This is a genomic window from Algoriphagus sp. (assembly GCF_013373065.1).
Lineage (GTDB): Bacteria > Bacteroidota > Bacteroidia > Cytophagales > Cyclobacteriaceae > Algoriphagus.
The window spans coordinates 57,672-115,342 of the sequence record NZ_JABXIN010000011.1; the positions used below are offsets into that span (position 1 = coordinate 57,672).

General features: G+C 39.4%; 50 protein-coding genes (2 of these 50 cut by a window edge). 34 read left to right on the forward strand and 16 right to left on the reverse strand.

The window, feature by feature from the left end:
* Positions 1 to 237: the end of an NAD(P)/FAD-dependent oxidoreductase gene (locus HWE15_RS07105; protein ID WP_290506821.1), read on the forward strand. The gene continues 1,011 nt to the left of window position 1, outside the view; only the last 237 of its 1,248 coding nucleotides appear in the window; its start codon lies beyond the left edge, outside the window; the stop codon is at positions 235 to 237.
* On the opposite strand, the gene HWE15_RS07110 is transcribed toward HWE15_RS07105, so the two are convergent.
* Entirely contained in the window at positions 231 to 1,184 is a 954-nt protein-coding gene (locus HWE15_RS07110) for a ThuA domain-containing protein (protein WP_290506822.1), read from the reverse strand. The two genes, HWE15_RS07105 and HWE15_RS07110, sit on opposite strands and share 7 nt — an antisense overlap.
* A 53-nt stretch (positions 1,185 to 1,237) precedes the next feature.
* On the opposite strand from HWE15_RS07110, the gene HWE15_RS07115 reads away from it, so the two are divergent.
* Entirely contained in the window at positions 1,238 to 2,218 is a 981-nt protein-coding gene (locus tag HWE15_RS07115) for a PmoA family protein (protein WP_290506823.1), read from the forward strand.
* 100 nt (positions 2,219 to 2,318) lie between these two features.
* The gene (locus tag HWE15_RS07120; RefSeq protein WP_290506824.1) at positions 2,319 to 3,266 is read left to right on the forward strand and encodes an aldo/keto reductase; all 948 of its coding nucleotides are present in this window, start codon (positions 2,319 to 2,321) and stop codon (positions 3,264 to 3,266) included.
* 18 nt (positions 3,267 to 3,284) lie between these two features.
* Here HWE15_RS07120 and HWE15_RS07125 read toward each other — a convergent pair whose 3' ends face one another.
* Positions 3,285 to 3,905, reverse strand: coding sequence for a phosphoribosylanthranilate isomerase (locus HWE15_RS07125; protein ID WP_290506825.1), 621 nt, complete (start codon positions 3,903 to 3,905; stop codon positions 3,285 to 3,287).
* 120 nt (positions 3,906 to 4,025) lie between these two features.
* On the opposite strand from HWE15_RS07125, the gene HWE15_RS07130 reads away from it, so the two are divergent.
* The 10 genes from HWE15_RS07130 (at position 4,026) to HWE15_RS07175 (ending at position 18,278) form a co-directional block, all read left to right on the forward strand.
* Entirely contained in the window at positions 4,026 to 4,700 is a 675-nt protein-coding gene (locus tag HWE15_RS07130) for a hypothetical protein (RefSeq protein WP_290506826.1), read from the forward strand.
* Positions 4,693 to 6,354: a S8 family serine peptidase gene (locus tag HWE15_RS07135; RefSeq protein WP_290506827.1), complete on the forward strand. Its 1,662-nt coding sequence runs from the start codon at positions 4,693 to 4,695 to the stop codon at positions 6,352 to 6,354. Before HWE15_RS07130 ends, HWE15_RS07135 begins: the two co-directional genes overlap by 8 nt.
* Before the next feature lie 41 nt (positions 6,355 to 6,395).
* A complete protein-coding gene (rpe, locus tag HWE15_RS07140; RefSeq protein ID WP_290506828.1) occupies positions 6,396 to 7,046 on the forward strand; it encodes a ribulose-phosphate 3-epimerase in 651 nt (216 codons plus the stop codon).
* A gap of 112 nt (positions 7,047 to 7,158) precedes the next feature.
* A complete protein-coding gene (locus HWE15_RS07145; RefSeq protein WP_290506829.1) occupies positions 7,159 to 7,677 on the forward strand; it encodes a hypothetical protein in 519 nt (172 codons plus the stop codon).
* An 87-nt stretch (positions 7,678 to 7,764) separates the two neighbouring features.
* Positions 7,765 to 8,781 (forward strand): hypothetical protein, encoded by a 1,017-nt coding sequence (locus tag HWE15_RS07150; RefSeq protein ID WP_290506830.1) that lies wholly within the window; start codon positions 7,765 to 7,767, stop codon positions 8,779 to 8,781.
* Positions 8,782 to 8,876: 95 nt separating this feature from the next.
* Positions 8,877 to 11,408, forward strand: a complete 2,532-nt coding sequence (gyrA, locus tag HWE15_RS07155; protein WP_290506831.1) for a DNA gyrase subunit A — start codon at positions 8,877 to 8,879, stop codon at positions 11,406 to 11,408.
* A gap of 27 nt (positions 11,409 to 11,435) precedes the next feature.
* Complete coding sequence (locus HWE15_RS07160; RefSeq protein WP_290506832.1) at positions 11,436 to 12,644, forward strand: tetratricopeptide repeat protein; 1,209 nt, start codon at positions 11,436 to 11,438, stop codon at positions 12,642 to 12,644.
* A 148-nt stretch (positions 12,645 to 12,792) separates the two neighbouring features.
* Positions 12,793 to 13,905: an acyloxyacyl hydrolase gene (locus HWE15_RS07165; RefSeq protein WP_290506833.1), complete on the forward strand. Its 1,113-nt coding sequence runs from the start codon at positions 12,793 to 12,795 to the stop codon at positions 13,903 to 13,905.
* Positions 13,906 to 14,002: 97 nt separating this feature from the next.
* Positions 14,003 to 16,462 carry a PIG-L family deacetylase gene (locus tag HWE15_RS07170; RefSeq protein ID WP_290506834.1) on the forward strand — a complete coding sequence of 820 codons (2,460 nt, stop codon included), beginning with the start codon at positions 14,003 to 14,005 and terminating at the stop codon, positions 16,460 to 16,462.
* 109 nt (positions 16,463 to 16,571) lie between these two features.
* Positions 16,572 to 18,278, forward strand: coding sequence for a sodium:solute symporter (locus HWE15_RS07175; RefSeq protein ID WP_290506835.1), 1,707 nt, complete (start codon positions 16,572 to 16,574; stop codon positions 18,276 to 18,278).
* A gap of 136 nt (positions 18,279 to 18,414) precedes the next feature.
* Here the strand turns inward: HWE15_RS07175 and HWE15_RS07180 are convergent, their stop codons facing one another.
* Complete coding sequence (locus tag HWE15_RS07180; protein ID WP_290506836.1) at positions 18,415 to 19,263, reverse strand: DUF2911 domain-containing protein; 849 nt, start codon at positions 19,261 to 19,263, stop codon at positions 18,415 to 18,417.
* 129 nt (positions 19,264 to 19,392) lie between these two features.
* On the opposite strand from HWE15_RS07180, the gene HWE15_RS07185 reads away from it, so the two are divergent.
* Positions 19,393 to 20,313, forward strand: coding sequence for a glyoxylate/hydroxypyruvate reductase A (locus HWE15_RS07185; RefSeq protein WP_290506837.1), 921 nt, complete (start codon positions 19,393 to 19,395; stop codon positions 20,311 to 20,313).
* 3 nt (positions 20,314 to 20,316) lie between these two features.
* Entirely contained in the window at positions 20,317 to 21,159 is an 843-nt protein-coding gene (locus HWE15_RS07190) for a universal stress protein (protein WP_290506838.1), read from the forward strand.
* Here HWE15_RS07190 and HWE15_RS07195 read toward each other — a convergent pair.
* Positions 21,146 to 21,847, reverse strand: a complete 702-nt coding sequence (locus tag HWE15_RS07195; RefSeq protein ID WP_290506839.1) for a tetratricopeptide repeat protein — start codon at positions 21,845 to 21,847, stop codon at positions 21,146 to 21,148. The two genes, HWE15_RS07190 and HWE15_RS07195, sit on opposite strands and share 14 nt — an antisense overlap.
* 115 nt (positions 21,848 to 21,962) lie before the next feature.
* On the opposite strand from HWE15_RS07195, the gene holA reads away from it, so the two are divergent.
* The 9 genes from holA to trmB all read left to right on the forward strand — a co-directional run bounded on the left by holA (position 21,963) and on the right by trmB (position 32,617).
* Positions 21,963 to 22,985, forward strand: coding sequence for a DNA polymerase III subunit delta (gene holA / locus HWE15_RS07200; RefSeq protein ID WP_290506840.1), 1,023 nt, complete (start codon positions 21,963 to 21,965; stop codon positions 22,983 to 22,985).
* A gap of 16 nt (positions 22,986 to 23,001) precedes the next feature.
* Entirely contained in the window at positions 23,002 to 25,989 is a 2,988-nt protein-coding gene (locus HWE15_RS07205; protein WP_290506841.1) for a tetratricopeptide repeat protein, read from the forward strand.
* Between the two features lie 3 nt (positions 25,990 to 25,992).
* Positions 25,993 to 27,672, forward strand: coding sequence for a TonB-dependent receptor (locus HWE15_RS07210; protein ID WP_290506842.1), 1,680 nt, complete (start codon positions 25,993 to 25,995; stop codon positions 27,670 to 27,672).
* 62 nt (positions 27,673 to 27,734) lie between these two features.
* Complete coding sequence (locus HWE15_RS07215; RefSeq protein ID WP_290506843.1) at positions 27,735 to 28,619, forward strand: SPOR domain-containing protein; 885 nt, start codon at positions 27,735 to 27,737, stop codon at positions 28,617 to 28,619.
* 1 nt (position 28,620) lies between these two features.
* Positions 28,621 to 29,310: a MotA/TolQ/ExbB proton channel family protein gene (locus HWE15_RS07220; RefSeq protein ID WP_290506844.1), complete on the forward strand. Its 690-nt coding sequence runs from the start codon at positions 28,621 to 28,623 to the stop codon at positions 29,308 to 29,310.
* Positions 29,311 to 29,312: 2 nt separating this feature from the next.
* Entirely contained in the window at positions 29,313 to 29,702 is a 390-nt protein-coding gene (locus tag HWE15_RS07225) for a biopolymer transporter ExbD (RefSeq protein WP_290506845.1), read from the forward strand.
* Between the two features lies 1 nt (position 29,703).
* Positions 29,704 to 30,660, forward strand: a complete 957-nt coding sequence (locus HWE15_RS07230) for an energy transducer TonB (RefSeq protein WP_290506846.1) — start codon at positions 29,704 to 29,706, stop codon at positions 30,658 to 30,660.
* 1 nt (position 30,661) lies between these two features.
* Entirely contained in the window at positions 30,662 to 31,957 is a 1,296-nt protein-coding gene (locus HWE15_RS07235; RefSeq protein WP_290506847.1) for a folylpolyglutamate synthase/dihydrofolate synthase family protein, read from the forward strand.
* Positions 31,958 to 32,617 carry a tRNA (guanosine(46)-N7)-methyltransferase TrmB gene (gene trmB / locus HWE15_RS07240; RefSeq protein ID WP_290506848.1) on the forward strand — a complete coding sequence of 220 codons (660 nt, stop codon included), beginning with the start codon at positions 31,958 to 31,960 and terminating at the stop codon, positions 32,615 to 32,617.
* Here the strand turns inward: trmB and HWE15_RS07245 are convergent.
* From HWE15_RS07245 to HWE15_RS07260, 4 genes are read right to left on the reverse strand one after another with little or no spacing between them, the layout of a single operon-like run.
* Positions 32,610 to 33,485, reverse strand: a complete 876-nt coding sequence (locus tag HWE15_RS07245; RefSeq protein ID WP_290506849.1) for a 3-hydroxyacyl-CoA dehydrogenase — start codon at positions 33,483 to 33,485, stop codon at positions 32,610 to 32,612. The genes trmB and HWE15_RS07245 overlap by 8 nt on opposite strands.
* Positions 33,486 to 33,487: 2 nt before the next feature.
* On the reverse strand, positions 33,488 to 34,516 hold the full coding sequence (locus HWE15_RS07250) for a phosphotransferase family protein (protein WP_290506850.1): 1,029 nt from the start codon (positions 34,514 to 34,516) through the stop codon (positions 33,488 to 33,490).
* Positions 34,513 to 35,721 (reverse strand): acyl-CoA dehydrogenase family protein, encoded by a 1,209-nt coding sequence (locus tag HWE15_RS07255; protein ID WP_290506851.1) that lies wholly within the window; start codon positions 35,719 to 35,721, stop codon positions 34,513 to 34,515. Before HWE15_RS07255 ends, HWE15_RS07250 begins: the two co-directional genes overlap by 4 nt.
* 5 nt (positions 35,722 to 35,726) lie before the next feature.
* Positions 35,727 to 36,494 carry an SDR family NAD(P)-dependent oxidoreductase gene (locus HWE15_RS07260; RefSeq protein ID WP_290506852.1) on the reverse strand — a complete coding sequence of 256 codons (768 nt, stop codon included), beginning with the start codon at positions 36,492 to 36,494 and terminating at the stop codon, positions 35,727 to 35,729.
* Positions 36,495 to 36,603: 109 nt separating this feature from the next.
* Between HWE15_RS07260 and HWE15_RS07265 the strand changes: the two genes are divergently transcribed.
* On the forward strand, positions 36,604 to 37,572 hold the full coding sequence (locus HWE15_RS07265) for a zinc-dependent alcohol dehydrogenase family protein (RefSeq protein WP_290506853.1): 969 nt from the start codon (positions 36,604 to 36,606) through the stop codon (positions 37,570 to 37,572).
* 84 nt (positions 37,573 to 37,656) lie between these two features.
* Entirely contained in the window at positions 37,657 to 38,079 is a 423-nt protein-coding gene (locus HWE15_RS07270) for a hypothetical protein (protein ID WP_290506854.1), read from the forward strand.
* A 46-nt stretch (positions 38,080 to 38,125) separates the two neighbouring features.
* On the opposite strand, the gene HWE15_RS07275 is transcribed toward HWE15_RS07270, so the two are convergent.
* Positions 38,126 to 39,292 carry an alpha/beta hydrolase-fold protein gene (locus HWE15_RS07275; protein ID WP_290506855.1) on the reverse strand — a complete coding sequence of 389 codons (1,167 nt, stop codon included), beginning with the start codon at positions 39,290 to 39,292 and terminating at the stop codon, positions 38,126 to 38,128.
* Between the two features lie 145 nt (positions 39,293 to 39,437).
* On the reverse strand, positions 39,438 to 40,412 hold the full coding sequence (gene trpS / locus HWE15_RS07280; protein WP_290506856.1) for a tryptophan--tRNA ligase: 975 nt from the start codon (positions 40,410 to 40,412) through the stop codon (positions 39,438 to 39,440).
* 70 nt (positions 40,413 to 40,482) lie between these two features.
* Between trpS and HWE15_RS07285 the strand changes: the two genes are divergently transcribed.
* A complete protein-coding gene (locus HWE15_RS07285) occupies positions 40,483 to 41,574 on the forward strand; it encodes a DUF1573 domain-containing protein (protein WP_290506857.1) in 1,092 nt (363 codons plus the stop codon).
* 54 nt (positions 41,575 to 41,628) lie between these two features.
* A complete protein-coding gene (locus HWE15_RS07290; protein ID WP_290506858.1) occupies positions 41,629 to 45,363 on the forward strand; it encodes a T9SS type A sorting domain-containing protein in 3,735 nt (1,244 codons plus the stop codon).
* 80 nt (positions 45,364 to 45,443) lie between these two features.
* On the opposite strand, the gene HWE15_RS07295 is transcribed toward HWE15_RS07290, so the two are convergent.
* Positions 45,444 to 46,649, reverse strand: coding sequence for an acyl-CoA dehydrogenase family protein (locus tag HWE15_RS07295; protein WP_290506859.1), 1,206 nt, complete (start codon positions 46,647 to 46,649; stop codon positions 45,444 to 45,446).
* A 116-nt stretch (positions 46,650 to 46,765) separates the two neighbouring features.
* Here HWE15_RS07295 and HWE15_RS07300 point away from each other — a divergent pair, with 116 nt between their 5' ends.
* Entirely contained in the window at positions 46,766 to 47,725 is a 960-nt protein-coding gene (locus tag HWE15_RS07300) for a tryptophan 2,3-dioxygenase family protein (RefSeq protein WP_290506860.1), read from the forward strand.
* A gap of 18 nt (positions 47,726 to 47,743) precedes the next feature.
* Here HWE15_RS07300 and HWE15_RS07305 read toward each other — a convergent pair whose 3' ends face one another.
* The 5 genes from HWE15_RS07305 to HWE15_RS07325 all read right to left on the reverse strand — a co-directional run bounded on the left by HWE15_RS07305 (position 47,744) and on the right by HWE15_RS07325 (position 55,052).
* Positions 47,744 to 49,351 carry a hypothetical protein gene (locus tag HWE15_RS07305; protein WP_290506861.1) on the reverse strand — a complete coding sequence of 536 codons (1,608 nt, stop codon included), beginning with the start codon at positions 49,349 to 49,351 and terminating at the stop codon, positions 47,744 to 47,746.
* Between the two features lie 2 nt (positions 49,352 to 49,353).
* On the reverse strand, positions 49,354 to 50,424 hold the full coding sequence (locus HWE15_RS07310) for an alpha/beta hydrolase (protein ID WP_290506862.1): 1,071 nt from the start codon (positions 50,422 to 50,424) through the stop codon (positions 49,354 to 49,356).
* A gap of 194 nt (positions 50,425 to 50,618) precedes the next feature.
* Entirely contained in the window at positions 50,619 to 52,331 is a 1,713-nt protein-coding gene (gene ggt / locus HWE15_RS07315; RefSeq protein WP_290506863.1) for a gamma-glutamyltransferase, read from the reverse strand.
* A complete protein-coding gene (locus tag HWE15_RS07320) occupies positions 52,324 to 54,702 on the reverse strand; it encodes a prolyl oligopeptidase family serine peptidase (protein ID WP_290506864.1) in 2,379 nt (792 codons plus the stop codon). Before HWE15_RS07320 ends, ggt begins: the two co-directional genes overlap by 8 nt.
* A gap of 11 nt (positions 54,703 to 54,713) precedes the next feature.
* Positions 54,714 to 55,052 (reverse strand): Hpt domain-containing protein, encoded by a 339-nt coding sequence (locus tag HWE15_RS07325; RefSeq protein WP_290506865.1) that lies wholly within the window; start codon positions 55,050 to 55,052, stop codon positions 54,714 to 54,716.
* Between the two features lie 168 nt (positions 55,053 to 55,220).
* Between HWE15_RS07325 and HWE15_RS07330 the strand changes: the two genes are divergently transcribed.
* From HWE15_RS07330 to HWE15_RS07350, 5 genes are all read left to right on the forward strand, one after another.
* Positions 55,221 to 55,367: a hypothetical protein gene (locus HWE15_RS07330; RefSeq protein ID WP_290506866.1), complete on the forward strand. Its 147-nt coding sequence runs from the start codon at positions 55,221 to 55,223 to the stop codon at positions 55,365 to 55,367.
* Between the two features lies 1 nt (position 55,368).
* On the forward strand, positions 55,369 to 55,827 hold the full coding sequence (locus HWE15_RS07335; protein WP_290506867.1) for a DUF2452 domain-containing protein: 459 nt from the start codon (positions 55,369 to 55,371) through the stop codon (positions 55,825 to 55,827).
* A 3-nt stretch (positions 55,828 to 55,830) separates the two neighbouring features.
* Positions 55,831 to 56,475: a hypothetical protein gene (locus HWE15_RS07340; RefSeq protein WP_290506868.1), complete on the forward strand. Its 645-nt coding sequence runs from the start codon at positions 55,831 to 55,833 to the stop codon at positions 56,473 to 56,475.
* Positions 56,472 to 57,227, forward strand: a complete 756-nt coding sequence (locus HWE15_RS07345) for a LytTR family DNA-binding domain-containing protein (protein WP_290506869.1) — start codon at positions 56,472 to 56,474, stop codon at positions 57,225 to 57,227. The genes HWE15_RS07340 and HWE15_RS07345 overlap by 4 nt, the downstream gene beginning before the upstream one ends.
* A gap of 108 nt (positions 57,228 to 57,335) precedes the next feature.
* A protein-coding gene (locus HWE15_RS07350; RefSeq protein ID WP_290506870.1) for a serine hydrolase crosses the window boundary here: on the forward strand, positions 57,336 to 57,671 show its beginning. Its footprint extends 807 nt past the window's final position; only the first 336 of its 1,143 coding nucleotides appear in the window; the start codon lies at positions 57,336 to 57,338; the stop codon falls past the right edge of the window.

Genomic DNA, 57,671 nt, shown 5'->3' on the forward strand with positions numbered 1-57,671 from the left:
AGTGAATTGTCTGGGATCAAACCGGATTACTTTAAATTCATTAAAAGTTATCCGATTCAGTATGCCTTACCTTATGTCGATGATTTGAAATATTCAATTCCAGCTACCGAATGCAAGGTTTCTGACCATGTCTTTCTTGCAGGAGATTATTTGTTAAACGGCTCAATCAATGCAGCAATGACATCAGGTAGACTCGCTGCAGAAGCTGTAAATCTCTCTTTCATGCCCACTCATTGATTTCCTAAAGGAGAATCATCGCAGGATACATCACCTATGACGTATTGTATTGCATCCAGAAAAAATTGAAGCAAGGCCGGATTTTCAAAACTTTGGGAATTGTGCGAAGGCGAGGCATAAAACACTTTTCCCTTTCCCTCTGATCTGATCCAAGCTGCATAGGTTTTGGGATGTATTCCAGTTCCTTTTCTTTTGCCTTGGATTTCCTCATTCTTGAAATACAATAAGGGCCTGAAGTTCAGTTTTTCATAGGCATTCATGTAAAAGTAAGGTTCATCAATATGCCGGAAACCTTCAGAAGGGAATGCTTTTGTAAGCGGGTGGTTCGGGTCTTCAACCCAAACCGTGAATTCTTGCTGCGGGGGATGGTAATCAAAACTTCCACCAACCAATTCGCTGAACGCATTGGATTTGTTTTGAGTAGTAATTCCTCCATGCAAGACCATCAATCCTCCTCCTGATTTTACATATTGAATAAGATTTTTTTCCAAAGACAAAGCTTTATTCATTAGCTCAACCGAGTCGGCTGATGAGGTAAGGCTCAATTGATCCCAAAATAGATTTCGGTGCTCTGGTTTTGAACAGGTATTATTGAGTACCACCGCATCAAACTTTTGGAGGTTTTCAAGTTCGAAATTTTGGATATCCTTGCTTCCCATAACTTCAAAGACCCCTGATTTTTCTCCTAAAATTCGGATCATTTCTTCAGTATGAGGGATCACCCAATGCTCAAAACCAGTATGGAGGGAAAAAACCAAAACCTTTTTCTTTTTAGAAAACGGGAATCTTGATTTCTCAGGAGCTAATTGTTGGATTTTTTCCAGCCAAGCTTGATCCAAGGTGATCTCAGGTAAGTCTTGTGAATAGGAGTTCTGAGTACTAACTAGAAGTGCTATCCCTAAAAAGCAGGGCCAAGCTGTTTTCTTTATAGTTCTGATTATTTTCAAAGTTTAATAGCTTAAGTTTCAGAGAATCTTTTTTACAATTTCTACAAAAACCCATGCGATTCAAAAAAATTAAAATCTTGATTCTTTTCAATTTGCTTCCATTCCTGGTAAAGGCTCAATCGGTTCGGTTAATTGAATTAGATTCTGCCGTTAATTTTTTTATCAATGAGCAACTGGTCTTGACTTATCAAAAAAGTAAAATGGCTGTTCCGGCAGGAGTTCCAGCTTCTTTCTCAAAATCAGGCTTTATTCATCCTTTAAAGACCATAAGCGGGGAGGTTTTGACTCGGGTTCAGCCTTCAGACCATTACCATCATTACGGAATTTGGGGACCTTGGACGAAGGTTAAGATTCAGGATAGAGAAGTTGATTTTTGGAATTTGGGTGATCAAAAAGGAAGAGTGGAGTTTGCTGAGGTATTGGGACAAAAAGCGGATGCTTCAGGTGCTGAATTTAGTGTGAGGCAACATCATTTTGATTTAACTGGATCTTTTCCCAAGCAACCTAGTTTAGTTGAGGATTTAAAGATTCGGGTAGAGCCAATATCAAAAAAGAGGTATTTAGTGGATTATCATTCAACTTTTACCAATCAATTAGAACATTTCATTCTTTTCGAGGCCTATCGCTATGGAGGAGGGATTGCATTTCGTGCTCGTCAAAATTGGAATCCAACGAATAGTGTGATTTTGTCTTCAGAAGGAAAAACGTGGGATGAAGTTGATGGGACAAGTGCCCGATGGATCATGGTTTCTGGATCTACAAATAGCCCCGAGGAAAAATCTGGAATATTGATTCTAAGTTATCCTGGAAACTTTTCGCATCCAGAGCCACTTCGGGTTTGGCCTTCAGATTCGAATGATGGTAGAGAAAACGTGTTTATAAATTTTACTCCAACCCGAAACCAATCTTGGCGAATTGAGTCTGGAAAAACCTATACTCTTTACTATCGACTCATTGTATTTGATGGAGAAATTAGTCTTGAAGAAGCAGAAGACTATTGGTCTACTTTTTCTTCAATTTCTATCCAGAAATAAACCTTTTGTATCGATTTTCATTAGTATTAAGAGGGCTATTGATTGACCTTTTGCGTTTGAATTGTTTATTTGAAGTAGTAAACCCCATAGTAATTATTATATGAAAAATGTAGTGTTTAGAAATGGTGATAAAATGCCAATTGTTGGCCTTGGTACTTGGAAAAGTAAACCCGGCGAGGTAAAACAAGCTGTTTACTGGGCCTTGGAAGCAGGCTACCGTCACATTGATTGTGCAGCAATTTATGGGAATGAAAAAGAAGTGGGGCAGGGATTGGCTGAAGCTATTGCAGGCGGAATCGTAAAGCGATCCGATGTTTTTTTGACTTCAAAACTTTGGAATGATTCACATAGGATGGAAGATGTGGGACCTGCTTTGGATAAATCATTGGAGGATTTGGGATTAGATTATTTGGATTTGTATCTCATCCATTGGCCTATTTCATTTAAGCATGGAGTTAGTTTTGCATCTCATCGAGAGGAGTTTTACACCTATGAAGATGTGCCTCTAACCCAAACTTGGTCTGCTATGCAGGAGCAAAAAGCCAATAAAAAAACCAAGCATATCGGGGTTTCCAATTTTAACAGCACCAAACTGATGGAGCTAATAAAAATGAAGGAAGAGGTTCCGGAAATGAATCAAATCGAAATGCATCCTTTTCTTCCCCAAGAGAAGTTGGTGGAGTTTTGTAGACATCATCAAATCCTGCTTACAGCCTACAGTCCTTTAGGTTCTCCAGATTCTCGCTCTGAAAAACATAGCCAGGATCCAAAACTTTTGACAAATCCTGTGGTATTGGAAATTGCCAAAAAACATGGTGTATCAGCAGGTCAGGTTTTGATTGCGTGGTCTGTTGCTCGGGAAGTTGTTGTAATTCCAAAATCAGTCAACCAAAGTCGAATACTTGATAATCTTAAGGCTGCTGATTTAGAATTAGATGCGCATGACCTGATGGAATTGCGGGACATTGGGATTAATCACCGATTTGTAGATGGTACTTTTTTCACACAAGGACATAGCCCATATGAATTAGGTGATCTTTGGGAGTAGAGCTTTGTTTACGTGGTCTTATTCATCTACCTCGAGCTCTTCCAGTATTTCGGCAAGTTCATCGTAGTCTTTAAGTCCAGGCTTGATTTCCTCGCCACCCTCTAAAGCAATTCCAAATAATTTCAAATCACTTAGTAAGCTTTTGACGTTAAATGGTGTAATTCCGCCGGCTAGGATGACTTTAGCTTTTTTGGCAAGTAGTGCTAAGGATTTCATCTGATCTCCATCGAGGGTTGAAGAATCTGTTGTAATTAGAAGATGGATATGATTCTCCTGAATTTTTTCTGCAACAGCTTCTTCGATGTGTTTGACTTCTTTTAAAGGAGCTTCGAATACAAGTTGATACCCTTTACCTGCAAAGTCTAAAAGCGTGTTCAAGTGGTTGTGCTGAATCCAGGTTACTGTAGGGTACTTTTCTAGTTTTTGAGAAACAATAGAAGTAGGATCATCTTTAAACTCAGCACAAAATTCGCAACCTGAAACCCATCCAGTGATTTCTAGGAACAAATTGGGAGATACAAACTTATCTGAATTTTCATCCAGATTGAATCCGATTACATCTACATACATACCGGAACTATAGCGTGCATCACTGAGATTGGTTACTCCACTTATTTTTACGAAAGTACTTAAAGCCATGTCAAGGAATTTTAAGCGAAGTTACTCATTCATTATTTTATAACCAGTGCTTTTAGGCTATCCATTTTTGGTAACTGTCTTTTTTTGTAGAAAAAGCGTAATTTTAAGCGTTTAGTATATATGAAGCGATTTCTAGCAGTTTTATTTTTCCTTTCGCCTATATTCTTTTCCTGTGACAGGGAAATAGAAGTTCCTAACTCTAATTCCGGATTTAGTTTTTTTCCTTTTTTGATAGGGAATTATTGGATCTATGAAGTTGATGAGCGGATTTATTTTGGAGAAAATGACTTTGAGGATCGTAGTTTCTATTACCGGGATTTGATTCGAACTGTCTATGTGGATGATGCTGGAGAGCAGGTGTTTATTGTGCAGCGAGATTGGTCTTCTGATCAGGAATCCTGGACTTTTGAAACAGAATATACCTTAGTTGTTCGGGGTCAAAATCTTATTATGAATCTAAATAATTCCCCGATCGTGGTTTTAGCTTTTCCTATTCAAGACGGACTTATGTGGGATGGAAACCGTTTTCGCGATGCTGTTCGGGATGATTTTCAGATCGAGCTAGAAACCCCAATTTCTTCAGAAAATGTAAGGCTGAAAGTGATTCAAGAAGAAGCTGATGATCTAATCACCTTCCGTGACAAGCGGTATGATGTATTTGAAGAAAATGTGGGTTTGATTGAACGTTATTACGAAGTATTAACCTATTGTTCAAGAAATGATTGTTTGGGAGATCAATTGATAGATTCCGGGAAATTTGTACATATGAGATTAATACGATCGGGAAATGAATAAATTCTACCTTACTTTTTTATTGTTTTTTTTATTTTGCAGCCATCTGGTGTTGGCTCAGGACCGATATGCGGTTTTTTATAAAAATAAAGCAGGAACAGAATTTAGCTTAGATAAGCCGGAGGATTTTTTAACTCAAAAAGCACTTCAACGCCGAATCAGGGAAGGTATATCTATAGACAGTACCGATTTGCCAGTTTCTCCAAAATATATTCAGGAAGTTGAAAAGCATACAGACTACCTATTGTATCATTCCAAATGGATGAATGCCTCTTTGATTGTTGCCGATTTGGAGACGATTTCCATTCTTGAGCAATTGCCATTTGTAGATCATATAGAAAAAGTAGCAAAGGGATTTATTCCTAGACCCAATGATCGGATGCAATCTCAGGGTTATGAAACCAAGATTCGAAAATTTTTACCCCTCGATAATGCACCTGCTCGAACCTTGGCTAATGAAGAGTTGCCCACGGACTTTCAGAATTCACTACTCGGAATTGACAAAATGCATGAAGAAGGTTTCAAAGGAGAGGGAATAATTATTGCGGTGTTTGATGTGGGATTTCCTGGAGTCAACACGATTAATGCTTTTTCACATTTGATAAGAAATGGTCAAATTATCGATCAGAAGGATTTTGTGAGACCATGGAGTTCCAATGTTTTTACTGATCATCCTCATGGAACCAATGTATTGTCTCTTATTGGCGCTTATGAGGAAGGAACCTTTGTTTCCGGCGCACCGAATGCCGAGTATTTTTTGGCGATCACAGAAGAATTAGCTACTGAATACCAAATTGAAGAATACAACTGGCTCCGGGCAGCCGAATATGCTGATTCTATAGGCGTGGATATCATCAATAGTTCCGTGGGATATTTTGATTTTGATGATCCTTCTATGAATTATTCATTTGGGGAATTGGACGGACAAACAACCATCATTACCCAAGCGGCAAATCTTGCATCAGCCAAAGGGATATTGGTTATAAGTAGCGTGGGAAATTATGGGCCAAATGAGCCAAGCTTAACAGCTCCTTCTGACTCTCCTGATGTTTTGGCCATTGGTTCGGTGAACCAAGATTTAACAGTTGTAAATTCAAGTTCCCGTGGCCCAACGGGAGATGGAAGATTAAAACCTGATCTGGTTGCATTTGGGAATGGACTCCCCATAATCCGAATTAATGGTAATGTTGGACTAGGATATGGAACATCCTTTACAGCTCCGCAAGTTGCAGCCTTGGCTGCTGGTCTTTGGCAAGCAAAACCCGAGTGGACTCGAGAAGAATTAATCGATGAATTGCTAAGAAGTGCTACGCAATTTGATAACCCTGATAACACCTTTGGGTACGGGATTCCCGATTTCTACAAAGCTTATTTTGGAGAAATCTTGAGTGTGGAGGAAAAAACAGAAGAACAACCATGGAATGTTTACCCTAATCCGCTTATTGGAAATGAATTAAAAATAAATTTTGGATCGGGATTAAAGTCTAATTTTACATTGATTGATCTAAGCGGAAGAGTTATTCGAACGAAAGAATTGGAACGATTTAACAATAAAAACCCCTTTGAAATTTCTTTGGAAGGGATTCCTTCAGGCTTATATTTGATTCAGCTTCAGGATCAAGTTGAATTAAAGTATCGCAAACTAATTCGCCATTAACTTATCAGAATTTTCATCCAATATTTTTGAATTTAAAAAACATGTCCATCCAAGTAGCTCCTTCTATTCTTGCCGCAGATTTTGCAAACCTTCAATCTGAAGTTGAAATGCTGAATCGTTCAGAGGCTGATTACATTCATGTGGACATTATGGATGGAGTATTCGTTCCCAATATTTCATTTGGTATTCCAGTTACCGAAGCTATTTACAGACATTCCAAAAAGCCTTTGGATGTTCATTTGATGGTGGTAAACCCTGACCTGTATTTGGAGGCTTTTCGAAATGCAGGTGCTTCTGTCATTTCAGTTCATTTGGAAGCTTGTTCTCATTTGCATCGTAGCCTGCAAACAATCAGATCTCTAGGTGCAAAAACGGGAGTGACCTTGAATCCACATACGCCTGTTTCAGGATTAGGAGATATTATTCAGGATATAGATATTGTTTGCCTCATGTCTGTTAATCCTGGATTTGGTGGTCAGAAATTCATTGAAAATACCTACCATAAGATTGCCAGGTTAAAAGACCTTATTTTGTCAAAAGGGTCAAAAACTCTAATCGAAGTAGATGGAGGGGTAAACCTTGAAAATGCGCCTCGATTAAAGGAAATGGGGGCTGATATTTTGGTGGCGGGAAGTTTTGTTTTTAATTCTATGGATCCGGTTAAAACCATCGCTGATTTAAAAGCCATCTGAATTTCAACCTTCTACCGCTTGTCATAAAATTTCCAAAATAAGCCTGAAATTCTTGATTTTTTAGCGTGGGTTCTATTTTTTGCAATCTTGTAAGGAACCAAACAAACTAATCATGATGAAAAAACTATTGCTCTCCGCCTTCTTTTTATCCTTTTTTGGGATGATTTCTTATGCTCAAGAAGCTACAGAAGGACCAGTTACCGATGAAGAATTGACTCAATATGCTACTGTAGAAGTAATGACTTCTCAGTATGTAGAACAAAAAACAGAGGAACTTCGAAATATGATTCTTAATAACGAGGTAATTGACGGAGGTGCTAGATATAATGAAATCAAAGCGGCTTGGGGAGATGATGCAAAAATGACAGAAGCAAATGTTACTGAAGAGGAAAAAACGGCTTACCAGGCTATTTTGGACTTTCAAGGAGGTCTTCAGCAAAGTGTTGTTGATTATAAAACTGGCTTGATTACAGATAGCGATGTGATTTCTGTTTCTGTTTATAACAAAGTGTTAGGCGCTTTGAAGGAAGATCCTTCTATGAAAGAGAAGCTTGATAATCTAATTGCAGAATTGAAAGAGAATGCCCAAGAAGACGGAGAGTCTGAAACTATTTCTGAAGACGGAAAATAAGCTGACGAAATTTTAGATTATAAAGCCTCCAATCGGAGGCTTTTTTTATATTTCCACACTAATTAAACTTCAATTCCGTTTTAAGAAATGATGATTTTCAAGAGACTTTTCCTTCTAACCTTTTCCTTTTGTATAGTTTCAACGTCTTTTTCACAAGAGGAAGATATTTTTGGGATTACCCGAAAGGCAAAGAATCCAAAAAGTGAATCTTCTATCGGAAATGCATATCGGAATATTTTGGAGCAGTTTTCTTTAGAAGTTTCTACAGGAGCTGGATATCAGGAATTCCGAACCAACTTTTTCTCACCCAATCCTGATTTATACCCTTTGTTTCAATATCAAAATTTTGACGAACCATTAGATATTTCTGAAGAGAATCCATTGACCATGAAAGGAGGGGACTGGGTTTTCCCTTTGTTTAATGCAGGTGTACGGATCAATTTATTTAATATTCTAACCATTGGAGGTGGGTATGGAATTGAATCCGGAAACATAAGCCCGATGCGTGGAGGAAACTTTGAGTTTCCTTTCGAAGGAGCTTCTTATCAAGCGAGTAAATTTTACGGGACTTTGGGCTTGATTCTTTGGGATTCTAGTAAACGTGCTAAATACTTGCAATGGAGATATAGGCGCTATGCTTCTGCAAACTTGTATATGCAGTCTGAACTCCGGCAGCGTGTCCGGCAAATTTATCCTTGGAGGGTAATTTTGGAAGCCGAATATGGAAATTTGACGCTTAAAAAATTTGTTGATCCGGCTTTAACTCAAAACGGTTCCTATACCCCTAGACTGGCTGTTGCGGATCCTTATTTGGGTTTTGGATTACGGCTTGAGCGAGATTTTTCTGAGTACACCAAGTTGTTTTTAAAAGGAAATGTGGATTTACGTTCCTTTACCTATTCTGCATCGGACTTTTCTGAATTTCAGGAGCTTGACCAACGCTTGTATTCAATGCAATTGGGACTTGCTATTCGAATTCCAGGAACAAAGCGCTGTAAAATCCAAGGATGCGGGGTTGTCATGAAGCACATGCACAATGGAATCGAATATCGAGGCAGTTCGATTTTCAAGCTTCAGGACCGAAAGATTGGACAGTGGTATTGATTCAGATTTAGTGCCGAGACTTTACATTTCTCTTTTCAAAAGCAGGGCCTTTTTACTATCTTGCGACCTTAAACTACCCTGTGAAATAGCTTTATATGGCCCAAGGAGAAAACGAGAATATTATTCCTATTAACATTGAGGAGGAAATGCGTGGAGCCTACATCGATTATTCGATGTCGGTTATTGTTTCAAGAGCACTTCCGGATGTCCGAGATGGACTAAAGCCCGTACACCGAAGAATCCTTTATGGAATGCAGGAGTTGGGTGTTTTGCATAATAAACCTTATAAAAAATCAGCCAGAATTGTCGGTGAAGTATTGGGTAAATATCACCCACATGGTGACTCCGCTGTTTACGACACCATGGTTAGAATGGCCCAGCCTTGGTCTCTTCGCTATCAGTTAGTTGACGGACAGGGTAACTTTGGATCCATTGATGGTGACAATCCGGCTGCCATGCGTTATACAGAAGCTAGGCTGAAGCGGATTGCGGAGGAGTTATTGGTAGACATCAATAAAGATACGGTTGATTTTCAATTTAACTTTGATGACTCCTTAAAGGAACCCGTTGTTTTACCGGCTAAAGTTCCGGCTTTATTGCTAAATGGTGCCTCAGGCATTGCAGTGGGTATGGCCACAAATATGGCACCTCACAATATAACTGAAGTCATCAATGGTATTGTTGCATACATTGACAACAGGGATATCACAATTCCTGAGTTGATGGAGCACATAACAGCTCCGGATTTTCCTACTGGTGGTATTATTTATGGTTACAACGGAGTCAAAGCAGCCTTTGAAACAGGACGAGGTCGAATCGTAGTAAGAGGGAAAGCCCATATAGAAACTAAGGATAATGGGAATAAGGAGATGATCGTTATCACCGAAATCCCATACATGGTCAATAAGGCAAGCATGGTCGAAAAGACTGCTTCCCTGATCAATGAGAAGAAAATTGATGGGATTGCAGCCATTCGAGATGAATCTGACCGTTCGGGAATGCGGATTGTTTATGAGCTGAAGCGAGATGCGATATCTAATGTAGTCCTTAATAACCTTTATAAGCATACTCAGCTACAGACCTCATTCTCAGTAAATAACGTAGCGCTTGTTAAAGGAAGACCTCAAACATTAAATTTAAAGGATCTTATTCTGCATTATGTCAATCATCGGCATGAAGTAGTTGTTCGCAGAACTCAATATGAATTAAAAGAAGCTGAAAAGCGTGCACACATCCTTCAAGGTTATTTGATTGCATTGGATAATCTTGATGAAGTTATTGAGTTGATAAGAAATTCTGCTGATCCTGAAACTGCAAGAAACGGTTTGATCGAGCGATTTGAGTTATCCGAAATTCAGGCACGAGCTATTTTGGATATGCGATTGCAGCGATTGACCGGAATGGAGCGGGAGAAAATCGTGCAGGAATACAAGGAGATTATGGCTTTGATTGAAGAGCTGAAGGAAATCCTTGCCAATGAAGACAAGCGGATGGATATCATCAAAACCGAGCTTTTGGAAATGAAGGAACGGTATGGGGATGATCGCCGCACAGAAATCGAGCATAACGCGGAGGACTTCAGCTATGAGGATATGATTCCGAACGAGGAAGTCATTATCACTGTTTCCCATCAAGGTTATGTAAAGCGAACTGCTTTAACAGAATATAGAACACAGGGCCGTGGAGGAGTAGGCTCGAGAGGAGTAAGCACCAAAGAGGATGATTTTACCGAATATTTATTCACTGCCTCTACTCATAATTACCTGTTGATTTTTACTGATCAAGGTAAATTATTCTGGTTGAAGACTTATGCCATTCCAGAAGGTAGTAAGACTTCCAAGGGAAGACCTATCCAAAACCTCATCAATATTGCATCTGATGATAAAATCAGAGCAATTATCCAGGTGAATGATTTGAATGATGAAGATTACATCAATAATCATTTCCTGGTAATGGTTACTAAGAATGGAATTATCAAAAAGACCACTCTAGAACAGTATAGTAGACCTCGATCCAACGGGATTATTGCTTTGAATATTCGGGAGGATGATCAGTTGGTAAATGTTGATATGACCAATGGTGACCAGCACATTGTAATTGCTGCTAAATCAGGTCGTGCGATTCATTTTCATGAGTCTGCTGTTCGTCCAATGGGTCGTACAGCAACAGGTGTTAAGGCCATAACCTTAAATAATGTGAATGACTATGTCGTTGGCATGGTATGTGCCTCTGAAGAAAATGCAACCTTGTTGGTGGTGTCTGAAAAAGGGTATGGAAAACGTTCCTACTTGGAAGAGTATCGAATTACTAATCGGGGTGGAAAAGGAGTAAAAGCCATGAACACTACGGATAAAACAGGTTCTTTGGTAGCGATCAAAGAAGTCGTCGATTCAGATGACTTGATGATTATAAATAAGTCAGGCATTACGATTCGGATTTCTGTTTCCGACCTGAGAATTATGGGAAGAGCAACTCAAGGAGTTAGACTGATCAAAATCTCAGAAGGAGATGAAATTTCTTCAGTAGAAAAAATCTCCGTTGAAGAGGAAGAAGAAAATCCAGAATCTTCACAAATTGCGGAAAATAATGCGGAGGGGGATGAAAACGCCTCTGATAATCAAGAATAATCAACCTTAATAAGATAAACGCTAATAATGAAAAAGCTAATTCTATCAATGGTCTTGGTTGGTGCGACAACCTTAGCCTTTGGACAAAAAAAAGTAGTTAGATCTGCTGAGAAAAACCTCAAAAGTGGAGATTATGCTACTGCCCTTAGTGAAATCGAAGCTGCATTGCAAGATCCAGAGACTGGGTCTGATCCTGAAACCACACTATTGAAGGCTCAGATTTATTTGGGAATGTTTTCTTCAGATTCTTCCAATACCATGGAGACCCTAGAAAAAGGAAATTCTTCATTCGACACCTTCATGGAAGCTTTCAAAATGGGTGGAGAAGATAAAGAAAATGGCGTTGGAAAGGATATCTGGGAGGAAGATATCCCAGGTGCTCCTGATAACTTGAGACCTAACTCTATTAACAAATTGAAAAATGTGTCTTTTGACAAAGCCATTGCTCAGTATAATGTAGACGATTTTGAAATGGCATATGAGTTTTTCAACTTGGCCGGAATGGTAGACCCAAAGGATACAACTATCCATTACAACGCTGGTTTCTTGGCTAATGATCTGGGAAGATTTGAAGATGCTAAGAAACATTTCATGACTTTGTTGGATGTTCCTGGATATAATAAGTTGAATGCTTATTACTTCCTAGTGCAGATTCTTTCTACGGAGCAAAAGAACCCAGAAGGTGCTTATGATATCGTAATGAGAGCTAAAGAAGAATATCCTTCTGATAAAGTATTGGCAGAGTATGAAATTCAATTGTTACTTCAGTTGAATAAGATGGATGAAGCAATGGCCCAAATTAAAGAGGCTTTGGCAAATGATCCTGAAAACACTTCCTTGCTATTGAGATCAGGTTATTTGAAAGAGCAATCTGGTGATATAGACGGTGCTTTGGCGGACTACAAAAAATCTGTCGAAATCGATCCGAATTTCTATGAAGGAAACTATTATACTGCCGCGCTTTTGATTGAAAGAGCTCGTGAGGTTTTGAGTGAGTTGAACAGTCTTTCTGATGAAGAGTGGGAGAAAAGATCTCAGTCCATGGGTGAAGAGGCAAATGGATACTATGCAGATGCTGTAAAGTATTTTGAAAAAGCTCTTGAAATTCGCCCTGACGATACAGGAATCATGGAGATTCTTTATCAGATTCACACCCGTTTGAAAAATGATGCAGAAGCTGAGAAATACAATAAAAAACTAATTGAACTTCTTGGTCCAAATTGGATGGATCGTTAAGATCATATTTGAAGATATAAAAGCTGCCGAAAGGCAGCTTTTTTTATTTAAGGAATTAATTTTTCATTTAGGTAAGCAGAATAATTGCCTAAATACCAGAAAATGAATTCCTTTACTTTGTTATTTCCAAGCGTGATTGTTTAAAATCATGAAGAAAGCAAGCCATATTTTTACTTTCTGCCTTATTCTTTTTTTGTCCTTTGGTCAAGCTTTTTGCCAAAAGGAATACAGGAAGGTTGTGGAGTTTTCTTTAGAATCGGGGCCCTTAATTAGCAATGGTCAACCTTGGGCTGATCAAATCAAAAACCTTGTTTCCTATCATGCGGTAGACCTGCGCTTTGGTTGGCGAATGAATCCAAATTCTTTCTATAGTCAGCTTTACCGATATCCGGTTTTTGGAGTAGGTATCTCCACCACTCTTCCTTATCAATCAGAAATAGGAAGGCCTCAAGGGGTATATTGGTTTTTTGATATTCCTTTCAAAGTTTTTGAGGAGGATAAAAAGTTGAATTTTTCGTATTTCGGACACCTTGGTCTAGGGTTTAATCTCAACCCCTATGATTCCATTGAGAATCCTTTGAATAGATATATAGGATCAGAATTAAATAGTTACATCCATTTTGGTTTGAAAGCAAACTATTCCCTTTCCAAGCAAATGAAGATTTTTTCAATGATTGGATTAAAACATTTTTCAAATGGATCTACCAAGAAACCTAATGCAGGAATCAACCTTTTACCGGTGTCTGTTGGGTTGAGATATAATTTTGATAAAGGAGACACCAAAACAATTCAAATTACTGAAAATCCAAAAGCTTGGGAAACGGGATATTGGAATACTGCTCTTTATTTGGGTAAAAAGAATTATGAGGTAGGGGGAGCTTCTTATTTCAGAGGAGGGGCAGGAATAAGTTACTTATGGGATAAATCCTATAAATATCGTTATGGAGTTGGAATGGATGTGTTTTTTGCTCCGGGACTTACTGATCGTTCGGATATATCTCAGGCAACCCTTTGGGACCAATTAAGTATAGCCGCAGTTGGAGCTTGGGAATGGAAGCTTACCGAACGGTTATTTGTACCAATAGGGTTGGGCTTTTACTTGCACCGGAATCCTGAGAATCAGGAATTCACGTGGTTTTATGAACGAGTTGGTCTCCGATATCATTTGACACAACAATTTTATAGTGGTATTCAAATCAAAGCTCATAAACTTAAGGCTGATTTTTTTGAATTTACAGTTGGGTATTCTTTCAGAAAGTAATGGTGGAGTTCAGGATAGAATGATTCCACTGATCAAAAATTATTTTTTATTGCCAGGGCCTCATGTTAGTTTGCTTCTTGGTTGAAAAGCCTACTTTATGAATAAAAGCCAACTATTCTTTCCAATGATTTTAACCCTATGCTTGGGGTTTTATTCGTCGATCTTTGCACAATCGCTTCCGTCTTCTTCTTTATTTCATGAACTTCTGAAGTTGCGGGAGACGAATCGCGTCTTGTATGTAGCAGCTCATCCTGATGATGAAAATACGCGATTGATAGCCTATCTAGCTAATGAAACGAAGGCTCAAGTGGCCTATTTGAGCTTAACTCGTGGAGATGGGGGACAGAATCTAATCGGGCCAGAATTGGGCATTGGACTTGGTCAAATTCGAACCCAAGAACTTTTAAAAGCAAGAGAGACTGATGGCGGTAGACAGTTCTTTACTCGAGCAAAAGATTTTGGGTACAGTAAAAATCCGAGCGAAACCCTTCAGAATTGGGACAAAGAGACGATTCTTTCAGATGTGGTATGGGTGGTACGGAACTTCCGTCCCGACATTATAATAACTCGATTTAATACCATTCCAGGAGTTACACATGGACATCATACAACGTCAGCCATTTTAGCAGAGGAGGCCTTTTCTTTAGCCGGAGACCCCAACGCTTTTCCTGAACAATTAGCTTTTGTAGACCCTTGGAGTCCAAAGCGGATTTTTTGGAATGCCTATAATTTCCGTGGAGAGTTTGAACCTGAAGAAGACCAAATCTATTTTGAATTTCCTTCAGGAGATTTCAATCCTATATTAGGTGAATCTTATAGTCAGATCGCTGCGGATAGTAGAACTATGCATAAGTCGCAAGGTTTTGGGTCGACAGCAGGAATCGGAAATGCATCGGATCATATTCAGTTCATAAAAGGAGAGATGTTTGATCAGTCTCCTTTTGATGGGGTGCCGAGTCGTTGGGAGATTTCAGACTCTGGTGAAAAAGCCAAAGCACTTATCGATGCCTTGATAGATGAGTTCGATTTTAAAGATCCTGCGGCCAATCTTTCCTCCTTATTGGATATTAAGAATAGCATTGATCAGCTTCCCAATGAATTGGTGTGGGTCCAAGAGAAAAAGGCCCATGTCAATAAGTTGATTTTGGATGTCATGGGAGTTGAGATTGAGTTTAATACCGGTCAGGAAACTGTTTTTCCAGGAGCAACCTTACAAGGAGAGTTAGTTGTAAATAATCCTTCCATCGCTCCTTTAACCATTGAAAAAGTTGAAGCTTTTGATATTGAACATTTGGAAGCTCCCGCATCCTGTTTAGATAATGATCCGTTCCGAAAATCAATTTCTATTTCACTTCCAGAGGAGTTTCCATATTCACAGCCTTATTGGTTGTTAGGGGATGTGGAAAGCCCTATGTATTCAATTTCAGATCAGGAGTTAATTGGCAAGCCATTTAATGACCCAAGTCTATTCCTGGACTTATCGTTGGATGTAAACGGTGCCAAAATTGATTTTCAAGTTCCCCTTTATCACAAATTCAATGACCCTGTAGATGGTGAAGTTAAGCAACCTGTAGCAGTGGTTCCTTCTGTGGATCTTGAGCTTTCAAAACAAGTTGTTTTTGGAGTTGGAGAAAAAAGACCTCAACTCACGGTTTGGGTCAATTTCCGAGATAGAATTGAAGATGGAGTTTTGTATTTCGATGGATTGGATATCGATGAATTCAGGATTTTAGAATCTGAAGATTTGCCGGGACAAAAACGGAGGCGTTACAAGGTTGAGTTTTTTTCGGATGAAATAGGCAAACGCAAAACAAAAGCCATTTATAAGACCAACTCTGGCATCTTTGATTTAATTACTAATCGTATTAGTTATAAACACATCCCGCATCTTACCTACTTTACATCCGCCACAATTGACTGGATACAGGAAGATTGGAAGGTTTCTAGAAAACCAATCGGATACATTCCAGGTGCTGGAGATGAAATTCCTGAAGTATTAGAATCTCTAGGGTATCCTGTTACAGTAATTGGAGACGGTGATTATGATTTAACTTATTTGTCTCAATTTCAGGCTATTATTGTTGGAATACGAGCATACAATACTCAAGAAGAATTGGCATCGAACCAGCAAGCTTTAATGGGCTATGTCAGAGCAGGTGGGAATTTGATTGTCCAGTACAATACAACTGCAAGATTATTGACCAACCAATTAGGACCTTATCCATTTTCAATTACCCGAAATCGGGTCTCTGTGGAGAATGCGCCTGTTACGGCTGATTTCAAGCGTCCACTACTTTCTTCTCCAAATCAAATGAATGCTCAGGATTTTGATGGGTGGGTTCAGGAAAGAGGACTCTATTTTGCGGGAGATTTGGACCCTGCTTATATGACCCCTTTGGTTATGAATGATCCCGGTGAAGATCCTACCAACGGCTCTTTGATTCATGCTCGTTATGGAGAAGGGAATTTTATTTATACGGGTCTTTCATTCTTTAGACAATTGCCGGCAGGAGTTCCAGGAGCAGTGAAATTATTTATTAACCTAATCGAACAATAGGCAACAAGATGGAAGAAAAACCCTTGAAGTGGAACCGTCTTTATTGGGCTTTGATGATAAGTCTGATTGTATTGATTGGCTTATTTTACCTCTTGATGACTAGTTATTCATGAGCATACTGGATTGGATCGTTTTGTTTGGGACTTTAGGTGCAATCGCTGCCTATGGTATGTATCAAACCCGGGGACAAAAAAATCTTGACTCCTATTTGCGGGGAAGAAATTCTATGAATTGGTGGACCATAGGACTTTCCATCATGGCTACACAGGCTTCCGCCATTACTTTTTTGAGTACACCCGGTCAGGCATATGAAAGTGGAATGGGATTTATTCAATTCTATTTTGGCTTACCCTTAGCGATGATCATTATCTCCGTAGCCTTTATACCCATATATTATCGATTAAAGGTATACACTGCGTATGAATATTTGGAAAGCCGATTTGATTTAAAGACCAGAACCTTAGCGGCTTTATTGTTTATTATTCAACGTGGGCTTGCAGCTGGTATTACTATTTATGCTCCTGCCATTATTCTTTCGACACTCTTGGGATGGAATTTGACTTGGACGGTTGTTTTCATTGGAGCCGTCGTGATTCTATACACTGTTTCAGGAGGTACTGCTGCAGTATCCATTACCCAAAAACAGCAAATGGCTGTCATGATGGGAGGGATGATATTAGCAGGAATCATCGTAGTTCAATTGCTGCCGGTTTCCTTTGGAGATGCTCTGCATATTGCAGGGAAGATGGAGAAATTAAATTTGGTTGATTTTGAATTTGACCCTTCAGATCGTTACAATGTCTGGTCAGGGATGACAGCAGCAGTATTTCTGTTTTTATCCTATTTTGGAACAGATCAAAGTCAAGTACAGCGTTACCTTTCCGGCCAGACATTAAGTCAGAGTAGGATGGGTTTGATTATGAATGGCTTTTTAAAAGTCCCTATGCAGTTTATAATTCTGTTCATTGGGGTGATGGTTTTTGTTTTTTACCAATTTTATCAACCACCTGTAGTATTCAACACTGTTCAAATAGAGAAACTTCAACAAAGTAATCTCGCTTCAGAATTTGAGGAACTACAATCTAATTTTGGTGAGAACTTTGAAAAAAGTAAGCAAGCCTATCAGGACTTGATTGTGGCAATTGATGCCGAAGATTCCGAAAAAGAATCCCAGATTAAGGCTGGAATCTTCCAATTAAAGGCGGAACAGGAAAAAATTCGGGAAGAGGTGAAAGAACTTATTGTCCGAAATGATCCAGTGGCTGAAACGAGGGATACGGATTATGTTTTCATGCGTTTTGTAATGGATCATTTGCCGACAGGGATTGTGGGGCTGTTGTTTGCGGTAATCTTCTCCGCTGCGATGTCTTCCAGTGCTTCTGAGCTTAATTCTTTGGGATCCACAACCACTATTGATTTGTATAAACGATCCATAAGACCGCAGGAAAAGGACCATCATTATGTGTTGTCTTCAAAATTGTTTACAGCATTTTGGGGTGGTTCGGCGATAATATTCGCGCTCTACGCATCCTTATTCGAAAACCTGATCCAAGCGGTAAACCTTTTGGGATCTCTTTTTTATGGGACAATCCTAGGAATTTTCTTGGTGGGTTTCTTTATGAAATGGATCAAAGGATCGGCTGTTTTTCTCGGTGCTTTACTTTCCCAGTTATTGATTTTGCTAGTTCACTTTAAAAATGGAGAGGGCGTTGGTGGATTTTCCTGGGACATTGGTTTCCTTTGGTATAATGCGATTGGCTGCCTCTCAGTGATGCTTTTTGCAGCAATTATTCAACTTTTCAAAAAGAGCTCTTAAATAAAAATAAGGCTATCTCATAATATCATCTAGTTCTTCAGAACTGGCTTAGTCTTGATTTTATGAAAACTTGCTACCAGAATTTTAGATGGTAGTTTGTTTCATCGACCGATTATGAGATAGCCTTTTGGGAAAATTATTTGAGGGATTTGATCAATCGCTCATTTAATCCTACGTAATCAGGGTTTTTTGCTTCTTCAGCCATTTTCATGGATTGCTGAGCAGATTCGATTGCTTCTGCATTTTTGCCCAAGGCAGCTTCAATTTTTGCCCGAAGGTGCATGGTCCAGTATTTTGGATCAGAATCAGTAGACGTTTTGATCCATTCATAAGCTTGATTCAGGTCCTTTTGCGAAGTGAAATAATAGTTAGCCGCAGCATAGAGCAAACTTGGGTCTTTGGTGTTGGTATCAATTACCATCTCTTTGATTTGGGACATTACGACAGGATCTACCTCGGTAGATATTCTGACATCTACCCTTGTGTTTTCCCATTTCAAAGAAAGGTCGGCTCCATTATCAGTCATGTTATTAAAGCTGATCTCAAAAGTTTCGTATTTGCGACTTAACTTTTTGGGCTCAACCTGAAATCTCAGCAAATCGTCATCAGCACTATAGCCAATAGATCCCCAAAGTTGGGTGTTTTTTGAAAGGACGATTGTCCAAGTAGTTTTGCCTGGGATGGAATAAAGCGCATACTTTCCGGCAGGTACTTTGTTGCCTTCCAGCATGACTTCTGTTGAAAATTCCAAGGTTGTGGCTGCATTTGCGCCGGTTCTCCAAACTTGACCATATGGAACCAACTCCCCGAAAATCTTTCTGCCTCTCGTGCTTGGACGAGAATAGTCAACGGTTACATCGGTTAAGCCGATCTTTTGGGAAATTTTGGCGGAAGGAGATGCTTGTGGCATTTGAAGCTGCTGGCTGAATGAAAATCCAGCCCAGCTCATGAATGCAATCAAAAGGATAAATTTTAGCTTATTCATGTAAATTGGATGTTTAATGACTTTGAATTTGTACCAAATTTAAGAGGTAATTGTTTCTTTTTTTGATTAATGGATATATCCTTTTTTCCATAGGCCTATTCTTGATGATGCTTTTCTGAAATTTGTAATATGAGTTTGGTTATTATAAGCCCTGGGAGAAATCCAGAACCTTGGATTAATGCTTTAAAAAAGTCAGATCCCAATTTGGAAATAGAAGTTTTTCCGGATGTGAAAAACCCTGAAAAGATAGAGTTTGCTTTGCTTTGGCAGCACCCCGAGGGAGTTCTATCTGAATATCCCAATTTGAAACTGGCAAGTTCCATGGGTGCTGGAGTGGATCATATCTTGAGTGATTCCACTATTGCTGAAAATTTACCCATTGTTCGAATTGTAGACGATCGTCTCACTTGGTCTATGACCAATTATGTGGTGATGGGAGTTTTGAATTTCCACAGACAAATCCAGCGCTACCAAGCGGATAAAAAGCGGAAAGTATGGGATATGTCCAATCCAGAGATTCCAGTTAGTATTGGTGTGATGGGGACAGGAGCTTTGGGGTTTGATGTTTTGGAAAAATTGAATTTTATGGGATTTCCAGTTTTCGGCTTAGGCTTTTCTGAAAAGTCAGATTTTCCTTTTCCTTATTTTTCAAAAGAACACATGGAAGAATTCCTTCAAAAGGTTAATGTAATTGTGTGTCTTTTGCCATTGACCCCAGATACTGAAAACATTCTCAATCTGGAGTTATTCGAAAAATGTAATCCTGGAACCTATTTGATTAATGTGGCACGAGGTAGACATCTAGTTGAAGAAGATTTGCCAGTGGCTATTGAAAAAGCCTATCTTTCAGGTGCTTTTTTAGATGTGTATCGGGAAGAACCCTTACCGGGGAATCATCCGTTTTGGGAAAATGAAGCGATTACTATGACTCCACATATTGCGAGTGTAACCAATCCGGATGCTGCTGCGCCTCAGGTCATTGAAAATATTCGTAGAATTCAATGTAACGAACCTTTGCTTAATCCCGTCAATCGTAAAAGAGGTTACTAATTCATGAACTTACCTAATATCATTCTTTGCCCAACTGATTTTTCCGAATGTTCACTCAATGCGATTGAATATGCTTCCCGAATTGGAGAGCGTTATGGATCAACCCTGATTTTAATTCATGTGGCTAATCGGGATGATTATTTTAAGTTGAATCCTTTGAGTACGGAAACTGATTATCAACTTTCATTTCTAAAAGAAAAGTTGAGAAATCTTCAGGAAACCGTTCAGAATGAATCTGTTCCAAAGGGATTGAAAGGGTGCCAAGTGATGATCTGTGAAGGGGATATTGTGAAAGAACTTTTAAAAGCTTGTGAGGAAACCAAAGCCCAGCTTCTGGTGATGGGAACCGAAGGGATGAATGAATTACGAAAGAATATCATTGGGAGTAGGACGAGCCAAATTGTGGACAAATCCAAGGTGGATGTATTGGTTGTTCCGCGGAAGGTTTTCTACAAAAAGCCTAGAAAGTTGGTTTTTGGAACGGATTACAGGGAGGAGGATAAGTTAGCGATTCAAAAAATCGTCGAATTTGCAAAGTTTTTTGATGCAGAAATTGACATTGTTCATGCTTCAGAGGGGAAAAATAAACTAGAAAAAGCCCTTCATCAGCTCTTGATTCAGGAATTGGAACCTTTTGTGAAATATGAACGGATCAACTTTGTGCTGAAAACTTTCAGGGATGATTTAGCCCTGGGCTTGGAAAATTATTTACAATCAGCTAAAGGCGATATGCTTATTACACTTAGTAAGCAACGGGACTTTTTTCACAAAATTTTCACCAAAAGCGTTTCCAAAAAGATGTCCTATTTCATTACTAAACCGCTTTGGGTAATTAAGAATTTTTAGGCCCTCCAAATGGTTTTTTAAGAAATTGAATAAATTCCTTTCGAGTAGTAGCATCCTTGAAAACCCCCTTTAGTGTTCTGAAAAAGAATTCAAAGGAAAGAGAGTTTGGCTGTTTATTTTCAATCTTAGGAAGGGGAGTGGGGGCTTCCGTTTGGGGAGCTTTTGTTTCTTTTGTTTCGGGTGCATTGTAGCCAACCAATTCATCTGCTTTCTCAAAGCTCTTTTTTGACTTTTGTTTGTACCCTAATTTTTCCTCAACCAGCCCTTTGTTATTGTAGGCGACAGCATCTTCGGGGTCGAGTTCGATCGCTTTTTCATAATCCTCAATGGCTCCCTGAAGGTCTCCGATGCGATCTTTGAAAAAAGCTCTACTGCTGTATCGATAGGGGTTGTTTGGGTCTAAATTTGCGGCACGGTCAAATTCAGCCAATGCTTCCTCATTCCGATTTAAAAGATGTAAAACCACAGCTCTGTCAGCTATGAAGTCTGTATTGTAAGGTTCAAGGGCGATGATTTGATCAAAATCTTCTAAGGCATTCTCGGTTTTTCCCATTCGAGAAAGAATACGGCCCCGATAGAGGAAGTAACTACTTTGGCTTTGGTCGTTTTTTATCAATTGGTTGAAAATGACTAGTGCATCCTCAAATTTTCCTGATTTATAATATTCAATACCTAGTTGAAAGCTCATGACATGATTTTAGAATAAATACAAAGTTAAGGCATGAATAGTTTTTCAAATAATCAAATTGCTTTTGGAGGCTTTTCAAGTGTCCTGTTATCTTTAAGCTTCAAACCGCTGATTTATGCCGAAGAATCCCAATGATGTCATCAAAGATTTGAAAGCCGGGAAATTTTCCCCAGTGTATTTTTTAGAAGGAGAGGAGCCTTATTACATCGATTTGATTACAAAAATCATTGAAGAAACGGCTATCCCTGAGCATGAGCGAAGCTTTAATCAATTGGCAATTTATGGAAAGGATGCCAACATGGGGATTGTTCTCAATAATGCCCGAAAGTTTCCTATGATGGCTGAGCGGCAATTGGTAGTAATCAAAGAGGCCCAAAGTCTTCCTGATTGGGGGAATGATGGAGTGTCTGAATTATTGGTTAAGTATCTTGAGAGCCCGCTTCCAAGTACCATTTTGGTTTTTGCTTACAAATACAAAAAGATTGATGGCAAAACACTTTTGGGGAAAGCGCTAAATAAACATGCGGTTTATGTCCGTTCTGAAAAAGTTGCGGATTACAAAATGAGGGAGTGGGTAGAAGCCTACATCAAGGAGACAGGCCATCAGATTGATGCCAAAGCAGCTACCTTATTGGCTGATTCCATTGGGAATAATTTGGAGGTGATGACGAATGAGATCAGTAAAATGCTGATCAATTTTAAAGAACCTACTCAGATTACAACGGATCATATTTCAAAGTATGTTGGTATCAATAAAGATTACAACAACTTTGAGTTATTAAAGGCGATTGGATATCGGAATGCATACAAGGCAAATCAAATCATCCAGTATTTTTCTCAAAACCCAAAAAATCATCCGATTATTCCGCTTTTCTCGCTGATCTATTTTTATTTCAGACAGTTAATTTTGATTCATGAGCATAAAGCTCAAACCGCTGACCAAGTGGCCAGCGTTTTAAAAATGAACCCTTTCATAGCCAGAGAATATTTGGCTGTATCCAGAAATTATAATTTGGGCAAGATAATTGAGGTGTTTAAACACATTCGGGAGGCAGATCTTCGTTACAAAGGAGTAGGATCCGGAAGTATGACAGATGCTGAAATCCTCCGGGATCTTGTGTATAAGATTTTACACTGAACCTCAATTACCAACTATGCGATACTACCTAGTGCTAGTGGCTAGTCTGGGTTTGACTTGGCAAGCTGCTGCTCAGTCTTCACTCTATCAGACCAGTTCACAGCGTTTGTTGGATGATCAGGCATCCTTTTTTCAAAAACAGCTTTTTTCTGCCTCCCTTTTGGAATCTCAAAAGGTAGATGCGGAAGGATTTTCTTCCGATCAGCTTCGATTTGGGAAGTTAAAAGCCGCTCAATCTGCCCTAGAACTAGAAAGTCCTGATGGGGTAGGGCTAATGAAATCCTACATTTTGGAAAACAGAGACCACCCTTCGGTAAACGATGCTGGACTTTATTTAGGAGATCACTTTTTCTACAAGCGTAATTATAAGGAAGCAGCGGATGGATATAGCTTGGTGAATGCTGACAATCTATCTCCGGAAAGCCAGGCTGACGTTCTTTTCAAGCAAGGCTATTCTTATTTCAAACTGGATCAATATGATTCCGCAGCCATTTATTTTGATCAGGCAAAGATTTTAGGACAGGCTGTAAGTTATGATGCCTATTATTACAGTGGATATATTGCCATGGAGTCCGGGAATTCATCTAAGGCTATTAATGATTTAGAAAAAGCTTCCCATTCCGCTTTCTATGCACTCAAAGTGCCTTATTTATTAGCGTCGCTTTATTATCAGGAAGGACGATATTCGGATCTGATTTCCTATGGTGAGAGCCAACTTGCCTCTGCTGGGAATTTGGAGCGAAAAGAAATGATTCATCTCTACTTGGCAGAGGCTTACTATGTGGAAAAAGATTTTGCCAAGGCTGCAGAAAATTATGATGCTTTCATTAATTCCAGAAAAGGTGAGCTTAGTCCAGAACAGGTTTTTAAAGGAGGGGTTGCTCAATTTGAGATTGAAAATTACCAGCGAGCAACAGATTATTTAAAAGTATCAGCTTCCGCTTCCAGTGAGATGGGACAGGCTTCATCGTATTATTTGGGGCATGCTTATCTCAAATTGGAAAATTATCAGTTTGCAAGTACTTCTTTTCAATCCGCATCTAATGCAGATTTTAATCCCCAAATCAAAGAAGAGTCTTTATTCAATTTTGCAAAGTCAAACCTTCAAAAAGGAAGTTTCCAGGCTGGAATTTCAGGCTTGGACCAATACCTAAATGAATATCCTAATGGAGAGTATCGCTCAGAAGCAGAAACACTGCTTTCAGAAGCCTTAATAAATACCAGTGATTATTTGCGCGCCATAGAGCAAATGGATCGGATTCAAAACAAATCTCCTCGAATCCGGGAAGCCTATCAGCGGGTGGCGTATTACCAAGCAATGGTTTATTTCCGAGATAAGCGCTATCCTGGTGCAATTGTATATCTGGATAAGTCCCTTGAATATCCTGTAAACCGAGATTTGGTTTTGGAGGCTCATTTCTGGAAAGGCGAGATTTATTCTGCAAGTGGAGAATTGGATCAGGCGATTCAATCTTACCAAAAAGCATTGCAGTTAGGAAGAACGACTTCAAGCGCTTATCTCAGTAAAAGTTTGTATGGACTAGGGTATGCTTACTTTAATTCCAAAAATTATCGGGAAGCAGAGTTTCAATTTAAAACTTATACAGACCGTCTTCGAAATAGGGATGACAAAGAAAATTACGATGATGCATTGCTTCGATTAGGTGATTGCTATTATGTTCAAAAACGCTTTTCTGAATCAGAAGCTACTTTTCAACAAGCAATTTCTGAACGAAACACCGGAATTGATTATGCTTATTTCCGATTAGGGGTGGTTCAAAACTTTCAATCAAAAAATTCGGAAGCACTTCGCAATCTCGATCAGTTAATTGCCAATTATCCCAATTCATTATATCTCGAAGATGCTTTGTTCCAGCGTGGTCAAATTTTAATGGAGGAGCTTCGGTATAGCGATGCCACCTTTGCTTTTTCGGATTTGATTTCTCGAAGACCCAATAGTCCGTTTGTGCCTTTTGCTCTAGAGGGAAGAGCCGTAGCGAATTTTTCACTTCAAAATTACAATGAATCCATTCGTGATTATCAATCCATTTTGAATGAGCATCCCAATTCTTCAAATTCTGAAACAGCCCTGAAGGGTCTGCAAGAATCTTTGGCTTTACAGGGAAGAGCTGGTGAATTTTCGGCTTATTTAGACAAATACAAGCAAGCTAATCCTGATGGAGGATCTGTTCAGTCTTTGGAATTTGAATCCGCAAAAAGTTTGTATTTCGAACGGAATTTCACGCAAGCTGCAAGAGCATTTGAGAATTACTTGAAAAGTTATCCTGAATCGGGTCAAAAAACCGATGCACTCTATTACATGGGAGATGCCTATTTACAAGCCGGAGATTCAGATAAAGCCTTGGCAAGTTTCCTTCAATTGGAAAAGGAACCGGCATCTCCACAACGATTACGTGCGATGCAAAAGATTGGAGAAATCCAATTGGATAAAGGAAATTATGATGCTGCAATTCCCTATTTGGAACTGGCGGTAAGCAATGCCAGAAGTAAGGTTGAAGAGGCAGAAGCGCTAATGGGCTTATTGAAAGCCTATAACGAAACCAAACGATATCGAGAAGTCATTGCAACCGCAGAAAAGCTAGAGGCGCAGGATGGGATTTTACCTGAATCGACGCCAACCGCTCTACTTGGAAAAGCGAAAGCCCAAATGGCACTAAATCAAGATCAAGCTGCAGAGGTCACCTTATCGGTATTAGTAGATGAATATAAAACCTTAGAAGGGGCGGAGGGATTGTATTTGTTGGCAAAATCCTATCAGGATAAGGGTCAAATTGAACAATCCAATGAGAGCATTTTCGAAATGTCAGGGCCATTTGCCGACTTTGATTTTTGGTATGGACAAATGTTTTTGCTTCTAGCTGAGAACTACGAAAAACTAGGGGAGGATTTCCAAGCTAAAGCGACATTGGAATCCATCGTGGAAAATGCCACGAATGAAGAGATAAGAAAGATTGCTCTAGAAAAACTCCAAAAACTGAATTAAGCCATGAGAAAAACATATTTAGTATTTGCAGTTGTTTTTTCCTTGTTTTCAGGCGATCTATTTGGGCAGATTCAATCTCGAGGAGAGGTTCAGGATCAGGAGTTTGTCATTCGAAAAGACCGCGTTTTGACCTTGCCTGTTCAACCAAGGATTTTTGAAAAGCTTCCTGTGTTGCCACAACCAAAAGGACTGAGCGATTTTAACTATCAGGTCAAGTTTTATGAATTAGATCTTCCTCCGGTTGCGCTGGAAGTAGAGCCTGCTCAGAAAGTATATCGAAGAGACTACAAGGATTTGTTTCCTGGATTTTTAAGGCTAGGATATGGGAATTTTGCCAGTCCGCTTCTTGAAGCTCGTTTTATGGCTACAGAAGTCTACGATTGGAATTATAGTTTGAATCTCAAGCATCAAAGTTTCGGAAAAGGACCTGTCTTTGACGAGGAGTCCAAAGAATCCCATGCCCAATTAGGAGGAATGGTTAGTTATTTTCTTGATCAGGCTGAAGTCTTTGGTGGCTTAAATTGGAATCAAGATTCTTATTCATTTTATGGAATCGACACTTCTATTTTGAGTAATCCCAATTTGGATTTTGCTGGAATTCAGGGTAATGTTTTGAGTACGATTAATGTTTCTGCAGGTATTCGGGATATTGAGAAATTGGGTCCCGTTTCCTATGAGGGTAAGCTTCATTTCAAGAATTTCAAAGACAGTTACTTGGCTCAGGAAAATGAAATTGGGCTACAGGCAAAGGGGAAATTTAGACCGATGGATGACTTGACTGCTGCTGTCCAAGTGGCTTATTTTCATACAAACCCTTCCGATGAAGGATATGATCTAACCCGAACGTACTTTGCAATCAGACCTTTAGTCAAATATCAATTGGCTGATTTTAATGTCTCAGCCGGATTGAATATAGTTTCGGAAAATGATTCTATCCAAGGTAAATCGAGTGATTTTCGAATTTTCCCGGTACTAAAAGCATCCTATCAATTTGCAGAAGAGTTTGGTTTTTATGGGGAGTTTTCTGGTGATGTCCAACGCAAAACTTACTATGATTTTGTGATGGAAAATCCATTTCTAGGCCCCTCAGCCCAACTTTTGAATACAATAAATAACTATAAGATTACCGGTGGAGTAGAAGGAACACTCCAAAGTAATTTCTATTATCGAGCGGGAATTGATGTGAGTCGCTATAATCAAATGCACTTTTTTGTAAATGCTGCAGACACTTCCCGTTTCCAATTGGTGTATGATGATAAGGTGTCGGTGTTCAATATCAATGCTGAATTGGGATTAAAAATCAATGATCTATATCAAGTTTCCTCTCAATTGAATCTGTATCAATACGATATGAATCTTCAGGAAGAGGCTTGGCATCGACCTACTTGGCAAGTGGGAATCAACAATCAATTTACTCCCATGGAAAGCCTATTGGTTCAAGCTAACTTGAATTTTATGGGAGGGATCAAAGCCCGTCAAGTTGATGCCAATACGGAGCAGGGATTTAGATCCTTTAATCTAAAAACAATCGCAGATTTGCAATTGAAGGCTGATTATCAGATTTCTGACCGAATCGGAATTTTTGTTGAAGGGAATAATCTGCTCAATGGTCAAAATGTTAGGTGGTTGAATTATCCGGTTCGAGGTGTACAATTGATCGGAGGAGCTTGGCTTAAATTTTAATTTTGGTTTGGCTTTCCCTTCAAATCGATTAGTTTCGTAACAAGCTATTTTTCAGAATCGCTGTGGAGAAAAAACAAAGTAAATCTTGGACCGATCCGAAGGATTTTGGTTTACCATACGTTGAGATTAAAACCTTGAAAGAGCAGGAGGAGGTCCAACGACAGGAGCCTGTTGAAAATCCCGAGGTATCTTCTGATTCCCCTTTGGAAGCTTCTGAATTGCGCAAAAAAATAAAGGCTCAAATCCCTGCTAAGCCTGTTGAATCAAATGCGATAGTTGAAGAAGAAACTGTTCCTGAAGCTATTGCTGAATCCAATTCAAGTCAAGACCAAAGATCCAAGGAACCTGTCTCTAAACCCGCTGAGCCAGTTATTGAAAAGAAAAATCCTTCCAGCTGGATAGTCTATGTAGTTATCATAGCGATACTTCTAGTCTCAGCAGTTGTTTGGCAATTGATGAAAGATGAACCGAAGCCACAGGCTACTCCAATAGCTTCCGTTGAGACCGAAGAAAAAGAGTCCACTCCTATAATTGAAGAAGTGGAAGAAGAACCAGAAATAAATACTGAAAATAGTTCTGCAGAAACTGCTGAAAATCAGGACTCTGTAGCGAATATTCCTCAAGTACAAAATCCAACAGTTCCCACAACTGAAACTGGTACAACAATTGATCGTAATGAAGCGAATTCTTTGATCCGAATTGATTCAAAAGAAGAACGAGCTCGCTATTTCATTGTGGTCGGAAGTTTACCCTCTGAACGGTTGGCAATTCGAAAGTCTGCCGACTACAGGGATCGTGTTTCGGAGCTTTATTTGATTTTGCCATACGAAGATTCCCCTAATTATCGTTTGGCTATTGGGAGATTTAATTCCTTCTCTCAGGCAAATCAAGCCCTTTCGGAAATCAAAGATGATTATTCCGAAGCATTGTGGATTTTGAAATATTAATATGATTTTACTACAAACTCTCTCAACAGACACGCTTTCTGCAGCGGATAGTCTGGGAATGAATGGTGGCGCCCAGGAAATAGGTTTGCTGGATTTGTTGATTAAAGGCGGATATATGATGATCCCCCTTTACTTACTCTTTATCCTGGCAATCTACATTTTTGTGGAGCGATTGATGACACTCAAAAAAGCTTCAAAAACGCCCGTACATTTATTGGATCAGGTGAAAGTCTTGGTTTCCAGTGGGCAAGTTGAAAAAGCCAAAATGCTTTGTGCCGATGAAAAAACTCCGATAGCCAATATGATCGCAAAAGGGATTGAGCGAATTGGATCTCCTTTGAAAAATATTGAAGTATCAATTGAAAATGTGGGCAAAATCGAGATTTACAAACTTGAGAAAAATTTGAGTTTGTTGGCAACGGTCTCAGGTGCTGCTCCTATGATTGGTTTTTTAGGTACCGTCGCAGGGATGATACAGGCTTTTATAGCAATTGCGCAAGAAGAGGGAATGGTTTCGCCGAAACTTCTATCGGAAGGGATTTATGAAGCGATGATTACGACTGCAACTGGCTTGGTGGTAGGTATTTTGGCTTACTTGGGATATAATTATTTGGTTACTCAAGTATCAAAATTGGTTCATCGAATGGAATATGCTTCGATTGAATTTATTGAACTTCTTCAAGAAAAATAATCATGGCACTCCAGTCCAAACATAAAGTAGATTCAGCTTTTAGCATGTCCTCCATGACGGACATCATTTTCTTATTGCTGATTTTCTTCATGCTTACATCTTCCTTTATTACTCCTTCAGGTTTGCCAGTGAATCTTCCTTCTAGTGAGACCTCGGATATTGCTATGCAGGAAGTGACGGTATCTGTGACCAAAGATCTTCGCTATGCTGTAAATGACAGGGTGGTTAGTAGGGAACAAATAAAGTCCGAGTTGACAACATTATTGAAGGATAAAAAGGGACAGGTTGTTCTTCATATTGATAAGGAAGTTCCTGTTGAATATTTAGTTGAAATAGGAGGGATAGCAGCGGGATTGGAGGCGAATGTTTCCATTGCCACAAAACCATATTAGGATGGAGTATTGGAATGCAGATAAAGTAGAGAGTCAAAATAAAAAGCGAGCAGGTATCATCACTCTGATCCTGAATATCTTGCTTTTGATTGCAATCTATTTTATTGTCGTTTGGAAACAACCCATTCCACCGCTTCCTACATTCGGTTTGGAGCTAAATCTTGGATTTACTCCTACAGGTTCGGGAAATACCAATAGTCCGAATCCGCCCTCAGAAAACCCAACTCCTGTAGTGGAAGCGGCGGCACCAGGCGAAATTGCGACGGAAGCTACTCCAGAAGCTACCCCAAATCCTTCACCCAAATCTACTCAAGCACAGCCCAAGTCAAATCCACAGCCAGCGGCCAATCAAGCTGTTTCGAAAAATCCTTCACCGATCAAAGGGGAAGAAAAGGCCAGTGAATCTGTCAAAAAGCCTGAGCCTAAACCTTTAGAAACAGCGAAAACTGTAACTGCACCTGCAGAATCAAAAGCTGAGGAAACTGTTCAAAAAGCTCCTGAGCAACCAAAAATTAATGAGCGGGCCTTGATGGGGGCGGGGGGTACTAAGGGAAAAAGTACCCAAGCCACTTCAGGCGGTGCGCAAGGGGATTCGAATCAAAAAGGAGATTCAGGAGATCCAAAAGGGACGGTGGATGGACGAGCAATCATGGGACAAGGAAGTGGTCAAGGAACGAATTCTGGATCCGGTTATAGTTTGGATTTAGCAGGATGGGATTTTGCTGCCCGTCCCAATATCAATGACCGGGTTTCTTCTCGAAATGGTCGAATTGTTTTTAAAATCACCGTGGATGACTCGGGTCGAGTAGTACAAGCTGTCCCATTGGAATACAATGTTTCCAATGAAGTATTGGCCTATTATCGTCAAGTCGTCAATCAAGTTTCATTTAAGCGCCAAGGAGGTCCTGTTGCTGATTTTTCTACGGGAAAAATTACCTTCATTATCAAGGTAGATTAATATGACGTATCAAGAAACGCTTGATTTCCTTTATCAAGCCCTTCCCATGTTTCAGCGCGTTGGGGCTTCTGCATTCAAAAAAGATCTTTCCAATACGATTGCCTTATGTAATCAGCTTGGAAATCCTCAAGAAAAATTTAAATCCGTCCATGTTGCTGGAACGAATGGGAAGGGAAGCTCCTCTCATTCTTTGGCTGCAGTTTTTCAAGAGGCTGGATATAAAACGGGTTTGTATACCTCACCTCACCTAAAGTCCTTTACCGAACGGATTAGAATAAATGGAATCGAAATTCCACAGGAAGAGGTCATTCTATTTGTGGAAGAGAACAAATCGTTTTTAGAAGAGCTCAAGCCTAGTTTTTTTGAAATGACCGTGGGGATGGCCTTTTGGTTTTTTGCTAAGGAGAAAGTTGATATTGCCATTATTGAAGTGGGAATGGGGGGGCGGTTGGATAGTACCAATGTGATCCATCCTGAGCTGTGTTTGATTACGAATATTGGTTGGGACCATATGCAGTATTTGGGCGATACTCTCCCTAAAATTGCTGCAGAAAAGGCAGGTATCATTAAAGAAAACACTCCCGTGGTCATTAGCCAGACACAAGATGAATGCAAGAGAGTTTTTATTGAATTAGCTGCTGAAAAGCATGCTCCAATTGTGTTTGCAGATGAATTTTGGAAGGTGGATCAAGTAAATAAAAATGAAAACCTAACTTCCACGGTAACTTATCAGATTACACACGAGGAGGAGACCTTTAAGTTGGAATTTGGTTTATTAGGGGATTATCAAAAAGGAAACATCCCCGGGATTTTAGAAGCTATTCATCAGCTTCAGCAAATGGGCTGGAAAATTTCAAAAGATGACATCGAAAGGGGACTAAGCCAACAGACATCTTTAACGGGATTGAAAGGGAGGTGGCAAGTCCTTGGAACTTCACCGCTTATCATCGCAGATACCGGGCATAATGAACCCGGAATTCAAGCAATCCTAAAGCAACTGGAGAAATATTCCTATGATCAATTGTGGATGGTTTTAGGAATGGTAAATGATAAAGATGTCTCAAAAATTTTAGCTCTTTTGCCTCAAAAAGCAAAGTATATCTTTTGTGAAGCAAAAATTCCTCGAGCTCTTTCGGCAGCAGAGCTAGCTGAAAAAGCAGGAAAATTTGGTCTGTATGGAGAAATTATTCCTTCCATTCCAAATGCGATCAATTGTGCTCGAAAAAATGCGCAATCCAATGACCTGATTTTTATTGGAGGCAGTACTTTTGTGGTCGCAGAAATCGAGGAACTATAAATGAGCAGAAAGAAATTAGTTCGCTTCAAGGCGAATGAGGAAAACCCTAATGTAATTCAAGCAGGAAAACCAATTTTTGAGGAAATAAAAGGAAATTGGAAGAATGGACAATTTTTGAATGAATACCCTTTGGTAGTTGAGTTGGCTTGTGGAAGGGGTGAATTTACGGTAGGGTTGGCTCGGGTATTTCCGGAACAAAATTTTATTGGAGTCGATATTAAAGGTAGTCGAATTTGGAAGGGAAGTTCAACAGCTACTGCTGAAGGCCTTCAAAATGTTGCTTTTCTCAGAACTCAAATTCAGCAACTTGATAAATTTTTTGCCCCGGGTGAAATAGATGAACTTTGGATTACCTTTCCAGACCCATTTCCAAGAGATGGTGATGAGAAACGACGCTTGACCTCTCCTCGGTTTTTGGATATGTACAAGCCATTATTAAAAGAGGGGGGTATAGTTCATTTCAAAACCGATAATACGGGATTGTTTGATTATACTTTGGAACTCGTCAAGTCAAGAAATGATATCGAATTGATAGGGTTCACCCATGATTTTTACCAAAGCGAATGGAAGGACGATCATTTTGGGATCAAAACCCGTTATGAGAAAATCTTTACCGAAAAGGGTGAAAAGATTAAATATCTAAAATTTCGATTTATTTGATGAAATCAGCTGCTTTATAAGCAGGGTTAGGGTAGGTATAAAACCCTTCTCCTGATTTTTCACCTAATTTCCCTGCGTCTAGATACTCTTTCAATAAAGCTGCAAATGCTTGTGAAGCTGAGTCCTTTCGGGTTTTGGTGACGTGCCAGGCCGTATCCAGTCCGATGGAATCTAAGATCCCGAAGGGTCCCATCGGCATGTGAAAGTTGACCATCCAAGAACGATCAATATCCTCGACGCTGCCTACTTCCCCGGTCAAAAGTTTTCCTGCTGCTCCAATCAATGCCAATAACATGGTATTGAAAATATATCCAGGATTCTCTTTTTTAACCAATACAGGTACTTGATTGAGTGATCTTCCTAATTGCTCTAAAATGGGAATTAAAGCGGGATCAGTTTCAGGATTGGGCATGATATCTACTACCCTCGAATAAAAAACATCATGAAAATGAAAGGCGCAGAATTTTTTTGGTCTTCCGGACTCTTCTGCAAACATCGAGGGAAGTAAGTAGGAGGTATTGGTGGTGAAAATAGTTTTTTCAGGGGCTATTTCACTAATTTGCTTCCATACTTTCTTTTTTAATTCCACATCTTCGGTGACACTTTCATTGACAAAATCCGCATCTTGGATAGCCTTTTTCGGATCTGTGGTAAAATAAATCCTTGCTAGAATTTTCTCCTGAGGTTCTTTCAGAAGTTGCCCTTTTTCGAGTTGATGAAGGATTTTCTTCATCGTTTTGAAACCGAAATCAAGCGCCTTTTCCTGAATATCATAAACGGAAACCTGGTAACCTGAAATAGCCGCTTGAAGTGCAACTCGGGAGCCGAGGGTTCCTGAACCCAAAATGCATATCTTGTGAATGTTCATACTTAAATTTTTTCAGATAGAATACTTTTTTCAGCTTTCATCGCTGCTGCTTTCACAACTTCAATCAAGGCCCCAAATTTGGGATCATTGGTCTGCCCCAATTTGAATCGTTTGTAAATCTGTTGCGCAATTACAGCTACCTTGAAAAGCCCAAAAACATAGTAAAACAAGATGTTTTGGAGATCAAGATTGGAATGTTTTGAATAATATTCAATCACCTCCTGCCTTGTAAAATTTCCTGGTAGGTGAGTCAGATTGAACATTTTCAGAATTTCGGGATCGTCTGCTTGTGCCCAGTAGGCTAAACTGGTGCCCAAGTCCATTAAGGGATCTCCAACTGTGGCCATTTCCCAATCCAATACTGCTTTGATTTCAGCTAAATCATCTGATTTCAAAACAAGGTTATCATACTTGAAATCATTGTGAATGAAGCCCTTGTTTTCTTTTGCCGGAATATTTTCCAATAGCCATTTCGCTGATTTTTCCATTGCTGGAATCTGATCCGTTTGAGCCCGTTGATACCGCTCTGTCCATCCGGAGACTTGCCGTTGAACATATCCCTCTGGTTTTCCCAAAAGTCCCAAGCCTGATTTTTCTAAATCCAACTGATGGAGCTCCAGTAAACAGTCAATTGATCTTTTGGATAACAATTGAAAGGTTTCTCCTGTGGGAATGATGCCGGAAGAAGGGAGTCGGTTTCGAAGGATGGTTCCTTCTACAAATTCCATGATAAAAAAAGGCGCACCTAGAATATCGTCTTCTTTATAAAAAAGTATTGGCTTAGGGGACTTTGTATAGGAGGCTCGTCGAAGTGCTTCCAATACTTTGCTTTCTCTCCCCATATCGTGTGCAGTACTTATTTTATATCCGAAAGGAGGTCTTCGAAGAGCAAATTTCTCAGATGGCGTTTTAATGAGATAGGTAAGATTTGAAAAACCTCCTGATAGAGGGCGGATTTCAATCTCCTGAGAATCTAGATCTAACTTATTTCCCAGAAAGGACTTTAATAGTTCAAAATCAATTTCCTTCATGATCTTGAAAAGTTTTTCAGAATAGATTTGGCTAGGGAGGCTTTGTGAACCTCGTCCGGTCCATCATAGATTCGTGCTCCACGTTCGTGTCTATACCAAAAGGATAAGAGAGTATCATCGGTTACCCCCAAAGCTCCATGTACTTGAATGGCTCGATCAATGACTTTCATCAAGACATCCGCAACAAAAAACTTGATTGTGGAAATTTCTTCTTTGACGGCTTTGGAACCATGAATTTGCATTCGTGAGGCGACATCCAAGACCATCAAACGACTAGCATTGATTTCTGCTCGGCTTTCTGCAATCCAATTTTGAACACTCTGCTTTTCTGCTAAAGGTTTTCCAGGGTAAAGTTCTCGACTAATGGCTCGTTTGCACATCAATTGGAAGACGCGTTCACAGATTCCAATCCACCGCATACAATGATGAATACGTCCTGGACCTAAACGTTCCTGGGCTAGTGCAAACCCTTGTCCTTCTTCTCCAATCAAATGATCCCTGGGAACCCTGCAATTAGTGAATCTAACTTCAGCATGCGATAGGTAATCTTCGCCTTCTTCTCCCATGATGGGGATATTTCGAATCAGTGAGAATCCGGGATTATCCAGTGGTACCAATATCATACTAGCTCGCTTGTAAGGAGACTCAGCTTCTGGATTGGTAACCGCCATTACAATTGTGAAGGTAGCTCCATCTGCAGCAGTGGTAAACCATTTATGGCCGTTAATGACGTATTCATCTCCCTCTAGTTTTGCAGTCGTACTTAGGATCACTGGATTGCTTCCTGCATTGTCGGGTTCTGTCATCGCAAAGCAACTTCGGATTTTACCTTCTTGGAGAGGTTTTAGAAATTTTTCCTTTTGCCATTCAGAACCGAATAGTTCAAGTAGTTCCATGTTCCCGATATCCGGAGCCTGACAGTTAAAAACGTAGTGGCCAATCGGACTTTGTCCAAGGATTTCAGACACTTTGGCAAAATCTTCCAAGCTAAGACCCAAACCTCCAGATTCCTTAGATAGGTGAGGTCCAAAAAGTCCAAGTTCTTTTGCTTTTATTCGTAATCCTTGGAGTGTAGGAAGGTGTTTTCGAAAAGGGCCTTGTACAACCTTAAGGTCTATTGGGAAAAGTTCTTGCTCAACGAATCCTCTGTATTTTTCAAGAAGATCCTCTAGATTTTGTTTTGGTAAATTTTGAGAATGACTCATTGTTATTAAATCGTAAATCCTCCATCAGCTGTAAATACTGCCCCTGTGGTATAGCTCGAAGCATTAGTTGCTAGAAAAAGGGCCATGGCCCCAATTTCTTCTGAAGTACCCGCCCGTTTAATGGATAATTGCTGCAAAACCATGTTCATGATTTTATCATTACTCCAAAGCGCTTCGGAAAATTTGGTTTGGATTAAACCTGGGCAGATGGCATTTACTCGAATTCCAGCACTTCCCCATTCTTTGGCGTAAACCTTGGTGAGGGAAATTAAGGCCGCTTTACTTACGGAATAAATTCCCAAACCGGCTTCCGGAGAAATCCCTCCTATAGAACTAATGTTGATAACGGATGCATTCGATGATTTTCGAAGATGAGGATAGCAAAGCCTGGATAATTCAAATGGGGCTTTGACATTTACATCCATTATTTTATCAAAAGCTTCCAAACTTGTTTCATGAACAGGTCCAAAAACCGGGTTGGAAGCTGCGTTATTCACAAGAATATCTATTTGCCCATATTTCTCAATCGTTTGGTCAACCAGGTTAGGAAGTTCTTCCATATTTCCGACATTACATGCGATTCCTGTCGCTTCGTACCCCTTGGATTTGAGTTGATTGGCCATTTCATCCAAGGTATCTTGCTTCCTGCTACTGATGACAACTTTAGCTCCTGCGGCAGCAAATATTTCGGCAATGCTAAACCCGATTCCTTTGCTGGCTCCTGTGATGAGCGCTACCTTGCCATCAAGGGAAAAAATCCTATATAAATCCATAAATCCTTCTTTGTTTTTCTTTTCAAGATATAAAAAAAATGACCTCTAGTAAGGCCAGTAGCCGAATATATCCCTAGTTTTATTGAAAATAAATCCTTACCTGAATTATATGAAAGAGATCATTTTTGAAAAAACCGGAAAGCCATTGGAGGTTCTTGAATTACGTGAATCTGAAATCCCTACACCCAAAGAAAATGAAGTTTTGATTCGTGTAACTGCCCGAAATATCAATCCTTCAGATTTGATGTTTATTCAAGGGATGTACGGTATTACGCCCAAGCTTCCTAGTAGTGCAGGTTTTGAAGGATCTGGGATCATTGAAAAAGGGGACGTATCGGGAAGATTTGCTAAGGGGATGCGTGTCATGTTTACAGCGATTGGCACTTGGAGGGAGTACGTTGCTGTTCCTGCAGGAGGGGTCATTCCTGTTCCCCAAAATATGCCTGATGAAATTGCATGTCAGGCCTTTGTAAATCCAATGACAGCCTATGGAATGTTAGAAAAATCCGGGCTTCAAGAAAATGATTGGCTTCTCATTACAGCAGGAGCTTCTGCTTTTGGAAAGTTTGCCCTACAACTTGCAAAAGAAAAGGGAATAAAGGTCGCAGCTACTGTGCGTCATGATGACCAAAAAGCTCTTTTGGAAAGTCTTGGGGCAGATTTGGTGATTAATTCTGAAAAAGAAAAAATTCAAAAACTGATTCCCGAGCTGACAGGAGGAGGGGTTCATGTTGTTTTTGATGCAGTTTCAGGTCTGTTGGGAGCTAAGGCATTAAGTTGCCTTCGAACCAATGGGAAAATGATGGTTTTTGGTGCATTGAGTTTGGAAAATATGCCAGTTAATAGTGGTTTGCTGATTTTTAAAAACCTTACCCTAGAAGGATTTTGGCTTAGTACTTGGATTGATAGCTTGGATCATAAGGCCCGAATCGAAGCTTTTGGAAAGGTCTTTCATTTTCTAGTTAGTGAGAGTTCTCAAGTAGACATTGCGGGAAAGTATCCTCTAGAGGAATTTAAAAAAGCGATTGAAGCCTATGAAACACCTGGGCGAAATGGCAAAATTTTATTGATGAGTTAATTTCTGGGAATTTCCCATGCTTTGCCAGCCATATTAGCCATCTTTGTAGCCTGAAATCAATTTTCGATATTAAAAGAAGTACGAATGAATTGGGAAAAGCTGGACCAAGAATTAACTGAGATTGTAGAGAAACGGATCCAACTTGCGGAAATGGATTATAGTCATGAAGATTATGACGATCTAGAAGAAGAACTTCATGATTTGGAGGATGATTTCAATGCTGATTATGAGGAGGTTTTGGAAAATGAATTGGAAAAAATCTATAGCTTCTTGAAATCGGATACGGACATCTTACTTCCTACCGCATATATCGCAAATAATTACAGGCCTCTTCAAGCAGATGCTAAAGGAATCGTGAGCTATGAAGTGGTGGGGCATGAAGGTGTACCCATTGAATCCGATCAGTTTGATAGGCAGGATGTGCGACTTGTTCTGATTCCTAATCCTGCTCGTTTTGTAATGTTAATCAATGGACGTCCTCTGAAAGACCTTTGGAGAAGTAGATAATCAAAACAGCCCGATTGAATTTTCAATCGGGCTGTTTTTTTATGCTCTAATTTTCTTCTTGAAGAATTAGAATCCTGCTTTTCGCATGCTCATTTTCAGGGTTCAGTTCCAATGATCTTTTATAGCCCAAGATGGCGTTTGTAGTATCTTCTACTGCTTCATAAGCTTCTCCAAGGCTGTCAAAGGCATTAAATGATCCCGGAAAATTTTGAGTATTGAGCAAGAAAAAATCCAATCCCTTCATTTTCTCATTCTCATCATTACTCCGGATAAAGGCATATCCGACTTGATTTACCAAAGTCTCAGGTGGATTAACTTTATATCCGAGCCGATCCGAAATTCCTTGAAAATGTCCGTTGAGCTGATCGATGGTTTTTATTTCTCTAAAGGAAATTCCATATCCTTCATAAATAGTCGTAATTCCCTGTAAAAAAGCGATAGGAGGGACCGATGCATGACTTTCATTTTCAAAATAGTCTAAGCGAGCCCGTAGTGTTCCCTCATAGAGCCGATTTAAGGATTCATAAAACCGAACATGTCTGTCACGATTTGTAAGGTTTTGTTTTCCCCAGTTTGCTGTTGCAAAATAGATATAGCGTTGAAAAGTTTGGGGAGAAATACTTTCTAATTTTTGATCCATGGTTTGGGCATCCCAGGTACCAAAACTCGGGTCTATTGCTAAAAATGAATTGAATAACGTGTTTTCTTTTAAATATGCGTGTGTAGCCAAAAGTCCACCCAATGAGTGTCCATATAATATTCGATAAGGTTCAGTTCTATACTTTTTATCGATCTCGGGAATTAATTCTTTCTCTAAAAAAGAAAGAAAACGATCACCTCCGCCTGTATTATTTTCTCTTACGGTGATAATTTTATCGGGTGTAAAATCCCTTCTACGATCCACATTTTGAATTCCTACGACAATCATCTCGGGAATCTTCAAGCTCCGGTTGCGATCTGCGCTGTGATATTGGACCATTCCCGCGATGAAGTTGAAATGAATATTTCCGTCTAGGAGTATCAACACCGGGTAAGTTTTATAATCAGATGCATTATTAGAATAGGATTCCGGTAAACTCACCCAATATGTCCGCTCTTCATTCAAGACCTCTGAATAGATATTGTGTTTTTCCCCAATTACGATCTCTTCTTGACTATAAGCCAGAAAGCTTAATTGAGCTAAAAAAATTAAAGTCAGGAAATATTTTCTCATGATAGTTGGGGTGAATAATTGATGGGTTTAATCTACTTTAATATCAAAAGAAGATTAATTTAAAATTTAGTTAAGCAATATTAAAAGAATTCATTTACTCACCAGTTTTGGTAAATGCAATAACTCTTTAGTGTCTAGAATTTTTTTATCTAAAACCTAGATTTTCTCGAACTCGGTCAAGGATTTTATCTCCTTCAACTTTAGCTTTTGCTTCTCCTTCTGCCAGTTTTGCTTCGATTTCTTTGGGATGACTCATAAAAAAGTCAAAAGCAGCCCTTTCTTTTTGAAATTTCTGAAGGATCAATTCAAACAATTCTTTCTTGGCGTGCCCATAACCATAATTTCCACCAAGATAGTTTTGTCTCATTTGAGAAATTTGGTCCGGATTAGCCAAAAGGCTGAAAATCTGGAATACAGTACACGTATCAGGATCCTTGGGTTCTTCGAGGGGAGTGCTATCTGTTATGATTTGATTGATATTTTTCTTCAGTTGTTTTTCAGGTAGAAAAATGTCAATCGTATTTTGATAGGACTTACTCATTTTCTGTCCATCGGTGCCAGGAATCGTTTTCACTGCTTCCGCTATTCGAGCTTCTGGCAAGGTGAAAATTTCTTCTTCTACAATCCGGTTGAATGCTGCGGCAATGTCTCTGGTCATTTCCAAGTGCTGCATTTGATCTTTCCCCACTGGTACCAAATCAGCCGAATAAAGGAGGATATCAGCTGCCATTAATACGGGATAAGTAAATAATCCAGCATTGACATCTGCCAAACGATCAGCTTTATCCTTAAAGCTATGGGCATTAGCAAGCATAGGAAATGGTGTAAAACAATTCAAATACCAAGTCAATTCGGTGACTTCTGGTCTCCGGGATTGTCGGTAAAAAACTGTTTTATTGATATCTAAACCAAAAGCCAACCAAGCAGCAGCCACAGCAAGGGTATTTTGCTTTCGAAGTTCCCCATCTTTAGTCGATGTTAAGGAATGAAAGTCTGCAATAAAAATGAAGGATTCCTCAGCATTTTGTGCTGCTAATTCAATAGCGGGTATTATAGCACCCAAAATATTACCCAAATGTGGTCTTCCACTACTTTGAATTCCTGTCAGTACTCTTGCCATTGGTTTAATTTTGGCGCAAAATACGTAAAAGAGCCTATAAATCGTTTGGATTTATACGTTATTTGCCCTTATGAAACGAATTCCTGTTGTATTGATTTTTCTGATTTTACTGGTGTTTTCTATCCAACCTCTTGCTGCTCAGGAGACTATCCCGTCACGACTGGTTTGGAAAGTGAATAAAGTAGACCTAGGTACTATTTTAGAGGAAGAGGGTGACCAATTAGCTGTTTTTGAATTCACACATTCTTTGGATTCTGGGGTATGGATAGAAAAGGTTTGGACGGATTGTGGCTGCACCACGGCTGAATATTCTCGGGATACCCTTGTGGCAGGGGAATCGGGGATGCTTCAAGTTGTTTTCGATCCTACTTCTGCTGTTGGAGATTTTTCTCGTATGGTAGTGGTAAAGGGAAATCTTCAAGGAATGCAGGACACACTTTTTATTGAAGGGAAATCCATTCCTTTGCCTACCAACCCTGTGATCGATTACCCATTTGTAAATGGGAGTATTGGCTTTCGATTGGAAAAAATCAATATGGGTGATGTATTTACCAATGAACCTAGCAAGCGAACCATAGAGTTTTTTAATTTTTCAGAATCAATCTTGTATGCTGATAGTTTGGAATATATCGGACCAGCCTATATACGGGTTCGTCAAGTTGAAGATTCCATTTTGAACGCAAAACGTGGCTTGTTGGAAATAAGCTATTTAGGTTCTGGAAAGGATGATTTAGGTTTTTTTGAAGACCCCATCCAACTGAAATGGTCTGATTCTTTGTGGGTGAATGCGGAGGTGATTGCCAATGTTTTTGAGTTTTATCCTAACCTTTCAAAAGACAAATTAGGGTTAGTCCCTTCTCTTAGAATTTCTCCTACAGAAATCGACTTAAAAGAAATAAGTGCTGATCAAATTCAAGAGGTGAGTTATACTTTTACCAATCGAGGAAGAGAGGTCTTAGAGATCAAAAAAGTTCAGGGAAATTGTGAATGCTTAACATTAACCCTTCCCAAGAAAGAGCTTGGTCCGGGTGAAAGTATGGATCTAATCGTACAATTTGATCCTTCGGGAAGACAAGGAATTGATCAGCGGAATATTTACATTTTCTCAAATGATCCACTGAATTCAATTCAGTCGGTCATCCTTAAATCTCGTATCAAATAATTTTGCATTTTTAGGTTTTGTTATTTTATTGATAACTAGCCAATTATGCAACTCATGAAACGCGCCTATTTTTCATTTCTTTTATTGCTCGTTTGTGGGCTCTTGGCTTTCCTTCCAAATTCAGATTCAGAATTTCGGGTAAATCCATATCTCCAAGTCTTTGGTAATGGTGACTATCAAATAACCTTTTGGTCTACAGGCACTTCGACTGCAGAATTTATACTGATAGATGAAAATCAAAGCCCTATTTTAACTGAAAATCTGAATGGAGAGGTAGTTCCTGAAATCTACTATACGCAAGTTGAGAAAACTGAAAACATCAACGGTTTGACTCAAGGAAGTTGGCTTTTTCCTGACGACACTTTCAAGTTTAAAATCGTACTAAGCGATTTGAAGCGGGACGCTGCCTATTCTTATCAGGTTAAGCTTGGAAATGAAACTTTTAAAAGTGGATTTACAACTGCACCTGATAAGAATAATTGGTCTTCAATCAGATTTATAGCTCTTTCAGATAGCGAAACAGAACCCTTAGGACGAGTCACTCGGAGAGCATGGTATCCTGCATCAATTAATTCTAGACCCGCCTCATTTTTCCAACCCTGGAAAGCGAAATTTGGGACTACCCTTGATCAAGGCTTTGAAATTTCCAATTATTCACTAACGGAAAAAGAAGGTTATGAATATAATCTTAGAGTAGTCAATGAACGGCTTCCCGATTTCATGTTGATGCCTGGGGACCTTGTCCAAGGAAGTGGATATCAACCCGCTTGGGATGAGTTTTGGAGACATAATGCTGGAGAATACGATCAAGGCCTTTCAAAGTACCCCCTGATTCCGGCTTTAGGTAATTGGGAAAACTTTGGAGCCAAAAATGGTGGATATGGTACAAATGAGCGGGGTGAGTTTCTTCCTAAACTCGGGAGGGAGCGATTTCACGCTTATTTTGAAACCCCTTCAAATGACCCCCTCCAAAAACATCGGCAAAGTTATTATCGCGTGGATTATGGGCCAATTACGGTTTTGACCCTTGATTCATCTAATGGAACGCCAGATCAAAAGCGCTCTGATTTTCCTGCGGATCAAAAGCTCAAGAATCAGGAATTAACTGCCTTAGGAACAGATACTCAAGAGAACTATACACTTTCCCAATACCAAGCTGCAGGAGGAAATGATTTAAGTGGGTTTGGTCAGGGTACTCCGCAATATGAATGGTTGGTTTCCAATTTACAGGATGCTCAAGAAAGTAAACAGCTAGTTTTTGTCCAATTCCACCATATTCCTTATAGCTCAGGGGAACATGGTGTGCCTATTAATCATGAATTGGCTACTGGACAAGGGGGGATTCCGATGCGGGTTTTAAACCCAATTTTTGAAGAATATGGGGTGATTGCAGTATTTGCTGGTCATGACGAACTCTTTGAGCGATCCTTTGTCGATGAAAATCAAGATGGAAGCGGTGTTCTGTATTATGATGTTGGAGTTGCTGGTGATGGTATGAGGGGTGAAAAACGGAATTACCTTAAGAATCCTTTGGAATTGCTGAATTACAATTCCTTTAAAAAATGGACTGCTGATCAGAACGAGCCTGAACAGTGGGTTGAATCAGGCGGTAATCCAGTTTTATCCGATGGAGGAAAGCATTATGGGCATTTGGAAGTGAATGTCCAAAAGGTTTCAGAGAATGGAAAAGAATATGCTAAAATTGATTTTAGCCCCGTTTATATTTTTCCGGTCTTGGATCAGAATTACAATCTGCAATCTGTCGAACGTAGGGTGTACAATGACGAGGTTTCTTTGAAAGTTTTGCTTGCTGAAGAAAAGTTTGAACCAGTACTGAAAGAAAATGTCAAACTTTTTCTGGATAAAGATGGAAAGGCTTCTTTGAGTCCTGAAAAAGTTTTGGTTGAAGTTCCTGATGAAGATTTTTCTTTTGAATATTCTTCGGGTGAACAACTTGATTGTAGTGATTTGGGTGAACAAGAATTAATTGTGACATCCACCCGTAAATCCGATGGAGAAATATTTAAAGATACCACAAGCTTAAGTGTAATAGATACAATTGCTCCTTCATTAGAATACAAATCTGTGGTATATGAATTTGATCTAACAAAAGGAGAACTGTTTTTTGATGTGGAAGACTTCATGGTTTCTCCTCCAACTGATAATTGCAATAGCGAGTCAATAGAAGTGAAGTTGGACAAAGAATCAATTTCCTGTTCAGATTTAGATTCAGGTTCAGAAAACATTTCCATTGAGCTAGTTCTTACAGTCTCTGATGCTTCTGGAAATTCAAAAACGTACACTACCTCTGCCCTTGTAAATCTTGTAGAATCCCAGAAAGTAAGTCTTTCACCTATAGGAAAGCTATATGAAGGTAGAAGTGTTGAACTGAAATTAGGGGAGGAGTTGGATTTCCAAGTGGTTGAATGGAGAAAAGGAACCAACCTAATTGAAGGAGAAAAAGGAAAGTTTATTTTGGTAGATTCTCCAGGTCAATATTTAGCAATTCTTGTTTTGGAAAATGGATGTTGGGTTGCTTCGGAGTCCATCTTGCTCGAATTGGAAGATTTACCTTTTCCAAGTGTGAAGGAATCTATTCAACTTAATTTAAACGCTGAAGGAATTGCTGTTTTAGATTATGAATCGGTTTTTGAAAGTTGGCCATTTGATAGTTCTGGATTGAATTTGGAGCTCTCAAAAACCCAATTTACCTGTTCTGACTTGGGAGAAAATATGGTCCAAATGATCATTTCTGATGGAAATGGTACACAGTGGTCTTTTGATGTGGCTGTTTTGGTAGAGGATAAGGAAGGGCCAATGTTGGAAGTTCAGGATATTGAAATAGACTTAGATGTCAATTTGGGAAGTAAGTCAATTTCTACAGATGATTTGATTCTGAATTTGAGTGACAATTGTTCTGTCAAGGAAGTAAGTCTTAGCAAAGAAGAATTTACATGCGAGGATATTGGAAAAGAAATTCCAGTGATTCTTCGCGCAATCGATCCATCTGGAAATGTTACAGAAGTGCAGGCTCTTGTAACTGTTAATAGATTTGAACAAACTCAAGTTACATTGACTGGGAATTTGGAGTTCTGTGAAGGGGAAGAATCCTCCCTTTCTGTTCAGGCATCAGGGGATTTTGAGGTAATTAGTTGGCTCAGAAATGGAAGTCCAATTCCGAATCAAAATGCTTCCAGTTTAGCATTGTCTGAAAGTGGAATTTATCAAGCCGTCATCAGGTATCAAGGAGGTTGCATATCTGAGTCGGATGTGGTTGAAGTTAAGGTAAATCAGCTTCCAAAAGGTGAAATTGAAGTAAATGGAGATATTTTAATCGCTCCTGCCGGAGTGTTTGAATATCAATGGTACCGAAATGGAGAAATCATTCCAAATGCTACCGAATCTTCCTATCAAGTCAATTTAATGGGAGAGTATTCGGTTTTTTTAACAAATCAAGCGGGATGTACTGCTTTTATCGAGCCTGTGACATTAACAATAGCAGGTTTGGGAAGTAGACCGACCTTTGAAATTAAAACTATCCAGATATATCCCAACCCGGCTAGTGAAACAGTAAAACTGGAGTTTCCAGATGATACTTCTCTGGAAGCAAATAACCTAACGATATATGGACCCGACGGTAAAAATCTTACTTCTCTGGTTCGAATCCTTAATTGGGGGGTAGGCAAGGCCGAATTGGAGATTAATTTATTGCCAGCTGGCCTATATTGGGTTCAACTTCCAAATGAAAACCAAACGATTTACCAAGGAAAGTTGATAAAGGCTCACTGAGAATGATTTTAGGAATTTAAGGCAATAAAAAAGGTTCATGATATTTTTCATGAACCTTTTTTATCACCGTCTCTCTTTTTCTATTTGAATGCAGGAATACCCGTGATTTCATTTCCCAAAATCAGCAAATGAATATCATGGGTGCCTTCGTAAGTAATTACGGATTCTAAGTTCATCATATGACGCATGATAGGATACTCTCCGGTAATTCCCATTCCACCGTGGATTTGACGAGCTTCTCGGGCAATAGTTAAGGCCATTTCAACATTGTTTCGTTTGGCCATGGAAATGTGGACTGTCTTTGCTTTTCCTTCATTCATCATTTTACCAACCTTCCAGGCGAGCAATTGTGCTTTTGTGATTTCAGTTAGCATTTCGGAAAGTTTCTTCTGCACCAACTGAAAGCTAGCAATCGGCTTGTCAAATTGGATTCGTTCTGCTGCATATTTACGTGCTGATTCATAGCAATCCATTGCTGCACCGATCACTCCCCAAGCTATTCCATAGCGAGCAGAATCCAAGCACATCAAAGGAGCACCCAAACCGGACTTTCCTGGAAGGAGGTTTTCTTTTGGGACCTTGACATTATCAAATACCAATTCACCGGTACATGAAGCTCGTAAAGACCATTTGTTGTGAGTCTCAGGGGTAGAAAAGCCTTCCATGCCACGCTCGACAATCAGGCCGTGAATTCTGCCTTCCTCATTTTTGGCCCATACTACGGCAATATCAGCTTTTGGGGAATTGGAAATCCACATTTTAGCACCGTTCAATAAGTAGTGATCCCCCATGTCTTTGAAGTTGGTGACCATACCGGAAGGATTTGAACCGTGGTCAGGTTCGGTTAAGCCAAAGCATCCAAGCATTTCACCGGAGGCTAATTTTGGAAGGTATTTTTTGCGTTGTTCTTCAGAACCAAATTTATAAATCGGGTACATAACCAAAGAACCTTGCACTGAAGCTGTTGAGCGCATACCAGAATCTCCTCGCTCAATCTCTTGCATGATGAGGCCATAAGAAATGTAATCCAATCCACCTCCTCCATATTCTTCGGGGATTTGTGGACCGAATGCTCCCACTTCACCAAATTTTTTCACAATGGATTCAGGGAAATATGCGTTTTGTGCCCAAGATTCGATGTATGGGGATATTTCTTTTTTCACAAAGTCACGAATGGTACTTCGAATCAATAGGTGCTCCTCCGTCATTAGATCATCAATATTTAAAAAATCTACTCCCTCAAATGTATCCTGCTTTAGCGATTTTTGGATTTCTACAGCCTGCATGTGTTTTTTTGGTTTATTGAATTGAATCAGTGATTTTTGTTGCTAACAAATCCCAGCACCTTTCGAAATAAATAGATCGGGGGGTAAAAAACTATCATTTTTGATAAAATTTAGAGATGGAAAACCCCCAATTTGACCCCCGGATTCTTGAGAAAATTAAGCAGCTTGAAGAAAAGTTTAAAGCCTCTGGTCAAGACATGTTGTCTTATCTGGAAGGGCTTTTATATGCCGATTACTTAACCTATTGGGAGTATATCAATTTGGATGTATTGCTTTCCCTTCAACAGCCCAAAACAAGCTTTAAGGACGAAAGGATTTTTATCATCTATCATCAAATTACCGAACTCTATTTCAAATTGATAATTTCTGAGATGGAGCAGATTTCGGATGAAGAACCACTTTCAGAGGACTTTTTCAAGACCCGATTGGGACGAATTCTAATGTATTTCGATCATTTGATCAGTTCTTTTGCGATGATGTGGAAAGGAATGGAGCGAGAGCAATTTTTGAAATTCCGTATGTCTTTGTTGCCATCCTCAGGATTTCAAAGTGCACAGTATCGGGAAATAGAACTAATGGCCACAGATGCCTATCATTTAGTTACTCTGAATGATCGAAAAGACTTTGATTACCATTCTCCTGCTGATGATATTTTCGAGCATTTGTATTGGCAGCGCGGTGCAATTGAGTTGGCTTCAGGTCAAAAAACTTTAACCCTCAAAAACTTCAATTTGAAATACGGAAAGAGATTGAAGGAATTGATTGATGGATATAGACGTAAAAATATCTGGCGACGATATATGGAACTGGAAAATCCATCCGAAGAATTGACCGAATTGATGAAGCAATTTGATCTGAAGGCGAATGTTTTTTGGCCTTTGGCGCATTACAAATCTGCGGTGCGCTACCTTCAACGTGATCCGGTTGATATTGCGGCTACAGGCGGAACCAACTGGCAGAAGTACTTACCTCCACGTTTTCAGAAAGTAATTTTCTTTCCTGAGCTTTGGACGGAAAAGGAACAAGAAGAATGGGGCAAAGGCTGGGTCGTAAAGGAAATTTTTGGTGAAGAATAAGGAGTGTTCCCAATGCAATTATTTTGGGTAATTCTCTTTTACAAAATCTGATGCATTGTTAAAACAAAAATCTTCCACTGCTTTTTGTACCTCTTCGTGTGAATTCAGATGAGCTAAGTGGGCCTTTCCACCATCCAATCTTGCCCTTTCTATTTCAGCTATTAGTTGATTACTAAATGAATTAAATTCCAGTGCAGTAGGGAAGGGGTCTATTGGATCAATGAGCCCTTCAAAATCTGTCCCAATGGTAATGGATTTCCAGATTTGCCCTTTTTCAGACTCAGATAAATTGGGATTGGTATACGCACTATTGAGTACTGCCTCAATATTTTCCCAAATAAGCTGAATTCCATTGCGTTTGGAATTGTTTTTCAAATCATCCTTGGTAATCCCAAGGATTCGTTGATCAAAGGACAGACCAAACATTCCTTTGGTTTTAACAATCAGTTCGATATCCTCATCACACATATTGATATTCCAGGCATTGAATTTCCCGCTAGGATCGGTGTAATCGTCTTTTTCTTTTTCCTGCAACTCAATATGCTGATCAAGTGTAGCAATTCCGGAATAACCACAATGGGAAGCGATTACTGGAATACGATCCCCTTTTTCAAGACATTTTCTGATTAAGTTATAATACTCCTTTCGGGATCGAGCGCTCATGTGCTTTACATCAATCAAAATTCGGTAGCCGAGTGAATCATCTCGGTTTAAGTCCCGATCCAGAGCCAGTAATTCCTTAAGTATTCTTCTTCCGTCATTATTAAATCCTGCATTCATCCGTTTGGACTGGTCCATCAGAATTTTACCCATTCCTGGGATGGAATGAGCATGACCGCAAAGATGATTGTCAAAATGGTGGGCAAAGGTGATAAAGAAGATTGGTGCCTCCCAGTTCTGTTTGATTTCCTGTACACGATCGGAAATTTCCTCGATGGACTGTACTCGATCCGTTCCCAAAGCATGAGCGCCTTCAATCGTTAAAATCATCGTGATTTCTGAATCATCTTCTATCGATTGATTTAATTCCGATTTGTTTTTGGGGACGCGGTAACAGGCATCTTTGGCCTGATAGGAGCGGGGATGCTGGCTGGCAAATTTTCGAGCCAAACGTTCTTCTCGGAGAAATGCTTTGGGAACGTGAATTTCATTTTTTCGAATCCGCTTGCCGGAATCCATCAAGACAAAATCCCGCTCTCGCTGTAAAGATTCCCAGTAATCGTAATCTTCAGATTGGAAATAATCCACGACTTTGTCCGGGATTCGCATATAAGCTGTTTGTAATAAATCCCTTCGAAGGCCCTTGGACCCCAAGATGGCTGATGTCAAAAAACGAAACCATTTGTCTTTTCCGATTTTTGGGTCTATCCCTTGGACAAATTGTCTTTCGAGGGGATATAAAGAATTAAAGGTTAGTCTGAGATTGGAGTTCCAGCATTTTACCAAATCAATTTGGCTATAGCTCGCGCCCATTTTTCCCATTTGGTGATTTCGATGATTAGAAGCTATGACCGTCCAGGGGCTAAACTCTTCTTTCCTTCGAAATTTTTTTTCCTTCTCCTGCATGTGGAAATGAGCTCGCATATGATTGTGACAATGCAAGTCAGAAAATTTGCGCTTTCCCATAATTACATGCTAAAAATTGAATTACCACCTTTCATGACTTCAATGATATCATCCACAACCGTTGGGGAATTGTAGTAATACCAATGATGAACTGTGTCGTTTAAAATACCTTTATCATCCTCGATATCGGTCACATTGCATTGGTAGATATCATCAGCCAAACTCACGGAGTTTTTAGCTCCCCATCTTCCCAAGCGATTAAAGGCATTTTTGGTTAATTCGGAGATTCCAAGCGCTTGGTCTTTGTTGTGATAATAAACATGTACTCGCTCTCCGAAATCAATCAATCGATAAAGTGGGTTGGGTCGCTCTAAGGCATAGTAATCGATATCTGCACCTACAAGGAGTATTTCACCGAAAATGGAGTTGATTTCTAAGCCAACATCCTGAACGCCTTTGACCATATTCTCCAATACTCGATTCCCCATACTATGACACATGAGATGGATTTTTTGGTCACAGAGTGGCTTTCGTTCTTCGACAAATTTCTTTTTGAAAAATTCTCGTAATGAAGCCATGGATCTTGCCAAAGCAAAACCAGACTGCATGGCATCATAAGCATCCGATCGATATTTAAGCAATTTCTTTTTGGCAGGCCAAGTGAATAATACCAAATGCTTGATGGTAGAATCCTCTGGCTCCACGTATTTTCTATGGAGTTCACAAAGGGTTTGCATGGCAGTCTCCAAATCGGATTTAAAGCCATGTACAAAAACCATAATGTCTTCTGATATTCTGATATGATCTCCACCTGGGGTCTTTTTGCTGGCTTTTATTCCTGACTCATAAAGCTCATTGAATATGTGTGTAGATGGGAATTTAGCCTTATTGACATCCTTGTCATCCGCATAGTTGGCAAGAAGGGCTTCATCTACCTCAGGGATGATTTGAATGGAAAAGTCTTGGAGCTTTTTGGCTTTTTTAGGTTCAAAACTTACGGTTCCATAGCGGAGATTATGACGAGCTTCCTCATCGCCATCTTTTCGCATGAATTCCGTTTCATTCACAGATATGTAGTTTTTACTTTTTCTGGAAGTGACTTCCCTGTTAGTAATGATGTAGTGGGTAACCATGATGAAAGAGATTTTAAGGGTTAAAAATGATTCAATTTTCAGTTGCTCTTGAATGGACTGAAATAAAAATCCTACTTAATTTTAAAAATAATTGCCTGATTTACAAATGTTTTGACTTCAGATGTATTTGCAGTTATGGCAACTCATCAAGCAAAAAAGAAAAAGGCCTTGGGTTTTACCAAGGCCTTTAATGTTTAAAATCCGGCTGCTTCATTTTCCCTTCTAGGGTCAGCTCCACCTTCCAACTTTCCATCTGGTAACACCATTATGGCATCCACAGAACCGATAATTGGCGTGCGTCCTTCGTTGATGAGATAATTCTTAGCGGTTAAGATTTTTAATAAGGTACTGTCAAGGGAATTTTCCTCAAATAAAATTTGATCTGGTAGCCATTGATGGTGAAAACGAGGAGCTTCCACTGCCTCTTGCATGGTCATATCAAATTCATAGGCATTCAGAATTGTTTGCGCAACGGCTGTAATAATGGTAGAACCTCCTGGTGTCCCAACGATCATCCAAAGTTTTCCGTCTCGTTCCACCAATGTAGGAGTCATAGAGCTCAACATTCTTTTTCCAGGAGCAATGCTGTTGGCTTCAGCACCAATTAGTCCAAACATATTTGGTACTCCAGCTTTGCTACTAAAGTCATCCATTTCATTATTCATAAAAAAGCCCAATTCATCCAAATAGACTTTTGACCCATAGGCACCATTTAAGGTAGTGGTAACAGCAAGCGCATTTCCTTCTGTATCCATAATGGAGTAATGGGTTGTCTCCATACTTTCAGCAAAAAGCACTGACCCTTCTGAAATGTCGGAGGAAAGGGTAGCTTTTTCAGGATCAAAGCTTTCCATTCGACTTCTCAAATATTCATCATCCAACAGCTCCGTAATAGGAATCTCCACAAAGTCTGGATCTCCCAAATAATAATTCCGATCGGCATAGGCCCTTCGCATAGCTTCTGTTAAAACCTGAACATAGTCAGCCGAATTATGCCCCATACTTTTCAGATCAAAGGGTTCAATCATTTTCAAAATCTGACCAATAGTTACACCCCCCGAACTTGGCGGTGCCATGGAGATAATCCGAAGTTCTTTAAAGTCAAAAACGATCGGTTCACGCCAAGCGGCCTCATAAGCAGCAAGATCTTCTTCTGTTATGATTCCCCCCATTCTTTGCATATGATCTACGAGAATTTTGGCGGTTTCACCCTTATAAAATTCATCTCGGCCATTGTTGGCAATTCGTTCTAGGGTTTCAGCCAAAGCAATATTTTTGATCGTGTCGCCAGCATTCCATTCTTTTCCAAAGAATGTATCATCTCCATTAACTTCTCTAACAACATCTCGAATCCCCTGAAGTCTGCCGGCTTGTTGGGTGCTCACCACAAATCCATTTCTTGCCAAATCAATTACTGGCTGTAAAATATCCTTTGGCTCGAGTTTTCCGAATTTGGCCTGGGCTTCAAAAATTCCTGCTATGGTTCCCGGTACTCCAGAAGCCAAAGCTCCTTTTGTACTTAACCCTGGAATTACCTCTCCATTCTCATCCAAATACATATCTCTATCGGCGGCAAGTGGAGCTTTTTCCCGGTAATCAATGGATCCTATATCTCCATTTGCCATTCGGTAAACGGCAAAGCCTCCACCACCCAAGTTTCCAGCAAAAGGAAAAGTGACAGCGAGTGCCATTTCAGTGGCCATCATTGCGTCGAAGGCATTTCCTCCTTTTTGCATGATTTCTACACCTATTCTTGAAGCTTCTCCACGGGCTGAGACAACCATCGCATTCTCAGCTATTAAACCTCTTTTTTGTTCTTTATATTCATTTGGTGTTTTGCAGGAAAATACCAGAAAGGGGATGCTCAATAGAAGAGCAGCAAAGCGGATGTAGGCGGTTCTATTCATTCAATAAAGTGCTGTTGAAGAGTTTAAGGATACGCTTATATTCATCTGTCCAGGAACTGGGTTCTACAAATCCGTGGTCTTCCACCGGATAAATAGCCATTTCCCAATTATCTTTTTCCAATTCAATCAATCGTTGCGAAAGACGAACAACATCCTGAAAATGCACATTAACGTCCAACATTCCATGGGCCATTAGTAAATTTCCTTTCAGGCCTTCTGCAAAATAAATAGGAGAGGATCTTCGGTAGGCAATCGGATCTTCTTCAGGAGTATTCAATATGTTGGATGTGTAGCCGTGATTGTAATGTGCCCAATCTGTTACTGATCGAAGTGCTGCTCCTGATTTGAAAACTTCAGGCTCGGTAAATAATGCCATCAGGGTGATAAATCCCCCATAACTTCCACCATATATTCCTATTCTTTCGGAATCAATTCCATAGGCTTCTACCAAATGCTTTGCGCCATCTACTTGGTCAGAAAGGTCTTTTCCGCCCATATGTCGATAAATTCCAGTTCGCCAATCCCGACCATATCCGGCAGAAGCTCGGTAATCAATATCTAAAACGGTATATCCTAAATCGGCCAAAAGGTTATGAAACATGTACTCACGGAAATAACTGCTCCACCATTTGTGGACGTTTTGTAGGTAGCCTGCACCATGGACAAAAATGACCGCCGCTCCATTTTTCTTGGAGGGTTCAGGTTCGTAAATTCTTGCAGGTACTTTGGCTCCATCACGTGCTGTGAATCGGATAATTTCCGGATCTCGCCAGTTGTAGAATTTAAATTCTTCGCTTTGACCATCGGTTAGTTTGCTAGGTTTTGCACCTACCTTGTTTTCCTGCAAGTAAAGCTCCGCTGGTGAATTACTGTATGAATGAAGGATTGCAAGAAATTTTTCGTCTGGAGATAAAGTCACCTGATTGTTTCCTGTCATATCGGTGAGTTTTTCCATTTTTCCACCATGAACAGGCATTCTGTAGAAATGCCTTTCTCCTGGATCTACCTCCGATGTGGTCAAGTACCAATAGGTTCCATCTTTTGAAAGAAAAGGATCAAAAACCTCAAATTCTCCTTTGGTTAATGCTTTCTTAGTTTGCTTTTCTATATCATATAGGTAAAGGTGGGAATAGCCACTTTCTTCAGATTGGAAATAGATGTGCTTGTTATCGGGAAGCCATCCCAGCGTTCCTCCGGAAAAGGTCCAACCAATACCTGGACCTGCTATCCAGGCTTCATCACGCTGTCTATCCAAGGTTGTTAATTCTCCAGTTTCCAGATCAACTAGTGTAATCCATCGATCCTTATTATCTAAAGAGCGGGCTTGAACAATGGCTTTTGATCCATCTGGTGAAAACACGGGTCCAAATAAAGCTAAGTCTCGATCTTTTTGAGGCCATTCTTTATCAGGATAGTCTTTGACATAATCGGGAAGATCTGTTAACCCTGGAAGGGAAGACGTATTGATGAAATAGACGGTATCTCTTTCCAAATTGTAAATCCCGATTTCGGATGTAGTTGGGTTTGTTCCAACTTTTGGGCGTGCATTCAAATCTTCCGTGTAGCCTGAGGCATCTACATAATTTGGAACTTTGGTGTTTTTATTGTTTGCTGTTTTATAAAATGTAAACGTAGAGAATTTCCCATCTGGGGAAAGTTGAAGGTTGGATGGATTTTTTCCTTCTGTGTAAAAGGTAAATTCTTCTTCTGGTTCTAGCTGAGTTCCTTCTCTATAAGCTTGGCTTTGATTTCGTTTTTCTTCTCGTTGGCGGACAACTTCCAAAAGTTTGAGATTTTCCTCCTCTAAGAATGGCTTTGATTTGTCGGAATTTGAATCTCTCTTTTCGGGTCTTCCCGGTTTATTTCCTGTTGAAATATTTGTAACCCGCTCTAAAGCTCCTGTTTGGAGATGAAAGGTGTAGATATTCTGTTCGCTGACAAAATAGATCAGGTTTTCATCGGCCATGAAAGTTGGATTGCTGACCCTAGCATGCCAGTTTAGGATTTCTTTTTGTTCTCCACTCGGAAAACTTTCCAAATAGATCCGATCATTCGGCATTAAAAATAGTCTCTTGCTTTTGTCTTTATTGTATGCAGCCTGATTTCGACGCATAGCCCGTTCCTCTCTCCAATCCACCTTGCTGTATTCCGTAAGTTTATTTAGTTGGATTTGGTAAAGGGAATCGGAAGGATTTCCTTCTGGATTGTAATCAAAATAGATGGTTTGACTATCGTCACTCCATCGGATATCCGAAGGGAAATAGCCTATCCAATTGGGATCCCGCATGATATACTCTACGCTTAGTGTGCTTTGAGCATAAAGGAAACCTTGGACTAAAATCAAAAGTCCTATCAGTGAAAATTTACGCATGAAGTATGGTTTTATTTGCTTTTAGTTTCCAGAAAATCGCCAAGCTCTTGTTTGATTCCTTCTAAATGAGCTTGAAGTGTCTCATTCAAAGCTTGGGAAGATTCTAGGTTTTCCTCAATATCTTCCAGAAGTTTTCTGGTCTTTACTGCCCCAATATAGCTCATGGATGGTTTGGCCTTATGACATCTTTTTTTAATGGTCAAAAAGTCATTTTCTTGATAGTATTGGGGGAGTTCTTGAAGGTCTTTTATATTCGTGTCCAGTATAATTTGGATCATTTCACGAATCATATCAGGATCATCTTCTCCAAAATATTGGTAAATGGAAGACTCACTAATGAATTGATACATATTGCTGGTGAAAAAGCCGAAAACGAGTAATTACCCTTGAAAGAGTTTTCTAAAATTATAAACAATTTTCAAAAAGCATTATTTCTATAATGAAAGAATTGGACTCAGGGAATCTTCTTTTTCCTAATTGGGTTTAATTTTGTTTTCTATCTAAGCTTCGTCACCTTTATGAGCAAGGGAAAAAAAATATTCTTGATCCTTTTCTTCATTTTCATGGCTATTATGCTTTGGATTGGCTATGATATTTCTCAAAAAACAACCTTCCCTGGTTCAAAAGGGAATTTAAAAGAACGGATCTCTACCGGACAAGAATAAAATGAGCGGTAAGAAAATAAATATAGAAGAGCTTGATTTGGAGCGTATGAAGGAAAAAGTTTCTGAAAATCCGGCAACTTTACCTTATGCGCATCATTCGGGGAGTGCAATCATCAAACCTGAGGATCAAGGGAAAATCACAGGGCGTGCTGTGGCTGCCATGCATTCACAGACGGATATGCAAATGGCACAGATTTATCAGCAGATGAAATTGCTGGCTGAGCAGGCTGAAAAGATCAAAGCCCGAGTTGAAGTTTCTGAACGGATTTATCAAGCCGCAATCGGATTTGAACCCCTGATTAATCACGTCTACTTTTTATATCAAAAAGCTGATGGAACAGATTTTTTGAGTTTAATCGCCCCAGAAGAATGGGGAAGAAAAAAAGATTGGGCAAATTTTGTAGCGGAAGTAAGGCTGTTGGCTGATCATACTTGGGAAATCATTCGCGAAAACGTCTGATTCATGATGCATTTGATGACCCGCCAGCTTGACTTGATTCTGAAAGATGGAGGTGCCGGTTACGAAGCGGAGTTTGAGCTGCCGGTTGTTTCTCATTATTTGGATGAAAAAGGAAAAAGCTTTTTAACTGAGATATTTTCTGATTTAGGAGGAGAGGGTTCAATTCCGCTTTTTGAAAAAATAAAGCTGGATTTTCGAATCAATCGTCAATTAATCCTCTGGGATACCGAGGTACATTTCAATCGGTATAGACTTGCTTCTCTTCGGTCTGAACTCTACTCTGAGTTTAATTTTTCTTTTGTAGATTCTTACAAAAGACTTTGCAGAACGTACGAAAAAGATGCTATTAAGGCAGGTTTACAAGTAAGGGTTTGGAATGGTCCCCCTTTTGCAGAACGCCTTTTTGGAAAGGCCAATGAGCCAGGAGATTTCTCCGGGAATGGAGCTGCAGGTTGGAAGTTGCAAGCCTACAATGACAGCCAAATAGATTTATTGACTCGGATTCATGGATACAAAATAATACGACTTTGTCCCTATGAAACACTAATGATTGGGGGATCTTTAAAACGTTTAGATCAAGTTCTAATAAATCCTAAAGAAGAACAACGGGAAATGATTTTCAATTGGTTAATGAGAAAAATTCAATGAAGATCTCCTATAAATCCATAAGAGTTTTCTATGTGCTCTTTTTGGGGCTTCTTATCTTTTATATTCTATATGTTTTTGAAGCATTTAGGATAGACCAGGGAATATCTTATTCGGGACATGATTTTTTGACCCGTTCTATATTATTTGGGTTTGTAAACCTGATCGTTTTTTTCGGAATTGAATTTGGCTTGTCCAAGAAAATACAAGCTAAAAACCTTCTTCAAAAAATAGCCTGGATATTCACACAAATTCTAATCGGAGGGACTTCTATTTTTCTATTGTTTAATTACTTCTGGGATTGGCAGGAATGGACTTTAAATGCTTACGTTCTGATGATTATGGAATATTTTTCCATAATGATTATTCCGGTTGTACTCTTTCAATTTTTGATAAAGGATAGATTTACACTAAGTATACAAAAACCTGAAGTCTTGATTTTTCAGTCTGAGAATGGTAAAGATGGAATTCAAATAAAACCTGAATTTTTTTTGTTCATCAGATCAGATAAAAACTATCTGGAGATTTACTTTTTAGAAGGAGAAAATGTGAAAACGCATTTGATTCGAAATCGACTGAAAGTTATTGAAGACAGCTATGAGAATTCACCTTTTTTGACTCGTTGTCATCGGAGTTACTTGGTTAACCCTATTCAAATAGATAAAATCTTCAAAAACAAAGGAAAATCGGAAATACATATTCAAAACCATATCATTCCGATTTCAGATTCTTTTCTTGGGAATTTCATGAATTAATTTCATTCAGTTGGAATTCATCCCACATATCTGATTTTCGTCCCAAAACCTGTTTTTCAGACTTGATTTATAGATTATTCTCATTTGATTTGAGCAAACGAATCAAAAATGATGAACGTAATAATCTTAATTCTTTTGGGATTGAACCTTCTCCAAGTTCATGTAAATGACTCTTTAAATTTATCTATTCAAGATTATTCGGAAATCGAAAAATTAATCGATGATGAATATAAAAAAGGGAATTTTAGTGGAAGTCTTGTTATAGGAAATACGGAAGGTGTTCTTTTTCAAAAGCATGCTGGAATTGCAAATAGAGTTTGGAATGTCCCAGTTGAATCGACAACTCGATTTGATATAGCGTCGATCAATAAATCTTTTATCGCAGCATTGATTTTGAAAGCTGTTGAGGAAAAAAAGTTGGGCCTTGATACTAAGCTTGTAGAC

Bases quoted from the DNA above. Each gene is read 5' to 3' on its own strand.
- HWE15_RS07115 (WP_290506823.1), top strand. From the start codon at position 1,238: ATGCGATTCAAAAAAATTAAAATCTTGATTCTTTTCAATTTGCTTCCA.
- HWE15_RS07120 (WP_290506824.1), top strand. From the start codon at position 2,319: ATGAAAAATGTAGTGTTTAGAAATGGTGATAAAATGCCAATTGTTGGC.
- HWE15_RS07125 (WP_290506825.1), bottom strand. From the start codon at position 3,905: ATGGCTTTAAGTACTTTCGTAAAAATAAGTGGAGTAACCAATCTCAGT.
- HWE15_RS07130 (WP_290506826.1), top strand. From the start codon at position 4,026: ATGAAGCGATTTCTAGCAGTTTTATTTTTCCTTTCGCCTATATTCTTT.
- HWE15_RS07135 (WP_290506827.1), top strand. From the start codon at position 4,693: ATGAATAAATTCTACCTTACTTTTTTATTGTTTTTTTTATTTTGCAGC.
- rpe (WP_290506828.1), top strand. From the start codon at position 6,396: ATGTCCATCCAAGTAGCTCCTTCTATTCTTGCCGCAGATTTTGCAAAC.
- HWE15_RS07145 (WP_290506829.1), top strand. From the start codon at position 7,159: ATGATGAAAAAACTATTGCTCTCCGCCTTCTTTTTATCCTTTTTTGGG.
- HWE15_RS07150 (WP_290506830.1), top strand. From the start codon at position 7,765: ATGATGATTTTCAAGAGACTTTTCCTTCTAACCTTTTCCTTTTGTATA.
- gyrA (WP_290506831.1), top strand. From the start codon at position 8,877: ATGGCCCAAGGAGAAAACGAGAATATTATTCCTATTAACATTGAGGAG.
- HWE15_RS07160 (WP_290506832.1), top strand. From the start codon at position 11,436: ATGAAAAAGCTAATTCTATCAATGGTCTTGGTTGGTGCGACAACCTTA.
- HWE15_RS07165 (WP_290506833.1), top strand. From the start codon at position 12,793: ATGAAGAAAGCAAGCCATATTTTTACTTTCTGCCTTATTCTTTTTTTG.
- HWE15_RS07170 (WP_290506834.1), top strand. From the start codon at position 14,003: ATGAATAAAAGCCAACTATTCTTTCCAATGATTTTAACCCTATGCTTG.
- HWE15_RS07175 (WP_290506835.1), top strand. From the start codon at position 16,572: ATGAGCATACTGGATTGGATCGTTTTGTTTGGGACTTTAGGTGCAATC.
- HWE15_RS07180 (WP_290506836.1), bottom strand. From the start codon at position 19,263: ATGAATAAGCTAAAATTTATCCTTTTGATTGCATTCATGAGCTGGGCT.
- HWE15_RS07185 (WP_290506837.1), top strand. From the start codon at position 19,393: ATGAGTTTGGTTATTATAAGCCCTGGGAGAAATCCAGAACCTTGGATT.
- HWE15_RS07190 (WP_290506838.1), top strand. From the start codon at position 20,317: ATGAACTTACCTAATATCATTCTTTGCCCAACTGATTTTTCCGAATGT.
- HWE15_RS07195 (WP_290506839.1), bottom strand. From the start codon at position 21,847: ATGAGCTTTCAACTAGGTATTGAATATTATAAATCAGGAAAATTTGAG.
- holA (WP_290506840.1), top strand. From the start codon at position 21,963: ATGCCGAAGAATCCCAATGATGTCATCAAAGATTTGAAAGCCGGGAAA.
- HWE15_RS07205 (WP_290506841.1), top strand. From the start codon at position 23,002: ATGCGATACTACCTAGTGCTAGTGGCTAGTCTGGGTTTGACTTGGCAA.
- HWE15_RS07210 (WP_290506842.1), top strand. From the start codon at position 25,993: ATGAGAAAAACATATTTAGTATTTGCAGTTGTTTTTTCCTTGTTTTCA.
- HWE15_RS07220 (WP_290506844.1), top strand. From the start codon at position 28,621: ATGATTTTACTACAAACTCTCTCAACAGACACGCTTTCTGCAGCGGAT.
- HWE15_RS07225 (WP_290506845.1), top strand. From the start codon at position 29,313: ATGGCACTCCAGTCCAAACATAAAGTAGATTCAGCTTTTAGCATGTCC.
- HWE15_RS07230 (WP_290506846.1), top strand. From the start codon at position 29,704: ATGGAGTATTGGAATGCAGATAAAGTAGAGAGTCAAAATAAAAAGCGA.
- HWE15_RS07235 (WP_290506847.1), top strand. From the start codon at position 30,662: ATGACGTATCAAGAAACGCTTGATTTCCTTTATCAAGCCCTTCCCATG.
- trmB (WP_290506848.1), top strand. From the start codon at position 31,958: ATGAGCAGAAAGAAATTAGTTCGCTTCAAGGCGAATGAGGAAAACCCT.
- HWE15_RS07245 (WP_290506849.1), bottom strand. From the start codon at position 33,485: ATGAACATTCACAAGATATGCATTTTGGGTTCAGGAACCCTCGGCTCC.
- HWE15_RS07250 (WP_290506850.1), bottom strand. From the start codon at position 34,516: ATGAAGGAAATTGATTTTGAACTATTAAAGTCCTTTCTGGGAAATAAG.
- HWE15_RS07255 (WP_290506851.1), bottom strand. From the start codon at position 35,721: ATGAGTCATTCTCAAAATTTACCAAAACAAAATCTAGAGGATCTTCTT.
- HWE15_RS07260 (WP_290506852.1), bottom strand. From the start codon at position 36,494: ATGGATTTATATAGGATTTTTTCCCTTGATGGCAAGGTAGCGCTCATC.
- HWE15_RS07265 (WP_290506853.1), top strand. From the start codon at position 36,604: ATGAAAGAGATCATTTTTGAAAAAACCGGAAAGCCATTGGAGGTTCTT.
- HWE15_RS07270 (WP_290506854.1), top strand. From the start codon at position 37,657: ATGAATTGGGAAAAGCTGGACCAAGAATTAACTGAGATTGTAGAGAAA.
- HWE15_RS07275 (WP_290506855.1), bottom strand. From the start codon at position 39,292: ATGAGAAAATATTTCCTGACTTTAATTTTTTTAGCTCAATTAAGCTTT.
- trpS (WP_290506856.1), bottom strand. From the start codon at position 40,412: ATGGCAAGAGTACTGACAGGAATTCAAAGTAGTGGAAGACCACATTTG.
- HWE15_RS07285 (WP_290506857.1), top strand. From the start codon at position 40,483: ATGAAACGAATTCCTGTTGTATTGATTTTTCTGATTTTACTGGTGTTT.
- HWE15_RS07290 (WP_290506858.1), top strand. From the start codon at position 41,629: ATGAAACGCGCCTATTTTTCATTTCTTTTATTGCTCGTTTGTGGGCTC.
- HWE15_RS07295 (WP_290506859.1), bottom strand. From the start codon at position 46,649: ATGCAGGCTGTAGAAATCCAAAAATCGCTAAAGCAGGATACATTTGAG.
- HWE15_RS07300 (WP_290506860.1), top strand. From the start codon at position 46,766: ATGGAAAACCCCCAATTTGACCCCCGGATTCTTGAGAAAATTAAGCAG.
- HWE15_RS07305 (WP_290506861.1), bottom strand. From the start codon at position 49,351: ATGGGAAAGCGCAAATTTTCTGACTTGCATTGTCACAATCATATGCGA.
- HWE15_RS07310 (WP_290506862.1), bottom strand. From the start codon at position 50,424: ATGGTTACCCACTACATCATTACTAACAGGGAAGTCACTTCCAGAAAA.
- ggt (WP_290506863.1), bottom strand. From the start codon at position 52,331: ATGAATAGAACCGCCTACATCCGCTTTGCTGCTCTTCTATTGAGCATC.
- HWE15_RS07320 (WP_290506864.1), bottom strand. From the start codon at position 54,702: ATGCGTAAATTTTCACTGATAGGACTTTTGATTTTAGTCCAAGGTTTC.
- HWE15_RS07325 (WP_290506865.1), bottom strand. From the start codon at position 55,052: ATGTATCAATTCATTAGTGAGTCTTCCATTTACCAATATTTTGGAGAA.
- HWE15_RS07330 (WP_290506866.1), top strand. From the start codon at position 55,221: ATGAGCAAGGGAAAAAAAATATTCTTGATCCTTTTCTTCATTTTCATG.
- HWE15_RS07335 (WP_290506867.1), top strand. From the start codon at position 55,369: ATGAGCGGTAAGAAAATAAATATAGAAGAGCTTGATTTGGAGCGTATG.
- HWE15_RS07340 (WP_290506868.1), top strand. From the start codon at position 55,831: ATGATGCATTTGATGACCCGCCAGCTTGACTTGATTCTGAAAGATGGA.
- HWE15_RS07345 (WP_290506869.1), top strand. From the start codon at position 56,472: ATGAAGATCTCCTATAAATCCATAAGAGTTTTCTATGTGCTCTTTTTG.